This is a genomic window from Cohnella massiliensis (assembly GCF_900169535.1).
Lineage (GTDB): Bacteria > Bacillota > Bacilli > Paenibacillales > Paenibacillaceae > Cohnella > Cohnella algarum.
On the sequence record NZ_LT821255.1, the window covers coordinates 114,220 to 170,606 of the forward strand.

At 53.6% G+C, this 56,387-nt stretch carries 54 protein-coding genes and 7 pseudogenes (1 of these 61 running past the window's edge); 40 read left to right on the forward strand and 21 right to left on the reverse strand.

Going from position 1 to position 56,387, the window contains the following annotated elements:
* Window positions 1–129: 129 nt before the first annotated feature.
* The 4 genes and pseudogenes from B7E11_RS03815 to B7E11_RS30565 form a co-directional block, all read right to left on the reverse strand.
* A pseudogene (locus B7E11_RS03815) lies at window positions 130–525 on the reverse strand (Crp/Fnr family transcriptional regulator); the annotation flags it as partial.
* Window positions 522–1,385 carry a MerR family transcriptional regulator gene (locus B7E11_RS03820; protein WP_080832293.1) on the reverse strand — a complete coding sequence of 288 codons (864 nt, stop codon included), beginning with the start codon at window positions 1,383–1,385 and terminating at the stop codon, window positions 522–524. The gene B7E11_RS03820 and the pseudogene B7E11_RS03815, both read right to left, overlap by 4 nt.
* 501 nt (window positions 1,386–1,886) lie before the next feature.
* A complete protein-coding gene (locus tag B7E11_RS03825; protein WP_080832294.1) occupies window positions 1,887–2,429 on the reverse strand; it encodes a JAB domain-containing protein in 543 nt (180 codons plus the stop codon).
* Complete coding sequence (locus B7E11_RS30565; RefSeq protein WP_275901448.1) at window positions 2,416–2,550, reverse strand: hypothetical protein; 135 nt, start codon at window positions 2,548–2,550, stop codon at window positions 2,416–2,418. The genes B7E11_RS03825 and B7E11_RS30565 overlap by 14 nt, the downstream gene beginning before the upstream one ends.
* Before the next feature lie 226 nt (window positions 2,551–2,776).
* On the opposite strand from B7E11_RS30565, the gene B7E11_RS03835 reads away from it, so the two are divergent.
* The gene (locus B7E11_RS03835) at window positions 2,777–3,157 is read left to right on the forward strand and encodes a helix-turn-helix domain-containing protein (RefSeq protein WP_240353188.1); all 381 of its coding nucleotides are present in this window, start codon (window positions 2,777–2,779) and stop codon (window positions 3,155–3,157) included.
* Between the two features lie 187 nt (window positions 3,158–3,344).
* Here the strand turns inward: B7E11_RS03835 and B7E11_RS03840 are convergent, their stop codons facing one another.
* Entirely contained in the window at window positions 3,345–4,241 is an 897-nt protein-coding gene (locus B7E11_RS03840; RefSeq protein ID WP_080832296.1) for an alpha/beta hydrolase family protein, read from the reverse strand.
* Complete coding sequence (locus B7E11_RS03845) at window positions 4,219–5,148, reverse strand: AraC family transcriptional regulator (RefSeq protein ID WP_080832297.1); 930 nt, start codon at window positions 5,146–5,148, stop codon at window positions 4,219–4,221. Before B7E11_RS03845 ends, B7E11_RS03840 begins: the two co-directional genes overlap by 23 nt.
* Window positions 5,149–5,295: 147 nt before the next feature.
* Between B7E11_RS03845 and B7E11_RS03850 the strand changes: the two genes are divergently transcribed.
* The 4 genes from B7E11_RS03850 to B7E11_RS03865 all read left to right on the forward strand — a co-directional run bounded on the left by B7E11_RS03850 (window position 5,296) and on the right by B7E11_RS03865 (window position 9,316).
* Window positions 5,296–5,859, forward strand: coding sequence for a helix-turn-helix domain-containing protein (locus B7E11_RS03850; RefSeq protein ID WP_080832298.1), 564 nt, complete (start codon window positions 5,296–5,298; stop codon window positions 5,857–5,859).
* A 45-nt stretch (window positions 5,860–5,904) separates the two neighbouring features.
* On the forward strand, window positions 5,905–6,384 hold the full coding sequence (locus B7E11_RS03855; protein WP_080832299.1) for a YbaK/EbsC family protein: 480 nt from the start codon (window positions 5,905–5,907) through the stop codon (window positions 6,382–6,384).
* Window positions 6,385–6,560: 176 nt separating this feature from the next.
* On the forward strand, window positions 6,561–7,592 hold the full coding sequence (locus B7E11_RS03860) for an ABC transporter substrate-binding protein (protein WP_080832300.1): 1,032 nt from the start codon (window positions 6,561–6,563) through the stop codon (window positions 7,590–7,592).
* Between the two features lie 128 nt (window positions 7,593–7,720).
* A complete protein-coding gene (locus B7E11_RS03865) occupies window positions 7,721–9,316 on the forward strand; it encodes an AraC family transcriptional regulator (RefSeq protein ID WP_176220596.1) in 1,596 nt (531 codons plus the stop codon).
* A gap of 66 nt (window positions 9,317–9,382) precedes the next feature.
* Here the strand turns inward: B7E11_RS03865 and B7E11_RS03870 are convergent, their stop codons facing one another.
* The 3 genes and pseudogenes from B7E11_RS03870 to B7E11_RS03880 all read right to left on the reverse strand — a co-directional run bounded on the left by B7E11_RS03870 (window position 9,383) and on the right by B7E11_RS03880 (window position 10,850).
* Window positions 9,383–9,892, reverse strand: a complete 510-nt coding sequence (locus tag B7E11_RS03870; protein WP_080832302.1) for a hypothetical protein — start codon at window positions 9,890–9,892, stop codon at window positions 9,383–9,385.
* Window positions 9,893–10,217: 325 nt separating this feature from the next.
* Window positions 10,218–10,328 (reverse strand): annotated as a pseudogene (locus B7E11_RS03875) (helix-turn-helix domain-containing protein); the annotation flags it as partial.
* Window positions 10,329–10,526: 198 nt separating this feature from the next.
* The gene (locus tag B7E11_RS03880; protein WP_080832303.1) at window positions 10,527–10,850 is read right to left on the reverse strand and encodes a hypothetical protein; all 324 of its coding nucleotides are present in this window, start codon (window positions 10,848–10,850) and stop codon (window positions 10,527–10,529) included.
* Window positions 10,851–10,982: 132 nt separating this feature from the next.
* Between B7E11_RS03880 and B7E11_RS03885 the strand changes: the two genes are divergently transcribed.
* The 4 genes from B7E11_RS03885 (at window position 10,983) to B7E11_RS28770 (ending at window position 14,080) form a co-directional block, all read left to right on the forward strand.
* A complete protein-coding gene (locus B7E11_RS03885; RefSeq protein ID WP_176220597.1) occupies window positions 10,983–11,960 on the forward strand; it encodes a helix-turn-helix transcriptional regulator in 978 nt (325 codons plus the stop codon).
* Entirely contained in the window at window positions 11,957–12,235 is a 279-nt protein-coding gene (locus B7E11_RS03890; RefSeq protein WP_176220598.1) for a TfoX/Sxy family DNA transformation protein, read from the forward strand. The genes B7E11_RS03885 and B7E11_RS03890 overlap by 4 nt, the downstream gene beginning before the upstream one ends.
* Before the next feature lie 62 nt (window positions 12,236–12,297).
* Window positions 12,298–12,663, forward strand: coding sequence for a hypothetical protein (locus tag B7E11_RS03895; RefSeq protein WP_080832305.1), 366 nt, complete (start codon window positions 12,298–12,300; stop codon window positions 12,661–12,663).
* A 793-nt stretch (window positions 12,664–13,456) separates the two neighbouring features.
* Window positions 13,457–14,080 carry a hypothetical protein gene (locus tag B7E11_RS28770; RefSeq protein WP_139787057.1) on the forward strand — a complete coding sequence of 208 codons (624 nt, stop codon included), beginning with the start codon at window positions 13,457–13,459 and terminating at the stop codon, window positions 14,078–14,080.
* A 202-nt stretch (window positions 14,081–14,282) separates the two neighbouring features.
* Here B7E11_RS28770 and B7E11_RS03900 read toward each other — a convergent pair.
* Window positions 14,283–15,137, reverse strand: a pseudogene (locus tag B7E11_RS03900) (IS1380 family transposase); the annotation flags it as partial.
* Window positions 15,138–15,318: 181 nt separating this feature from the next.
* Here B7E11_RS03900 and B7E11_RS30850 point away from each other — a divergent pair.
* The 4 genes from B7E11_RS30850 to B7E11_RS30855 all read left to right on the forward strand — a co-directional run bounded on the left by B7E11_RS30850 (window position 15,319) and on the right by B7E11_RS30855 (window position 18,510).
* On the forward strand, window positions 15,319–15,921 hold the full coding sequence (locus B7E11_RS30850; RefSeq protein WP_420830679.1) for a DUF6431 domain-containing protein: 603 nt from the start codon (window positions 15,319–15,321) through the stop codon (window positions 15,919–15,921).
* A 172-nt stretch (window positions 15,922–16,093) separates the two neighbouring features.
* Window positions 16,094–17,476, forward strand: coding sequence for a DDE-type integrase/transposase/recombinase (locus tag B7E11_RS03905; RefSeq protein ID WP_080832306.1), 1,383 nt, complete (start codon window positions 16,094–16,096; stop codon window positions 17,474–17,476).
* Entirely contained in the window at window positions 17,473–18,276 is an 804-nt protein-coding gene (locus tag B7E11_RS03910) for an ExeA family protein (RefSeq protein WP_080832307.1), read from the forward strand. The genes B7E11_RS03905 and B7E11_RS03910 overlap by 4 nt, the downstream gene beginning before the upstream one ends.
* Window positions 18,277–18,288: 12 nt before the next feature.
* Window positions 18,289–18,510 carry a DUF5348 domain-containing protein gene (locus B7E11_RS30855; RefSeq protein WP_176220599.1) on the forward strand — a complete coding sequence of 74 codons (222 nt, stop codon included), beginning with the start codon at window positions 18,289–18,291 and terminating at the stop codon, window positions 18,508–18,510.
* 137 nt (window positions 18,511–18,647) lie between these two features.
* On the opposite strand, the pseudogene B7E11_RS03920 reads toward B7E11_RS30855, so the two are convergent.
* The 3 genes and pseudogenes from B7E11_RS03920 to B7E11_RS03930 all read right to left on the reverse strand — a co-directional run.
* Window positions 18,648–19,277: pseudogene (locus tag B7E11_RS03920) on the reverse strand (transposase); the annotation flags it as partial.
* 257 nt (window positions 19,278–19,534) lie between these two features.
* A pseudogene (locus B7E11_RS03925) lies at window positions 19,535–19,813 on the reverse strand (transposase); the annotation flags it as partial.
* A 308-nt stretch (window positions 19,814–20,121) separates the two neighbouring features.
* Window positions 20,122–20,679, reverse strand: coding sequence for a hypothetical protein (locus tag B7E11_RS03930; RefSeq protein ID WP_080832309.1), 558 nt, complete (start codon window positions 20,677–20,679; stop codon window positions 20,122–20,124).
* A 707-nt stretch (window positions 20,680–21,386) separates the two neighbouring features.
* On the opposite strand from B7E11_RS03930, the gene B7E11_RS03935 reads away from it, so the two are divergent.
* The gene (locus B7E11_RS03935) at window positions 21,387–21,926 is read left to right on the forward strand and encodes a hypothetical protein (RefSeq protein ID WP_080832310.1); all 540 of its coding nucleotides are present in this window, start codon (window positions 21,387–21,389) and stop codon (window positions 21,924–21,926) included.
* Between the two features lie 172 nt (window positions 21,927–22,098).
* Here B7E11_RS03935 and B7E11_RS03940 read toward each other — a convergent pair whose 3' ends face one another.
* Complete coding sequence (locus B7E11_RS03940; RefSeq protein WP_080832311.1) at window positions 22,099–23,400, reverse strand: IS1380 family transposase; 1,302 nt, start codon at window positions 23,398–23,400, stop codon at window positions 22,099–22,101.
* A 361-nt stretch (window positions 23,401–23,761) separates the two neighbouring features.
* Here B7E11_RS03940 and B7E11_RS03945 point away from each other — a divergent pair, with 361 nt between their 5' ends.
* Complete coding sequence (locus B7E11_RS03945) at window positions 23,762–26,029, forward strand: glycoside hydrolase domain-containing protein (RefSeq protein WP_080832312.1); 2,268 nt, start codon at window positions 23,762–23,764, stop codon at window positions 26,027–26,029.
* A gap of 238 nt (window positions 26,030–26,267) precedes the next feature.
* On the opposite strand, the gene B7E11_RS03950 is transcribed toward B7E11_RS03945, so the two are convergent.
* From B7E11_RS03950 to B7E11_RS03965, 5 genes and pseudogenes are all read right to left on the reverse strand, one after another.
* On the reverse strand, window positions 26,268–26,855 hold the full coding sequence (locus B7E11_RS03950) for a hypothetical protein (protein ID WP_080832313.1): 588 nt from the start codon (window positions 26,853–26,855) through the stop codon (window positions 26,268–26,270).
* 444 nt (window positions 26,856–27,299) lie between these two features.
* Complete coding sequence (locus B7E11_RS03955) at window positions 27,300–27,659, reverse strand: MmcQ/YjbR family DNA-binding protein (RefSeq protein ID WP_080832314.1); 360 nt, start codon at window positions 27,657–27,659, stop codon at window positions 27,300–27,302.
* Complete coding sequence (locus tag B7E11_RS30570) at window positions 27,656–27,790, reverse strand: hypothetical protein (protein WP_275901450.1); 135 nt, start codon at window positions 27,788–27,790, stop codon at window positions 27,656–27,658. Before B7E11_RS30570 ends, B7E11_RS03955 begins: the two co-directional genes overlap by 4 nt.
* A gap of 99 nt (window positions 27,791–27,889) precedes the next feature.
* Window positions 27,890–28,474: a uracil-DNA glycosylase gene (locus B7E11_RS03960; protein WP_080832315.1), complete on the reverse strand. Its 585-nt coding sequence runs from the start codon at window positions 28,472–28,474 to the stop codon at window positions 27,890–27,892.
* Between the two features lie 117 nt (window positions 28,475–28,591).
* Window positions 28,592–30,112, reverse strand: a pseudogene (locus B7E11_RS03965) (malate:quinone oxidoreductase); the annotation flags it as partial.
* Between the two features lie 461 nt (window positions 30,113–30,573).
* On the opposite strand from B7E11_RS03965, the gene B7E11_RS30090 reads away from it, so the two are divergent.
* Entirely contained in the window at window positions 30,574–30,687 is a 114-nt protein-coding gene (locus tag B7E11_RS30090) for an IS3 family transposase (protein ID WP_080832317.1), read from the forward strand.
* A gap of 21 nt (window positions 30,688–30,708) precedes the next feature.
* Here B7E11_RS30090 and B7E11_RS03975 read toward each other — a convergent pair.
* Window positions 30,709–30,915 (reverse strand): annotated as a pseudogene (locus tag B7E11_RS03975) (MFS transporter); the annotation flags it as partial.
* Between the two features lie 192 nt (window positions 30,916–31,107).
* Here B7E11_RS03975 and B7E11_RS30860 point away from each other — a divergent pair.
* From B7E11_RS30860 to B7E11_RS04010, 8 genes are all read left to right on the forward strand, one after another.
* A complete protein-coding gene (locus tag B7E11_RS30860; RefSeq protein WP_420830679.1) occupies window positions 31,108–31,710 on the forward strand; it encodes a DUF6431 domain-containing protein in 603 nt (200 codons plus the stop codon).
* Window positions 31,711–31,882: 172 nt separating this feature from the next.
* On the forward strand, window positions 31,883–33,265 hold the full coding sequence (locus B7E11_RS03980) for a DDE-type integrase/transposase/recombinase (protein ID WP_080832306.1): 1,383 nt from the start codon (window positions 31,883–31,885) through the stop codon (window positions 33,263–33,265).
* The gene (locus B7E11_RS03985; RefSeq protein WP_080832318.1) at window positions 33,262–34,065 is read left to right on the forward strand and encodes an ExeA family protein; all 804 of its coding nucleotides are present in this window, start codon (window positions 33,262–33,264) and stop codon (window positions 34,063–34,065) included. Before B7E11_RS03980 ends, B7E11_RS03985 begins: the two co-directional genes overlap by 4 nt.
* A gap of 12 nt (window positions 34,066–34,077) precedes the next feature.
* A complete protein-coding gene (locus B7E11_RS30865) occupies window positions 34,078–34,299 on the forward strand; it encodes a DUF5348 domain-containing protein (protein WP_176220599.1) in 222 nt (73 codons plus the stop codon).
* A gap of 179 nt (window positions 34,300–34,478) precedes the next feature.
* Complete coding sequence (locus B7E11_RS28780) at window positions 34,479–34,805, forward strand: hypothetical protein (RefSeq protein WP_139787059.1); 327 nt, start codon at window positions 34,479–34,481, stop codon at window positions 34,803–34,805.
* A gap of 406 nt (window positions 34,806–35,211) precedes the next feature.
* Entirely contained in the window at window positions 35,212–35,748 is a 537-nt protein-coding gene (locus tag B7E11_RS30095; protein ID WP_080832319.1) for a DUF6431 domain-containing protein, read from the forward strand.
* A 37-nt stretch (window positions 35,749–35,785) separates the two neighbouring features.
* A complete protein-coding gene (locus B7E11_RS04005) occupies window positions 35,786–37,138 on the forward strand; it encodes a DDE-type integrase/transposase/recombinase (RefSeq protein WP_080832320.1) in 1,353 nt (450 codons plus the stop codon).
* Window positions 37,131–37,931 carry an ExeA family protein gene (locus B7E11_RS04010; protein ID WP_080832321.1) on the forward strand — a complete coding sequence of 267 codons (801 nt, stop codon included), beginning with the start codon at window positions 37,131–37,133 and terminating at the stop codon, window positions 37,929–37,931. Before B7E11_RS04005 ends, B7E11_RS04010 begins: the two co-directional genes overlap by 8 nt.
* A 470-nt stretch (window positions 37,932–38,401) precedes the next feature.
* On the opposite strand, the gene B7E11_RS04015 is transcribed toward B7E11_RS04010, so the two are convergent.
* Window positions 38,402–38,584, reverse strand: a complete 183-nt coding sequence (locus B7E11_RS04015; protein WP_080832322.1) for a YjzC family protein — start codon at window positions 38,582–38,584, stop codon at window positions 38,402–38,404.
* A gap of 224 nt (window positions 38,585–38,808) precedes the next feature.
* On the opposite strand from B7E11_RS04015, the gene rpsF reads away from it, so the two are divergent.
* The 16 genes from rpsF to B7E11_RS04100 form a co-directional block, all read left to right on the forward strand.
* A complete protein-coding gene (rpsF, locus tag B7E11_RS04020; protein ID WP_080832323.1) occupies window positions 38,809–39,096 on the forward strand; it encodes a 30S ribosomal protein S6 in 288 nt (95 codons plus the stop codon).
* 65 nt (window positions 39,097–39,161) lie between these two features.
* Window positions 39,162–39,665 (forward strand): single-stranded DNA-binding protein, encoded by a 504-nt coding sequence (gene ssb, locus B7E11_RS04025; protein ID WP_080832324.1) that lies wholly within the window; start codon window positions 39,162–39,164, stop codon window positions 39,663–39,665.
* A 21-nt stretch (window positions 39,666–39,686) separates the two neighbouring features.
* Window positions 39,687–40,016 (forward strand): 30S ribosomal protein S18, encoded by a 330-nt coding sequence (rpsR, locus tag B7E11_RS04030; protein ID WP_080832325.1) that lies wholly within the window; start codon window positions 39,687–39,689, stop codon window positions 40,014–40,016.
* 400 nt (window positions 40,017–40,416) lie between these two features.
* Window positions 40,417–40,845 carry a CBS domain-containing protein gene (locus B7E11_RS04035; protein ID WP_080832326.1) on the forward strand — a complete coding sequence of 143 codons (429 nt, stop codon included), beginning with the start codon at window positions 40,417–40,419 and terminating at the stop codon, window positions 40,843–40,845.
* A gap of 219 nt (window positions 40,846–41,064) precedes the next feature.
* Window positions 41,065–41,367 (forward strand): MazG-like family protein, encoded by a 303-nt coding sequence (locus B7E11_RS04040; RefSeq protein ID WP_080832327.1) that lies wholly within the window; start codon window positions 41,065–41,067, stop codon window positions 41,365–41,367.
* Between the two features lie 11 nt (window positions 41,368–41,378).
* Complete coding sequence (locus tag B7E11_RS04045; protein ID WP_245809621.1) at window positions 41,379–42,284, forward strand: DUF2232 domain-containing protein; 906 nt, start codon at window positions 41,379–41,381, stop codon at window positions 42,282–42,284.
* A 59-nt stretch (window positions 42,285–42,343) separates the two neighbouring features.
* Window positions 42,344–44,311, forward strand: coding sequence for a DHH family phosphoesterase (locus B7E11_RS04050; protein ID WP_080832329.1), 1,968 nt, complete (start codon window positions 42,344–42,346; stop codon window positions 44,309–44,311).
* Window positions 44,308–44,751 (forward strand): 50S ribosomal protein L9, encoded by a 444-nt coding sequence (gene rplI / locus B7E11_RS04055; RefSeq protein WP_080832330.1) that lies wholly within the window; start codon window positions 44,308–44,310, stop codon window positions 44,749–44,751. Before B7E11_RS04050 ends, rplI begins: the two co-directional genes overlap by 4 nt.
* Window positions 44,752–44,757: 6 nt before the next feature.
* Window positions 44,758–46,128, forward strand: coding sequence for a replicative DNA helicase (gene dnaB, locus B7E11_RS04060; protein ID WP_240353198.1), 1,371 nt, complete (start codon window positions 44,758–44,760; stop codon window positions 46,126–46,128).
* A gap of 1,693 nt (window positions 46,129–47,821) precedes the next feature.
* Complete coding sequence (biuH, locus tag B7E11_RS04070) at window positions 47,822–48,508, forward strand: biuret amidohydrolase (RefSeq protein ID WP_205429314.1); 687 nt, start codon at window positions 47,822–47,824, stop codon at window positions 48,506–48,508.
* Between the two features lie 229 nt (window positions 48,509–48,737).
* On the forward strand, window positions 48,738–50,483 hold the full coding sequence (gene atzF / locus B7E11_RS04075; RefSeq protein ID WP_080832333.1) for an allophanate hydrolase: 1,746 nt from the start codon (window positions 48,738–48,740) through the stop codon (window positions 50,481–50,483).
* Between the two features lie 225 nt (window positions 50,484–50,708).
* Entirely contained in the window at window positions 50,709–52,244 is a 1,536-nt protein-coding gene (locus tag B7E11_RS04080; protein WP_080832334.1) for an ABC transporter ATP-binding protein, read from the forward strand.
* Window positions 52,241–53,299 carry an ABC transporter permease gene (locus B7E11_RS04085; protein WP_080832335.1) on the forward strand — a complete coding sequence of 353 codons (1,059 nt, stop codon included), beginning with the start codon at window positions 52,241–52,243 and terminating at the stop codon, window positions 53,297–53,299. Before B7E11_RS04080 ends, B7E11_RS04085 begins: the two co-directional genes overlap by 4 nt.
* The gene (locus B7E11_RS04090; RefSeq protein WP_080832336.1) at window positions 53,296–54,207 is read left to right on the forward strand and encodes an ABC transporter permease; all 912 of its coding nucleotides are present in this window, start codon (window positions 53,296–53,298) and stop codon (window positions 54,205–54,207) included. The genes B7E11_RS04085 and B7E11_RS04090 overlap by 4 nt, the downstream gene beginning before the upstream one ends.
* A 95-nt stretch (window positions 54,208–54,302) precedes the next feature.
* Window positions 54,303–55,481 (forward strand): BMP family ABC transporter substrate-binding protein, encoded by a 1,179-nt coding sequence (locus B7E11_RS04095; protein ID WP_245809614.1) that lies wholly within the window; start codon window positions 54,303–54,305, stop codon window positions 55,479–55,481.
* Between the two features lie 33 nt (window positions 55,482–55,514).
* Window positions 55,515–56,387, forward strand: partial view of a formamidase gene (locus B7E11_RS04100; protein ID WP_080832337.1) — the 5' portion only. 138 nt of this gene lie beyond the right edge of the window; only the first 873 of its 1,011 coding nucleotides appear in the window; the start codon lies at window positions 55,515–55,517; the stop codon falls past the right edge of the window.

Genomic DNA, 56,387 nt, shown 5'->3' on the forward strand with positions numbered 1-56,387 from the left:
TGCTGCCATTATACCATTTCCCGCAGGCCGTCTGGAAATGCCGGCCCTCCGGTTTGTCTCGTCATGCTTTTTCTGGAAGCGTTCGAAACGGTGTGGTCGCTGGGGCTGGCTTCCGTCGGCTATATCGCCGTTCACCTGGGCCATGCTTTTCTTCCTCGCTTCCAGCTGATCGAATCGGGCGTACATGTCCCGCTCGGTTTCCAGAGGTCCGACGACCAGTACGCAATCCTCCAGGCACGTAAAGGTATACTCGGAAGATTTATCGGATTTATGGTGATTAAAAACCGCGATCGCCTGCTCTTCCGTATAAAAGTTAGAAGTGACCTCTTTGCCCGCTTCGTCGACCGAATGCTGCCGGATGCAACCCTTCAGTACGAAAAAACAGGTGTCGGGAATGTCCCCTTGCCGGAGGAGCACCGTCCCTTTCGGATATTCCTCGACCCGGATGGCGTCCACGATCGCCCGCTGCTCCACCTCGGCAAGCGTCGTGTGCCGGTTCAGGTACTTGAACAATATGCTCTTCATGCCGGGCCCCTTTCCTTTGTCCTCTCCATCCACAGCTCGTTGGCCTTTTGGAGTTTTTCCGCATACGCGCGATAAGACGGGCTCAACATTTTCATATTGGCGATCAACACCTCGTCATAACCGCTGCTTTTCCGGAATTCCGACAATGCCTGCCGCAGCTTGTATGCCGGAGTCGTCTTAAACGCATCCGAAGACAGGAACTTCATGTACTCTTCCATGGTCTTTCGATTGTCGGTCATGTAGCCTTCGGGATTTTCGACGGCGTTGTGCAGCGTGCCGGTTATGTGATCGATGTCCTCGGTCCGCATGAGCGAAACATGCTCCAAATCCCTTTCGAGTTCATCCGGGATCTTCAGGTTGTCGAGGAAATCGACGATTTCGGCGTATGCTTTTTCTTGTTCGGCGGTATCCGCTTTCCCGTCCAAAAACCGGCCGAAATGGATCGACAGGAACATGCCGTACGAGCCCGGAAAAGACAGCGCCAGTTTTTCCTTAAGGGCAAGCATGCGGTCCAGACCGGTCCGGATTTCTTCCATTGCTTTATCGATATTATAATTTAGGATTAACTGCTCGATTCCTTTTTGTTGTTCGCTTATTCTCTGCTTTTTTAAATCCGTCAGGTATTCGTATTTGGATAGGGTTAACGGCTTGTTCTCGCTTGCAAGCACGTCTTTTATCTCCGAAACGCCCAGCCCCAATTTCCGGAGGACGGCGATTTCCTTCAGCCGGGACACCTCCTCATCGCGATAATTCCGGTACCCGCTATCTCCGACCTCCGGATGCAAGAGTCCCTGCCTTTCGTAATATTCTACCGCCTTCTTGGTAAGCGAACATTTTTGGCATACTTCGTGAATCAGCATCGCGTTCACCTCGAAACCATCATAAACTCATCCCCAAGGCGGCAGTCAAGGAGAAATCACTCCGGACCGTCAAGCGCAAGAGTCTCAAGCAGGCCCGAACCTGCTTTCAATTGCCAACGATGAGGACCCGCTTCCGTCAGGAGGTTCCGCAAACACAGTTTTGTATGATATTTCATACAAAAACCCTTCATTTACGGCTTTCGCGGTGACTTTTGTACGATTTATCATATAAAGTCGGCCCATCAGGAGGTTCCGCACGCATTTTTGTGTGAAATTTCATACAAAAACCCTTCATTTACGGCTTACGCGAGGACTTTTGTACGATTTTTCATACAGAATAGCCTCGTCAGGCGATTCCGTTAACAGTATTTTCGTGCATACCTCCGCCATCTGCCGTTCGTTTATGTTTACGAATGAGGCAACTTCCGAATTGGCCAATTGGAGGAGTAGACAAAAAATACGTCTTCATTCACCGTGAAAACGTACTGGTTAACCTATAAATCAAAACCCGCCCCGAAAAAGCGGGACCGTCTTCATGACGCCGTATTCCCGCAAGCTCAAGTAATCGTCGTCCGCCCCGAGAATCAGATGATCGAGCAGTTGGATGCCCAACAGCTCCCCGGCCTGGGCGAGCCGGTGCGTCACCTTCACGTCCTCCGGGCTCGGGTCCGGATCTCCGCTCGGATGCCAGTGGGCGCAAATGATGGAGGCGGCGTTGGCCAGAATCGCCGTTTTGTACACTTCCCTCGGATGGATCAGCATGCTGTCGAGGGTGCCGATGGCAATGACCTGAAGCGCGGTCGGCCGATTTTTGATGTCGAGGCAAAGCAGCACGAACAGCTCCCGGTCCGACTCCGAGCCGATAAACCGGCGGAACAGACGGTGGGCTTCTTCCGGGGATTCGATCTTGGACAGAGCCAGAATGCTCTTTTCCCTGATCAGCTTCAAATTGACGATATCGACTCGTTTTAGTGGCGCATACTCTTCCTGCTGCACGGCAACCTCCCGCATCGTAACGTGTCCGTTCTCTTCACTCTTCGGCATCCAGATTCAGAAGCTCCGCCACCTTGGCCCGGTACTTGTTCCCTTTTCCGCCGATGAGCCGCGAAAGGCCGTATTCCGGAATGCCGTGCCGCTGGCAAAACGTCTTTTGGTTGACTTGCATTTCCGCCAGTTTTCTCTTGATGGCCCAACCGAAGCTGCTAATGGGTTGCTTTCGCTGCACAAGCTTCCCCCCATATTCCATCATCAAGATCGGAATGTGCTATAATTTACATGCAATCGGATTGCATATCTTTCATTATAGACGCATATGCGCCTATTTTCAATCATTTTTTGTCGAAAATGCGCCAAATTAGGCGATTTATATCTGCGGTTTCGAGGTGTGATAGATGAGCGAAAAATTGAACGCGCACGGGATGCGGATCGCAAGGCGCATCGAGTACGTGCTTGAAAAACGCGGCATCAAGAAAAGCGAGCTCGCCGCCCAAACCGGCGTGAGCACGGGCAATCTGGGCGATTGGAAACGGGGAAAGTCGGCGCCCGGCGCAATTGCGCTCATCGAGATTTCGAAGTTTTTGGGGGTCAGCGTCGACTGGCTGCTGGCGGAAGGCGAGCCGTCTTACGAGCTGAAGGAGGGGAGTCCCGCTTATTTTTTTGGCGAAAAATTGCAATCGGATTGCAGCGACGCCGATCTGACCGACGAAGAGCGGAGCTTCATCCGGGAGTACATCGAATTCGCCAGGCATCGGAGACAACGCGGGAAAAACTAAGCGAAGCCGAAGCCTGCCGGCGCAGGCCGACTTCGCTATTCATGCGGATCAGCGCCGCCCGTGCAGGATCGGCTTTTCCATGTACAAGGCTCTATTTATTTTACACGAAAAACCGTCCCGCAAATGAAAAAAGCCGCTCTTGACGAGGGCTTGTTTACGGATCGGCGATCCGGCCGGCCTGCTGCTGCTATTCGTACTGGGCGGCAAGAAACGCCAGCACTTCGGCCTGAAGCCGTTCATGGAACCGTTCCCGGTCAAAACCGGGAGGATCCTGGGCCGGAAGAAACCCGGGGACGGCCATGGATTCCGGAAAAGGACTCAGAAAGGAAAAATGGCCCGCGTTTTCGATCGTCCGGTAATGAACTTTGCGGGGATCGGCTACCCCATTAACGACAATTTGCGCGTGAAAAGGGGGCGTATACGGGTCCCGCTCCGCATCCAGCATGAGAATGGGAAGGTCCACCGCCCGCAGCGCCCCCTCATCGCGAAACCAGACGGATGCCGGGGCCAGCAGCACCAGCGACCGGATTCGGGGATCGGGCGTTACCTCGATCGCCTGCGGCGTACCGTCCGGCGTTTCATGCGGGAAAGCCCTTGGCAAGCCGCCCGCCGCCGCAAGCGCCGTGTACCCTCCCATCGAATGGCCGATGACGGACACGGCATCCGGCACAAGCTTCCCGCGGAACGCGTCCTGCCCGAAAACCCAATCGATCGCCATCCGGAGATGCCTCGGCCGATACGCGAGATTGCGGGCCGTCCCTTCCAGGCTGTTATCGTTCCGATTATTGTACGGGTGCTCCGGCATGCCGACGACGAAGCCGTTGCGCGCCAAGTGCCGGGCCAGCGTCCGGTAGACGAGCGGCGAGCCGCCCGTGCCGTGCGAGAGGATCGCAAGGGGGAACCGGCCTTCCGCCGGTTCGGCGCCCCTCGCCAGCTCCAGCGCATACGGCCCCAGCCGGTCGGGCCGTTCCGCCGAGGCGGCCGGGTACAGGACCGTCATCGGAAAAGCGATATCCAATGAGCGGTCGACGATCTTTCCTTCGCGTACGCCCGCGAATCCATTAGTCCGTCCGAATTTGTTCATTTTTCTCGTCCTTTCTTTCTTGTCCCCGCCCCGAGTCGGCCCCCGAGCATACGGGAATGTAAAGGTCCAGCTCGGAATCCTCGCTGTTCGGCCCCCGGTATCTGGGATCGTACCGCGCGAACTCCGGCTCGTGGCCGCGCTGCCATCCGGATTGGGGCAACCAGGCAAGATAGATATATTGGAACGTTTCCGGAAGCCGCGCCAGCGGTCCCCGATGCGTAAATACGGCATATGTCGCGGAGGGGAGCCTTTTGCCGACCATTCCTTCCGGGAGAAGCCCCGCTTCCTCCGCTTCGACGCAGGCGGTGTACGCCACTTCCCACCGCTGTCCGGTCAATTCGATCAACGCGTAGAAAACATCGCCGGGCCCCCGTCTTGAACGGATCTCTCCCAGGCGCTGCCTGAAGCGACCCCATAGCGCCCCGATTTTGCGGGAATCGAGGCCCTGCTCTTCCAGTCCGACCAGATAGCGTTCGCCCGTCTTGACGATCTCCGGCTCCCGGGATACTCCGGCATGAAGGTGTCGCAGCCTTTTTTCGTCCAATGCGCTCTTCTCCATCGCCCGGAACAGCGTGTTTTTCATGTCGGTCTGCTTCCGGAATTGTCCGGGCGTGATGGAAAAAAGGTTTTGAAACGCGCGGGTAAAGGCTTCCTGCGACTGGAATTGGTATTTGACGGCAATGTCCATAATTCGCTGGTCGGTATGAAACAACTCGTAAGCCGCATGCGTCAGTCTCCGACTCCGGATGTACTCCGACACGGTCGTCCGGGTTAACGCCAAAAAAATGCGGTGAAAATGAAAAGGAGAATAGCCGACCCGCTCGGCGATTTCTTCGATCGCGATCTTTTGGAGAAGGCGGTCTTCGATATAATCGACCGCTTGGCTCACCGACTCGAAATAGTTCATTTCAACGCCTCCATGGAGATACCCCAACTATACTACAGCTTCGCTTTCCGCTTTTGATTTTTTCTGCGGAATTCGGCGTTGTTCGTTTCGTATTGTATATCGGTATATTCGTATACTATAATGAACAAAAGGGGGCGATTTTTTCCCATGGATCCCATCCATATCCGCATCGGGCACAACCTGCAAAAGATCCGGAAACAAAAAGGGCTCAGCCTGGACAGAGCGGCCCAGTTGACGAAGGTGAGCAAGAGCATGCTTCACCAGATCGAACGCGGAGACATTCAGCCGACGGTGACGACCGTCTGGAAAATCGCGACCGGGCTTCACGCTTCATTCTCCGATTTTCTCAAGGACGACGAAACGTCGGTGTCCGTCGTGACGCCCAAGGGCGAGCCCGACATCACCGAGGACAACGGGAAATGCAAGCTGTACTTGCTGTTCCCGTTCGACCCGCAAACCCGCTTCGAAATGTTCACGATCGTTCTCGATCCCGGAGGCAGCTATCTTTCTTCTCCGCATAACGAGGGCGTTCACGAGTACATTACGGTGACGTCCGGCGACTTCCGGATCGAGATCCAGGATCGGACCTATACGCTGGGCGAAGGCCAGTCCATCCGGTTCGCCGGCCATGTGCCGCATCGCTATGAGAACCCTTCCGGGGAAAAAACGATCCTGCACGTCACCATGCACTATGCCGAACGGCAGGGATGAAGCCGCCGCCACGACCATGACCATGACCAAGGAGGAACGTACGCCATGAATTCCATGCTGAACGAAAGCGCGCAGCGGGTGCAGGACTTGCTGCTGCGGCTCGGGCACCCCAACCGGGTCGTTGTCCTGCCGGACAGCGCCCGCACGGCTCAGGAAGCCGCCGACGCGATCGGCTGCGACGTGGCGCAGATCGCCAAATCGATTATTTTCCGGATGAAGGAGTCGGACAAGCCCTTATTGGTCGTCGCCAGCGGAGTCAACCGCGTCAACGAGAAGCGGGTTTCCGAGGCGGTGCGGGAGACCCTCGGCAAAGCCGACGCCGATTTCGTCCGCGAGCGGACCGGGTTCGTCATCGGCGGAGTTGCGCCGCTGGGACATACGGAGCCGGTTCGGACGTTGATCGACGAGGATTTGTTCCGGTTCGGGACGTTATGGGCCGCCGCGGGTCACCCGAAAGCCGTCTTCGAATTGACGCCCTGGCAACTCGCCGACATGACGCAGGGGCAGGTGCTGGCGATTAAGTAGCGAGGCGCGTTGAAACTCCTTTTGACCGGCAGCCCGGATTTTATGCGATGGCCGCCATCCTCAAAATCTGTCTATCCAAAACTGAGAAAAAGTCCATTGCGCCCCGCCGCCTCTGAGGGTAAGATGTTAATCGACTCATTTGAGAACGATTATCATCACAAGGAGAGATTCGCCCGATGCCCGTCCCGTTCCCAAGAAAGCCGATCATCCCTTTTCTGATTATCCTGCTGTCCGCAGCGCTGCTGTCCGCCTGCGGCACAGGCCATAACGCCGCTTCTCCGTCGCCTTCCTCCTCCCCGTCCGCATCCGAGGCATCGTCGCCGGCCGCGACGGAATCGGCAGCCCCGGCAGCCGGCGAAGCGGCAGTTCGCTCCTACCGGGACGCGCTCGGCAGAACCGTCGAAATCCCGACCGCTCCGGAGCGAATCATCGCCCATTATTACGCGGCCGAGATGGAGGCGCTGGACGTTCCGGTCGTCGGAACGAACTACGTGAACGCGAAGCTGACGCTGACGGACGAACAGCTCCAGGGCGTGGAAGATATCGGGGGCGAAGGGCTCGTGCCGAATCTGGAAAAAACGCTGAGCCTCTCCCCCGACCTGATCCTCGTTCCGGATTTTCTCCAGCCCACGGATCTCGAGGCTTTGTCCAAAATCGCCCCGACGGTCGTTGTCGCTTACGGCGACGACGTCTTCACCCGCCTGGGCGTGCTGGCCGATCTGATCGGACAGCCCGAGAAAGCGGAAAACTGGATCGCGAACTATCAAAAGAAAGCCGAGGAAAAGCGCCAACTCGTCCAATCCGTGATCAAAGAAGGGGAAACGGCTTCGGCATTCATTCTCCACTCCAACAAACAGTTTTACGTGTACAACAAGCAGCGGCTCGGGCCGACGCTGTACGACGCGTTCGGCTTCGGGGTACCGCCGAAGGTGGCCGAGCTGTTCGCGGACAAGCCGAACGAACTGTGGGCGGCCATCCCTCTGGAGACGCTGCCGGACTATGTCGGCGACCGCGTTTTCCTGGTGTACCAGAGCAATACCGATGAAGCCAAGAAGGCAACCGAGGAGCTCATCCAAGGACCGGTATGGAAAAACCTCCCCGCCGTCAAGGAAGGCAGAGCCTACGTCGTCGAGAGCCGCTGGGCGATGAACGACCCTCTGACGCTGGATTGGCTTCTGGACGAGATGGTTGCCTTGCTCGCCCCGTAACCGCGTTAAAATCCCTTAAAGCTGAAGCCCCGTGCGGAGTTTGTCCGATGCGGGCTTCTTTTTCGCGCGCGGATCTTCTATAATGGGGATAAATGTTGATAACGGTTCTCACTGGAGGCTGGACCGCCGTGTCTCAGTTCGAACATTCGCCTTACGCTCCCCCGCTCGTCCAGCTGGACGCGATCGAGCATCACGTTTTGAAAGACCGCGAGGCCTCCCGCTGGCTCGAACTTCATACGCTCGCCGTCATTACCGCCGGAAGCGGCGAGGTGTCGGTCGACGGGTCACGCCGGCATGCCTCCCGCGGCAAGTGCTTCCTGCTCCGCCCCGGGCAGGCCTTTTACCTGCGAAGCGAACCTCCCTCGGCCCTCGCTTATGGCCTGGTTTCTTTCTCCGTGCGCCAAGACGCCGACGGACTGTTCGCGCGCAACGTCGCGGTCGTCTACGAGCCCTTTTCCCGGTTGGAAGACCAGCTGCAAGAACTCCTGTCCTCTTCCCGCAACCCGGCTATTCAGGGAGATGACGGTTCGCACCGGTTGGAAAGCTTCCGGCGTCATATCCGGTTTCAGACGATGCTCTATGAAGTGCTCTGTCAGGTTGAGCCCCAGCGGCAGGACGGCGAGAACGCCCGCCAGGCCGTCGAACGGACGATCGATTATCTTCACCGAGCTTACCCGGAGGAGATCGAGATCGGACGGCTCGCCCGGGAAGTCAACATGAGCCGATGGCAGTACGGGAGCCTCTTCAAATCGCTGACCGGCCAGACTCCGGCGCGTTATTTGAACGCCTTGCGGATCGAGCAGGCCAAGAAGCTGCTGGCGTCCTCGTCCGCTCGCGTAAACGATATCGCCGCCAGAGTCGGTTTTCGCGACGAATACTATTTCAGCCGGCGGTTCAAGCAGACGACCGGGATGACGCCGACCCAATTCGCCCAACGGCACGGGCGCTCGCCGCGCATTCTTTCGATTCAGTACCTGGGCGAGCTGCTGGCCCTCGGCATTCGCCCGATCGGGACGAACCGCTCCATGCTGCACGCGCTCCCCGAGGCGGGCGCGGACGTCAGCCCCGTCGACGAGCCGCTCGACATCGGCCAGCTCTCGAAGCTGGAGCCGGATCTGATCCTCTATCCCAGCTATGTGCCGGCCGAGCTCGCCGGACAATTGGCCCGGGTGGCAACGGCCGTCGAGATCGACTGGGAGGCCGACGTGTATACCCGGCTTCAGGAGATCGGCCGTCTGCTGGGCCGAGCCAGGGAAGCGGACGAGTGGATCGAGCGCTACAAGGAAAAAGCGAGCAAAGCGAAAAGGCGGCTGAAAGAAGCTGTCCGCGAGGGCGAAACCGCGGCCGCGTTTGTCGTTCACATGGACGGGCTGTATGTGTATGCGGGGCATCATTTCGGCCATACGCTGTACCAGGGGATCGGCTTTGAGCCCTCCCCCGGAATCCGCGCGCTCATGGAGCGAAACCGCAACGCCAAATGGCAGAAGATTCGTCTGGAGGACGTGCCCATGTACGCCGGGGACCGCATCTTCTTCGCCCTGCCGGAGCAGGGACAGGACGCGGGACTAGGCAGGGAAATGCTGCGCCATCCGATTTGGAAAAGCCTGCCCGCCGTCCGCGAGGGAAAGAGCTACATCGTCAAGGACCATAGGGCCAATTACAATCCGGTCACCTTGGACAAGCATTTGGACGATACGGTGCAGCGGCTGCTGCAGGGGCGATGAGGGTGCGGCGCCGTCATCTGCCGGGCTCCGGATTACAGTAGCTGTGGCGTGGCTTTGAGGACTCTTCTAACTCGGATTGATATTCAAGCGATCGAGCACTTCCTTATTTTCATCATAAAATACAACCGTGAATCTTGGGCTTGGATTCCAAATTCTCTCGTCGACGATAACCAGGCAATCTTTATTTTTGTACAAATGATCATACCAGCGTTCTTCGCCGCTAAAATCGATAACCGAATAACTTGTTCCTTTATCGGTAATTCTTTTTTCGGTATCGACAATACCAATAGAGCCCTTCTCCAGACCGCCAATCAAATAACCCTGAGCATAATTATCCCGTGAAACTTGATATTTTTCCTTATGGTAGTAAACATAAACACTCGTACCCGAAAATATGTACGATTTCCCCTCTATATCAATCTGGGTAACATTGCTTAAGTTATGATCTCGCTTGAAATCATTAATGTCATAGCGATCCTCGTTGAAAAAATGTTGATAGCCCCAAAAAATGCTAAAACCTAGCAAGGCTGCGGCTAGGAGAAGAGTCAGTACATTAAAAAATTTATTGGAAATCATAAAATTACTCCTTTTTTTGATTTTTTTGGTTTTAAAAAGGAATGCTTTGTAGTATTACAAACCTATCGGCCGATACAAATTTTAGCAAATGAGGGTGATAAAGTGAATAGAAGGAACGTAGTTGCCTTCAAATTGTTACTGTCAATTTCCCTGCTGTTCGGTGCCTCTGCGTATGCTTCGGAAACTCCTGTAAACATTATTAACAGTACCCATTTAAGCACAGCAGATATAGAGCGTCTTGTTCAATTTGGCTTTAGTAATGAAGAAATTGAAGCTATGTCCGTTGAAGAATACCAAAAATTCAATGAAAAATTCGATGTGGACAGCTCGGGTAGTTCTGACCATTCTCCCATTTCGAAACCGATTGCCGGCTTACGAAAAGCATAGCCGCCAATTCCTCCTGGGACCAGCCCTTCTTCTTTCGTTCCGTTTTCAGCTACGTCCCCCATGCGAAAATAAAGACCGCATTGGTTGCAAAGCCTCGCAACCTCCGGTTGCGGTCCGTATTTCCGCCAAAAAACCGTTATTCCTTGCCTTAGCCGCAAAAAAAGAACGCCAGAAGGCGTTCCCCTTAAGAACGTATATACAAACCTATATGCCGATCCGCTCACCAAGGCATCTGGTTGTCCATGCATTAGCGAACCGGGAGGCCGCTTGCTCCCGATATTCTCGAATACAGCTCCAAAGTCAGCGTCCCCGTATCGACGAGCGCGAAACCCGCCTGGAACTCCGGGTTTGCCATTAGCGTTTCTTCCGCTTTTTTCGCGGCGGGGCCGTTTGCCCATGCAACGACTTCAACCCAGGTTTTCGTCTCCGGTTGATAATAAACGTCGCGCTGCACGAAACCGGGCATTGTCGGCAGCATGGCATTCAGCTTCTCGACGGACGCCTTGTATGCCTCGGGATCGGCATCCGGCAGCAGCCGGTAGCGGGTGATTTCATAGCAATTTGAATTCATGTCGTTTCCTCCATCCGATATTCGACGAAGGCTCATCGGCCGATGGATCGTCTGCAATTACCATAACACAGAATGGTGACAATTTCCGTCAATATTCCATGCTATACTTGGATTCAAGCGGAGGTGGAGGCCATGAATAAATCGCAGCGGCTGGTTTCGCTTTTAATGACGCTCAATACGAAAAGAAAATATACGCTGAAGCAGCTCGCCGAGGAATTCGGCGTTTCGAAGCGGACGGTCATCCGCGATATGCAGGATTTGGAGACGATGGGAGTGCCTTTGTTCGTCGAATACGGCGTTAATGGCGGGTACCAGGTTTTAAGAGAGCGGACGCTGCCGCCGATCGCCTTTACGGAAAATGAAGCCGTTGCGTTGTTCTTCGCCTGCAAATCGCTCGAACATTACGGTTCGCTTCCCTTTGACGCGGAGGCGAAAACCGCGCTTCAAAAGTTTCTGCTCTCGCTTCCCGACGATGCGAAAGCCCGTATCGAACGGCTTAAGGAAAGACTGCGTTTCTGGGTGCCCACGCAGAAGGCCGAGCAGCCTTTTCTCCGGGGCCTGCTGGACGCTGCGCTGGATCGAACGCTTCTGGAGACGGTCTATGAATCGGAACGCGGGGTACGAACGCGCAGGATGCTGCCGTTGGGTTTGTATGCGATGAACGGTCTCTGGTACTGTCCGGCTCTGGACGCCAAAAGCGGCCGAATTCGCGTGTTTCGTGCCGATCGCTTTGTCTCCGTTCGCCCGGCCGCGATCGAACCGGCGGAACGGGAGACGGTTGCCCGTTTGCAAACGCAAGTTGACTCGCCCCTTGACCATTGGCTTGGACCGCAAGAAGACGAACCTCAATTGGATCTCGAGGTGGCGCTTACCCGCCGCGGGGTGCTTCGCTGCCAATCCGACGCATGGCTGGAGAGCGGACTTCAGGTCATGGACGATGGAACGGGACGGATTGTCCGGAAGATGAGCGAATCCTACGTTGAATGGGCGGCGGCTTTTTTCATCTCGTTGGGTTCGGATGCCCGCGTCATGCGCCCGGAGCCGGTGCGGGAACAAATCCGCAGCATCATCGCGGAGTTGACGCCCGTCTACAAGGAGGTTACGGAGTGACGAAAAATCCCGCCAAAAGGCTGAATTTGAAGAACATCGGACCCAAAACCGAATGGATGCTGCTGGAGATCGGAGTTGACGGATATGAATCGCTGAACCGGATCGGCTCGGTCGAAGCGTACCGGCGGCTTCAGGCGCGTTTTCCCGGAAAGTTGAATTTGAATGCGCTCTATGCTCTTGAGGCGGCATTGTGGGGCATTCATTGGCTGGAGCTGTTGCCGGAAGTGAAGGAACAGTTAAAAGCGGAGCTGCGAAAAAATAGCGGCCAGAGATAGCGAACCGCATGTATAATGACCGTAAGGATTCGAAATATTGGCCGGTTTTGCGGAGGTGCGGGATGGGCGTGTGGGTATGGATTGCGCTTGCGGTTGCGGCTATGGGCATCCTGTTTCTGGCGTTTGCCGGAATTTTGGCTGCCTCCAAGAAGGATGCGGACGTGAGACGGGATGCCCATGGGAACATCATTTTGCTCGATACGCCAAACAGGCGGGTCGGAGCCGCATCCGCCTACGATTCGAACATTGAAATGGAACTGCGAGGCCACAAAATGTCCGACGGCATGAGCTGGAACGAAGTTTGGCTGAACACGATCCGTAATATCCGGCGAAGCACCGAGAATCCCGAGTGGTACGTTCAGTACATCATCGAACAGCGCCGGAAGGCGGGACTGCCGGAGCTTGAAGGCGTCGACGAGGCGAGGTAAGTTTGGCGTTCGTCTACTTCTCTGGCGCCCTTTTCATCCCTTAGAGCGAACAGATGAAGAAAAGACAGAACAGCGGTCAAAATCCCTAGTCGAAATACACTGACCAGATCGCGGCGAAAATGGACAGGACAAGGATGAGCTTAATTTTTTTAACTTCCTTGCTGCCATGACAAACCGGCGGGGATAGCACCATCCGAAACCAAGGAACGAAATATACCCGACAACCGAAGGTACTAATCCTATGTTTCCATTTCCGGATATTCGCGTGGCCGGAATCGTAAAGAAGTCGACAAGTTAAATCATGACCTAGTTTAAAAGCAAAAAAGCAATTGCGCATTTGTCGTAGTTGCGCATTGATTCCCTCCGTTATAAATCCTCAGCAGTTGCAAGTTAGGGAGTTATATACAATTCATAATGTTCTTGAATCATTCTATCCCTACTCCTAAGTTTGATGTCCCTCTGTCAAACGGCCGGAACCACTACACTCGGCGATTCCAACTTCTTGGTGAAGCTCACTCTGATTATCCGTTCAGACAACGGAGCATGACCGCTACTTCCGGTACCCATGTATTTATAGGTTTGCTCTGCCTTTCGCAAGAATTTATATTACTGAAAGGAATAACCACCTCTGTTCTAAAGTGTTGGTTTTTAAGTCTGATGATTACTGTTGAGCATAGTATAAAAAAATTGTGGAATACGATCACAAAATAATAATCAATAACGACATAGAGTGTTGTAAGAACGGGGGCGCGTCACCGTAACTACAATAAATTAAATACCGAGGTGTTGCAAAATGTGGGTTTATGTTTTTAATCCCGGGAGTATTCTTGGAGATACTGAGGAAGTTCGGCTAACGCAATATGTAGCTTCGGTTCCAGGCCAAGCGGGTGGATTCAATGTACCGGTTCGTAAAGGTCACCTTTTGTTTCTCGATTTGAATGGGACTGCTCCTCGTTTCCATACATTCGGAACTGACGGTGTATGGAGAGAAGCTCGAGCTTATCCTGTCAATACCGACTATGGCTATCAAGTTTCGTTTAGCCGACCCGGTGAAGGGACGACTACAGTTACTTGCTACAGACTGAACTACTTTAATTGCAAGACTTACGGTTCCGCCTACTGTTCGATGCCGCTTAACGGAGCATTTGGTTCCGTATACAGTCTACGAAGTAGTGTTACTTGTTATACCGGCGCAGGAACCGGGAGCCAAGTAATTAATTTGAACGAACAAATTGTCTTTGCTCCTGGATACGGTTATTCTAGAGGCGATTTTAACGCCAGCATTCCCAACAATCAACGATTTATCCGGGTTTGGGGTAAAAAAGTCGGCAATATTTATACTGAATTTGTGGGTGACTGGTATGCAGATATTGATTATACAAAATACCCTCACCAGTATTCTATTAATACGTTTTAACATGAAATCGGAATGTGGATAACTCAAGCCTGTGGATAACCCGTCATTGTCCGCGGAATCCCCGTTTCGATGCGGGTTTTGGGACTGGATTTCGAATCTTCTTGCTTTCAGACGGGAGTGCTAATCGCTTTTGGGCAAACCCAAAGAAGACCCTGATTTTACAGGTTCCAATTTCGTCATGTTGAGGCGATGAATCGATCCGTCATGCCACTGGCTGAACGAGTATGAACCGTTCAGCCAACGCTCTAAGCTTGTGTTGCATGGTGTCGACGATGCCAGCGAGCGTCGGATTCGGCGCAAGCCGGATATGCTGGTATCGGCCGGAACCGACCACATTGGCGGGCACCCGGATCACCGTCCGGCGAATCGTTTGGACTTCGCACCGGTTGAGCGATTCCGGCATCAGCGTCTGTTTGAACCAGACCATCACGTTGTAGGCGATGGCTTTGATCCAGCTGAACAGCAAGTTCCGGAGCAGGGAATGCTGGCTGTTCTGCTCCACCGCATAACCTTCTTTCAATTCATCGATGCGATTCTCGATGTTGGCCCGCTTGTTGTACGAGCGAAGCAGCGGCAAAGGCTTGAGTTCGGCATTCGTGACGATGGCTTGGAAGGAATAGGTCGTAAGCGCCATCGTCAATTGGTCATCGGTCGTACGCTCGGTTTCGTGGGCTTCCCGGTAGATGACGCAGCGCCGTGCTTTCTCCCAGTTGGTGAGGAGAATCGGGATGTCGGCAGCAGCCCAACGATCGTCTTCGGTCGCAAACGTGATGTCCTCTTGTTTTTCCGCCAGCGTTTCCCAGAACGCAGGATGCTGCTGAAGGTAAGAAATGGCCTTCTTCACAGTGGCCTTCTTCGGCAGTTTGAAGATGTACTGCCACCCACGTTCTTCAGCGTACGCCATGACAGTGTCATCGGCAAAGCCGCAGTCGGCCCGGATGCCTTCGATGATCCATTCCGGCGGCAGCATCGCCTCGATTTCTTTAACGAACGAGAGCAGATCCTTCATGCCGTTCGTGTTGCCGGGATTCACTTGCAAGTGGATGATGTTCGCCGCCTGACTTTATGGCGGGAAAAAGGCATGAATTCGCCATTCGGTGTGGCGGAGCCAAACCGAATAAACAGCCGACAATAGCCTAATCCCTTCTGTACAATGACGGTGGATTAGGCTATTGTCGATTAAAAAGGAAAATGCTCCCGAACCTTTGGCGAGGATCCCCGGGAGCATTCACTTCATCATGTCAAAAATACTTTATTTCGGCCTTTCTTGCAAGGCTTATTTACGCACATTCGGAAATCAATCTCCTGACGTCCAGCTCTGCTGTGAAAACTGCGGTCGGCTTCTCCATAAACACGGTCGTTATTGGCGAGGAATTGTGACGAAGCATGAGGTCATCCAGATCCCGATCTACCGTCGATATTGTCCTACCTGTAGAATAACAATCTCCCTCCTGCCGGAGTTCCTGATTCCATGGGCCCGGTATGCGACTTGGGTGCGAGAAGCGGCATTAAAGCGCAAGCACAAGGGATTCTCTTGGCGGCAGACGACAGAAAGCACAACAACTCCTGCCGTGCGTTATAGCCGCCGTACGTTGAAACGCTGGTGGGCAAGACATCTGCGCCGCGCAGCGGATGCAGCACTATGGGTTGCTGGGAAACTCGTAGCCCAGGGGGACGACACGGATATGCTCCACCTTTACCCCACCATGATGAACCCAACGCCAATGGATACATTGGATTGGCTGGACAAACTGTTACCCCGATTCATCCCCGCTGGCGCATCCAGACGGGGCTATTGGACGTTTCTAAATGCGAGGTTACCTGTAGCATCACGCTTATAAATCCCTTCAGCATCCACCGCCAAGGAGCAAGGCAAACGAAAATCGCCTCCAAAATTGCTTTAAAAATCGCCTGGACGGCAAGTTGCCCTCCTGATCCCACAAAATATGCGCCCTCCCTGGCTTCTAGCGTCTATGCGATACTCTCATAGACCACAGGGAGAGGAGATTTAGCATGGATGAGCAAGCAAGGCAGCAAGAAGCCAACTTCCGTTATGGCTTAATTGCATCACTGGTTAGCCGCAAATTGGATCCCGGAGAACAGATGGCGTTGATGCGCGAAATTGTAAGCCATGAGTATGAAACGTCGTCGGGACAGCGAAGGAGAATTAGTCTACGAACGCTTGAGCGATATTTAAAAGCGTATCGCGAAGGCGGATGGGAGGCGCTGTTGCCCTCCGTCCGAGCAGACAAACTCACGACCAGGGAAATCCCCGAGGATGTGCTTGCCAAAGCGATTGCCTTAAAGCAGGAGCAACCCGGCCGAAGCGTCAGGCAGATTATTGCGATTCTGGAACTGGCGGCATTCGTGGCCCCCGGCACCCTGAAAGAAAGCACGCTTAGCAAGCAGCTTCGCCGCCGCGGCGTCACGCGCAAAGCGTTACTGAATACGGGGTGGAGCCACTTTCGCCGGTTTGAAGCCACGCACCGAAATAGCATGTGGCAAGGCGATGTGCAGCATACCCTTTACCTTCCGCATCCGGACAAGCCCGGCAAGAAGGTCATGGCCTATCTGGTTATTTTCATTGACGATTACTCTCGCTTCGTTGTGCATGGCCAGTTCTATTTCGAGGAACGTGTGGCCCGGCTGGAGGATTGCCTGAAGAAGGCGATTTTAAAGAACGGAGTGCCGGAAATGATCTATGTCGATAACGGCGCCATCTATTCTTCACACCATTTTGAGCGGATTTGCGGGCGACTGGGGGCAGAGCTTAAGCATACTCGCCCCGGACGTCCTATGGGACGCGGGAAGCAAGAAAAGTTCTTCCGATTTGTCGACCAGAGCTTTGTGCCGGAGGCATACGACCTGATTGAACAAGGGAAGATCCAGACGCTTAACGATTTGAATCGATTCTTCTCGGCGTGGCTTGAGATTGCTTACCACCAGAAAGTCCACAACAGCTTTAAGCAGCGCCCAGTCGACCGATACCAAAAAGACGACCACCCGATTCGCATGTTGCCGCCGCATGAACTCATAGAAGTATTCTTGCTGGAGGAATCCCGCAAAGTGGACAAAACGGGATGCATCTCGCTGCTGGGCACGATATTCGAGGTCCAGACAGAGCTTGCCGGCTCGAAGATTCAGGTGCGATTCGATCCGCACGACCTGTCCGTCATCCAGGTGTGGAAGGACGGCCAGCGCTATGAAGACGCGAAGCCAATGAAGCTCCGCGATCCGAAAAACCGGCCGAAGCAGGATGAACCGAAGGCCGTCATGCAACCGCCGAAGACGGGCCTCAACTATGTGGAATTATTGGTGGAAGAACAGAAACGGCAGACCCGCGAAGCGCAAGGCGCTGCGCTTTCGCGAGCGATGAAAGAGGTGAATCGCTCATGATTCGTGGTTTCTTCGGGTGGGAGCGCGTTCCGTTCACCCGGGAGATTGAAACACGGCATCTGCACCGCTCCAAGCGATTCGAAGAATGTGTAGCACGGATGCAGTATATGGTGATGACTCGCTCGATTGGCTGCGTCACCGGTGAAATTGGCTGCGGCAAGTCGACAGCCGTTCGCTACTTGAAAGACCAACTGGATCCGAACAAGTACCGGTTTATCTATCTGTCGGATGCGAATCTGAAACCAAGGGACTTTTACCGTGAACTCCTCCACCACTTCGGCTTGCCGCCCAAGTTTCTGCGCAGCGAAGCCAAACGGCAATTCCAGCACCTCGTATGGGATTTGTACGAGAACCAGCAGAAGGTCGCCGTTATTGTCGTGGATGAAGCGCACCTGCTTTCAGGAGACATGCTGCAAGAAATACGCTTTTTGACGAATTTTCGTATGGACTCGATTTCGCCGCTTGCCCTGCTGCTCATTGGACAGCCGGAACTACAGGCCACGTTGCAACTGAGAATCTTCAAGCCGATTACACAGCGGATGAACGTGCGTTTTCATTTGGAAGGCTTGTCGCTCGAGGAGTGCCGCGATTACATCTCCCACCATTTGGAGGTTGCCGGAAGGACAGGGCCGGTGTTTACGACAGAAGCGATGGACGCCATATACGCGCATGCTCGGGGGATATGCCGAGAGATAAATAACGTCTGCACCGCTGCGCTTCTGGATGCAGTGCTGCGAAAAGACAAAATGATTGATACCGTCCATGTGACGAGGATCCTAGCTGAATTTAAGGAACAGTGAGGGATGACAAATATGAATGAGATACGATTTCATGGAGATACCGAGCGTTGGAACGTGTACGATGGAGAAGAGTTGCTTTGCTCGCTACGTTGTGGTGATGCCGTGATGATTCAAGTAGGAAAGCACTTCTTGCCATCCAACCTTGAGCTCGATACGGACTGGTACGTGAAGTTTGGAAATTCGAAGTTCTGGCTCCACCGACATGCCAAGTACCGCGTCCGACCGCTGTTCTAACTGCTCTTCGGAGCAGTTTTTTTACGCCGACAAACAAAGGCGAAATATAATTGTCTCCGAAACGGCGGTGAGGAAAGCAAAAAGCCACCGTCATTGGCGGTTCCGAATCTACCGTCAATTAAAGTGGCTGATGACAGGATGAGCTCGCCGCTTCCGGCGATGAAGGCAACCCGGATTTTGTACGAGGGGCGTCCGTGGTAACGCGGATTGTAGCCGTTTGTTGCGCCTTCTTGTTCACCGAATAGCGTGATGACTGTATCGTCGATGTCGATCCAGACCAGACGCTTTTCACCCATCCGAGCATGGCGAGCCAGCAAATCCCGGTTTAAGGCGACAAGCTGAATCAAGTGGCTCCAGGAGAGCTTGCTCAAGAAGCCGCGGAAGGTGCTTTCGTCAGGAAAGCGGTCGATACCGGTAACGATCTGGTAACCTGGGTCCGACTGCAGGGCATTCATATGCGAAAAACGCGTGTGGCCGAGCAGCGCGCAGTCCAGCAAATGATCGACAAGCTTAGAGGCCGGGTAGACACAGTTGGCTTTCTGCTCCAGATGGAAGTGATCTTCAATCAGGGCATCCAGACCGATGAGTTCCTTGAATCGAGCGAGGAACTGGAAGTTACCGGCTTCCGTGACGGTGTTGTTGTCGAACGTGACCGGTCTCAACTTCTTCACGATCTGTTTGATTCGGCGACGCTCCGCAAGAATTTCCATTCGGCGTTCGCGGCGTGTTTTTTGTTCTGGCGCATGGTTCGTTGCTTGTGGTACCATGTTGCTAAGGACACTCCCTCTCGTCGGTTATTCTGTGGTGGTTTAACCTTTGACAAGAGGCATGCAGTGTCCTGTTTATTTTGCGAAAAAATTAGCAACTTCTTATGACGGAAAAAACCTGTCACGGCCTGGATCTTTCACTTTTTGACGAGGTTACTTTCCGATTTCATGTTTAACTTAAAAGAGGGTGTCCCAAAAGTAAACTCTGGGACACCTTCAGCAGCAAAATAGGACGGCATTCGGAATAAACGAAGGAGCTAAGCGGCCTGTTGTCGCTTAGCTCCTTCGTTTTTGGCGTCCACCACTGCTTTATTGAGCAGATTGTGGGCAAGCGAAAGCCCCCCGACCTCCAGACTTACTTTGGGTAAGCCTCGAAGCAGGAACCTTTTAAAGCCTCGGTTGTTCTTCATATCGCCAAACACAGGTTCCGGCTCGATCATACGCCTTACGGCCAGGGCATACCCTTCTTCACTGCGGAGCTTTTCCCTGGCCTGGTTCTTTAGCCGCCAATACTTCATGCTCACTTTGATCTCGCGATGGAGGCATCATACGCTGTACTATGCACTGCTTGAATTCTTTGGTTACGGGATTCAATGTTCTCCACCTCGTCCTCGTTTCTCCCCACTATATATTCATTTTGGGGGCACGACAACTATTCTGACAGAAGGGGAGGGGCACTCAACCTCTTAAACTACATGCTTTATTAGGTTGCCTTAGACATTTTTCGCTCTTGGACCACCAAAAAAGAACCCAAAACCGTCTAGACAGTTTTGGAAATCGGGTTCTTAAATTTCCGTCCCTCTAATCTTATAAAAGAATTATGAAAATTGGTTCTTCGCAACTATTAATTGTTTTTGCCAATGTATGTTTTAATTTTGTTTACCATACTTTTGTCATCATATAGTTGCAGAGTTTCCGTTGCTGCGAAGTACTTATCTGTCTCTAATTCAGGATTAAACACCCAGTGGTTTAAGTCATTCAAAATATAATAAGCATATACTATTGATTGGACATCACGCTTAGCTTTGGCAATATGAATGAGTTTCTTTATATTTTGAAGATCATCATTTATGATTTTCATCTGATTTATTGAAATTGCATTTTCTAAATCTTCTTCATCAAATGAAGCATTTTCAATAAACTCCTGCCAGTATGTATCCGCAAGTATTTCTGTTGTAAAAAAATCAGTACCATCTCCAACTAAAACAGTTAGATTATCATCCATGCTCGAAATCAACTCATCGATTTCCGTTTGCGTTTGAACTTCTTTTTGAACAATGGTTGCATAATCTTCATTTGGAGCTGACTGTATAGTATTATTACTACTTATTAAATAGATGGATATTACAGCAGTAACAATAGTTAGGGCAATAAGTGACGCCCATATTATTCGTGGTTTCATAAAGTACCCCTCCTTTTACTTATACCTTTTAATTAGACTTTGTTATCTGGGAGTAAGTTGCATCTTAGGAGCATCTAATTACAAGCTGTGGTAATGAGGTTATATTGGAGAAAAACCATTAAATGAAAATAAATTATCGAATTATTCGCTCAAAATTAATTTGGGCATTCAAATTGCCTTGGATGTAAACTATTAAATGACGCTGCCAGCTGCTATAATAGCTTCACAATTGGGCGTATTATCCTATTTTGTTATTTTTTAATATGGTATACTTAAAGGGATCAACACATTCCCTCATCAAAACATAATTTATGCATCCCTAGAGGAATCTATTTTATCTTCTAAGATTTCTATTTTAATATTGCTTACATCTTCAGCAATTGATGCATACTGTTTTACTCGTCCCTCAATATTGTCTTGTAATGGTCTCGTGTTGCTTAACTAACCCTTCAAAAAAACTGCTTAGTAATTTCATTAATAAAATTTGTTAATTTGTCCACGCTGGCCTCCGAACCTGTTTCGTGTCGTTTGCTTTCTCTTAAGTTGTAAAAATAAAGTGAAGTTGAATAAGAGTGCAAAGCACTGTTCAATTTTACCTCTTACATGTTGCGTATTTTTTACAACATGTTTATTTTCGCCAATGTCACGAACGCATATTCCCTTACGACATATATATTACCATATAAATGGGTGGGTGGTAAAAAAATATGGGAATCAAGGTAAATGAGGACTCTGTGAACATGCTAGCAATGGAATACGTCCAGACCAAAAGCCCTGATAAGTTTCGTGATTTGTTCTTTGAAGTTTATTCATTTCTTCACTTTATGGCCATGAGAGCCAGCAGGAGAGCCGCTAGAACTAGCCTCACAATACCTACTGAGGATTTTGAATCTTATTTTGGACTGGCTCTATATCAAGCAACATTGGGTTATGAAAGTCAGAAGGGTGATTTTATTCCCAGGTACATGAGCTTCATTCGACTGAGAGAAGCCGACGTTTGGCGGAGTTATAGAACAAAAAATTCGAAAGAGATTGAATTTGACGGTGTTCGTTACCATAAAGCACAGTGGGACTCCCTTGATCGAAAAGTAAGCGAGGATGAAGATGGGCCACTCCTTCGGGACGTTGTCCTTCCTTCAAGCCCTTCTGCAGAGGAGGCCTATTTAGAGCTTGTTGAATTACGAAATTTGCGCGAAGACTTGAGGAGAATGAACACCCAGCACGCGAAAATCATCTGTTTAACCTAAATTACGAAAGCCTATAGAATCAGGCTTTTGAAGACGCAGAACTTGGATTTCACAACCAATTATGGAGGCAGAATATGCAGTCAAAATGGAATGCGAGCAAAAATGCCGTTACTTTCCCCCTCCCCACATGAAGGGGCAACGGGATTTCCAAGACACAAATTGGGATTATCGTTTATTCCAATAAAATACTTTTTCGCTCCATTCGTCGCCATGCCCACTGGTTTTGGAAAGACGTACTCAGTTTCAATGTCATTTGGCGGGCATGCTGGACAAACACACCTGCACAAACAAAAAACGTTCGCCGGAACCGCTGGATGGTGTAGGATCGGTGAATCGGCTCACAACAATGATGCTTGAATCGCTCAAAGAGATTATAGGCGAGCAGCTTTAAGAGCAGGTCGATTTCATTGGCGGCAAACGACTGCGTTGGAATGCGGTGGATGGCAAAGCCATTCTTGCCTTCCTTGATGTAGTTCTCCATGCAGCAGCGCTGGTTGTAGAACCGCCACACATCGATGGCTTCCCATTCCTCCGTTGTGACCATGGCTTCGTATTGCCAAAGCAAATCCAGTTCCAACTGAGACTGATCCCCGTCCCAACGCGGCATTTTGCGGATGACAGCAACACGACGCATCTTCTTCCAACCGATCGCTTGGTAGGCCAGCACGATGCCTTCAATGATCCAGTCCTCGTCCACAAAGCGTGTCCAATGCGCACAGGTTTTGACTTGGTCCTGGAGACGACTTGTCCATTTCAGCTTGCCGACGTAGCCGATCTGACGGGACTCCCAGAACGCGTAGAAGTCTTCTCCGCCAAAGCCTTTGTCAAACCGGGCATAGCGTACGTGGTGGGATTCCAACAACGCCAGCGTTTGCCGGGCAAACGAAAGGACGTCGGTCGAACTGCTCGTGTTGCCGGGACGCAGCGCGGCATTCACTAGCATTCGCGACTGCCCTTCGTACACGAGAAGGGGATGATAGCTCTTTCGGCCGCGCTTCTGACTGTTAAAACCGACTTCCGCTCCCTGCTGGTTGCCGTACACCGTCTCAACAGTCGAATCCAGATCGAGAATCAAGGAGTCGGGTAGCTGCGGTGCAATGATTTCGACATTCAGGTTTCGCAGGGCTGGCGCTAAATGGTCGTGGGCTTTGCCCAGACGAAGCAATTCCTTGTTTAACAATGTGTGATGCGGCACCCGGCCGCCCAGCGCCTGGGCGATCAAGGCATCACCTTGTAGGGATTTGAAATGAAAGAGACGTTCGCAGCCCAAAATCCAGCCGATGATGAGCATCTGCAGAATGCGATGCGTCGGAAAGATGGCATTCGCCGCTTTGGCTAGTCCAAGGCTCCGAAGGGCTTGATTCAAACCGATGTTTTCAAGAAATCCGAGGATCACCTTGCTTCCTGCAAAATTTGTTGCATTTCTCATAGAAAATGCCGTTTTCAATGACGCGATTTTTGTGGTAGACTTCACCTTAAGGGTGCTCCTCTCTTGGTTGGTGATGTTCTAGGCAAACACCATTCTACCAAAGATCTGGGCACTTTTTCATGTTTTTATGAGGTGGTACTTTCGTAATTCAGGTTTAATAGAATATGGAGCAAGTAAAAAAGAGTTGGCTCAAGCATTTGGAGAAAGCGGATATAATGCACGAGTACGGAAGATGGTTCAGCGTGCGCGCTCTTCCTTCCAACGGTTTTTAACCGAACGAAACATGACGAGACAATAACATAAACCAATTTACATCTCATTAAAATTCATTTGCCCCATACCACACAGATCCAATAATTGGGCATATATAACATATTTTATAATTATATCTGAGGAGATGATTGAAATGGATGAAATGGTACTGGCGGTGCAAGAGTGGCTAAACGATACGTATGAAACGGTGTCTGGGTTTACTCCTATTGACGAGGATGGTATTACGGGGTGGGGAACCATCCGTGGCTTAACCATGGCCCTCCAAATCGAACTAGGAATCTCACCAGTTGACGGCAGTTTCGGGCCACAGACAATGAATGCATGTCCAACTCTTTCTACATCATCTGAATCAGGAAACCTTGTTAAAATTGTTCAAGGTGCATTGTTCTGCAAAGGATACGACCCAACAGGTTTTACAGGTACTTATGGTAACGGTACAAAGACAGCCATTTCAAATTTACAATCTGATGCCGGTTTATCGAATCCGGATGGAATTACAACACCAATGATTTTTAAGGCACTTCTCTCCATGGATGCATTTGTTAACCTCGGGGATGCAAATATCCGGACTATTCAACAAAACCTAAACGACGATTACAGTCATGTGTATGGACCACATTTGGGGCTAATTCCATGTGACGGATTGACGTCGAAGAATCTAATTAGAGCCCTTATTTATGCACTGCAAATTGAGACAAATAATCCGGCACCTGATGGAGTATGGGGACCGCAAACCCTTTCTCTAATTCCAACTGTTTCTCAAGGTAGCACTCGGACGAAATTGGTTTACTTGTTGCAATATGGATTGTATCTTAACAATTTTGATCCCATTGTCTTTAATGGCATCTTTGATGCAACTGTAAAGCAACGAGTGTTGGCCTTCCAAGAGTTTTGTAAGTTGACGGCCGATGGTATTGCAGGAAAACAAACATTTGCATCACTATTTATTAGCTATGGTGATAAAAACCGACCAGGTACAGCATGTGATTGCGTAACAACCATTACGCCGGAGCGGGCGCGAACCCTATATAATAGCGGCTACCGCTATGTCGGAAGGTATCTTGTTGGAGATTGGAAAAACATCAAACCGGGAGAGTTGGAAACCATCTTTGCAGCTGGGCTTCGTGTTTTTCCAATTTATCAAACTTCCGGTAATGACGTAAACTACTTTACAACTTTTCAAGGGGCAAAAGATGCTATCACAGCAACTAGCGCTGCAATGAGTTATGGATTTAAAACTAATACTATCATATATTTTGCTGTTGATTTTGATTGTCTCGACGGACAAGTGACGAGCCATATTATTCCATATTTCCGGGCGCTTAATAATACGATGCAATTAGGTGGTGGAAAATACAAAATTGGGATCTATGGACCGCGGAATGTCTGCAGCCGTGTATCCGACCTTGGCCTTGCTGTTACAAGTTTTGTTAGTGATATGTCTTCAGGTTTTAGTGGCAATTTAGGTTACCCGCTTCCATTCAACTGGGCTATAGACCAAATCGCGACGATCACTATTGGTAGTGACGCAGGACAAATCGAAATCGATAAGAATATATACTCTGGGAGAGATCTGTGCGCAGATTCAGTAGAAGATGAATCTGAACTTCCATTCGATCCAGAACTAGAAAACCAAATTTTTTTTGGATATATTGATGAGATTTATCAGCTAGCAATTAATAGAACAAACGGTAACGTATATGATGCAAATCAAAAGGTAATGCAATATATAAGAAAGCAACAGGGATATGATGAATTTATATGGACATTAGCTGCAGGATCAATCGATAATGATTTCTGTGATCTTGTAGATGCTACACTGGGAAATACAGTTGAAAAACTATATGATCCCCGTTCAGGTGTCGAAATTGATTGTGAACACATGTTGGCTTCCTGCAACGCCTTTACCTATACAATTGGTGAACCTCTGATTAATGAACTAACTAGTATGATAGGAGACCTCATAACTCTCACTGGAGAGTGCGCCGAAGCTGTTCGTAATGGTGAATATTTAAATTCTTATGTTGCAGCTAAGGCCTTAATTGCCCATCCTGTAGAAGGAGGGAGTACACTAAGCTTAGCGGATTTCCTCGCTGACGTAGATGCATGGAATCTCGGGAAAATGATGAATGACGACATAAACCTTCCGATAAACCAAGCAATTCGAACATACTACACCAATTTGAATTACTATAATAAACGGCATGAGTTGTATCTTGAACGTTATGGGAGTTTGGAGCAACTTGAAGATCATACACAGTATTTAATTAATGATGGTCCGTTGGGTTATAATATAATGAGAGGGCAGTTCATTGAAAGGTTTCATGTACCTAATTATTCACAGTCAGATGGAGAAAATATTGCACAGGCATTTCGTGAGTATGTTGAAGAAAGACTCTGATATTGGAGGACTATCCTAGACCATCACCATAAATGAAATTGTACTTGGCCTGTGTATCTACGCATTACATGTTCGAGCTGTAAAACACAGGCCAATACTTTTTCTTAGGACAAACAATCTGGAAGCACAACCCGGTGGTTGTATCCCATGATAACCGCAATTTATAAGAAGAAAGCTCCTTAGTGCAATTGTTATCTATCTTTATTCAAAGTTTTACGCTTTTTAAAAATAAATGCAACTAATGGTAATTATCTAAAATCGGTAGGTGTGTACCATTTTTAAATTCTACAATCCATTTATTATGCTCTACTTGTTTAATTGTTGGAAAACCGTGCGCTAATTCTCTTGAAATAGCTCTCTCTTGTGCTATAGACTCTGTGTTTAACTTTCTATATAGAAAGTTTGCATATTTCTTATAGAAGGTAATTGATCCATTATCTAGTTGATTTGTTTTGCTTCTTTTAACCACTGCATAAAATACCTCCCCTCCCTCCATTGGATAAATCACTTCCTCATCGCCAAGACTCCAAGCTAAAGAAATTAAGATAGCTATGGCGAAGGAAATGGGGATAATTAACAAGGTAATGATTGTGTTATTCATACGATTTGGGTATATCAATTGAAATATAGTGATTATGACAAAAAGTCCAATAAGAATATTAAGTAGGGAAATTAAAAGGTCCTGAGAAAATATAAACCAGAATATAAAAATATCTTGAAAAGTATTCAACAAATAAATACCGACACGAATAAACACAAACAGTAGAAGAATATATAGACTATAGAAATGAGATTTAAAAATCCTGAACCAATCAATTGTTTTCAATCTATAACGCCCCTTACTAGTATTAATTATTAATTTAAAAATCCCCTTTATTTGACGTAACTAACAAGGGGAAAGTTTACTCAAATGTTTCTATGGGAACAGCTTTGCCGGATTTTTCATACTTCTGAGAAGACAGCGAATACGCTAGGTAGGGCTATGTTTTCGCCACGACCAACAAACACGATGATCGCGTCCGGCAAAGTAAACTTGGCTTAAGCTTCCGGTGGGGTAATTATCCGGAAATGGGGTGTTCGGCTTTGGACAGGCAGAGAAGATTGCGCAGTTACTGGAGAAGTTACACACGGAGGCGGTCTGAGATACCTGGGCTACCTTCACCGCGCGCATTTTATGGAATATGCACGATTTGTTCTTCCAGGATATGCATAATTTGAAATAATCCCAGGAGCGTATGGTCGCAACTGCCGCCCCTTCGCTTCCTCCGGTTCACAGCGAACGAATCGCCTCTCGAACGTCTTTCTTCAAACTTTGAAATATCAGCTCATAGGAGTGATCGATCCAGGCGGCCACTTCCTCCTTCGTCAATCGGCCGGTCAAATCGATTGAATTCCAATGCCGCTTGTTCATGTAGTATCCCGGCGTGACTTCGGCATATTGTTCGCGCAGCTCCGCCGCTTTGTGCGGATCGCACTTGACGTTCATGAACGAATCCTTGAACGAAGCGAACATCTTCCCTCCGACGCTCACAACGGGAATATCCGCGCCGAACGGGTAGACGAGAGCGGCACCTTTCTTGTTCAAGCAATACGCGATCCATGTCTGCGCTGGCGAATCCGCAGCCTTCATTCGAGACCGCCCCCCTCTATCAGTTGCTCTACGGCAATCGGCTCCCCGATCTCCAGCCAATCTTCATAGAAGGTTCTGGAACGGTCCATATGTTCCACCTTCAGCACTGCAGAATCGTAACGAAACGTCATGAAATTGCCCTCCCTCAAAGATATTCATATCGAATATATCAAGCGAAGGGCAGTCGTTCTTGAACAAAAACGACATCATCATCGGTCATGAATAAACGCTCAATCGGCCTTCATCGATTTCGTCCACTTGTCTTTAAGCGCAACCAGATCCTCGACAAAAAATTTCATCAAGTTCGGACGCCTTCGGACGGCTAACGGGTGATAGGTAAATCCAATGGGGATGCCCTGGAACTCATGCCAGACTCCTCTTAGTTCCTTAACGCTGGGATTCTCTTTCTCTGGGAGTAACCTTTCCGCCACGACATTTCCGAAGCCGAACAGGACAAGGGGCTGTTTCTCCTGCAGTTGCAACCGCAAATGCGGAAAACACGCGGCCCGAGCCTCCGGCTTGTCGTAGGCGCGGAGCGGCCGGCATTTAAGCAAATAAGTCATATAAACCGCGTCCGCAGGCACCCCCGCCTCCATCATCCCGCGCTGAAGGGTTTCGCGGGTCCCGCACAAAAACGGGTTCCCCTCCCGATCCTCGCGGGCTCCGGGATTATCCAGGATAAGAAAGAGCGGGGCGTCGGGATTGCCTTCTCCCCAAATGACGCGGGACCGCTGACCGGCCAGTTCGCAGCGTTCGCAATGCTTCGCGTCGGGCGGCGCCGCTTCTTCCGGCCACAGTTCAAACGGATGCTCCATCTCGTCCCCGCCGCTCCTTCCCGCTGCCGAATGAACTCATTATGCCCTGGACAAAACAAAAAGAAGCACAAATTGCCGAAACGGCAATTTATGCCTCCTTGCGGCTCGGCCTTCAGGCTAAGCCGTATGAGCTTGCTTTACGCCTGCCAAGCCGAGCGTCCGCGAAGTCGAAGTCTGAATGTCGCGAATCAAATCCGGGTTCTTCAGCAGGGTGACGCCGTAAGACGGAATCATTTCCTTGATTTTTGGCTCCCACGCTTTCAGGTGTTGCGGGAAGCATTTCCGGATGACTTCCAGCATGACGGAAACGGCCGTGGACGCGCCCGGCGAAGCCCCGAGCAAAGCGGCGATCGACCCGTCGGCCGCGCTGATGACTTCCGTCCCGAATTGCAGCGTTCCTTTGCCGGCGGAAGTGTCCTTAATAATTTGCACGCGCTGGCCGGCGACGAGCAAATCCCAGTCCTCGCTTCGGGCGTCCGGAACGAATTCGCGCAAAGCTTCCATGCGCTTTTCCTTCGACAGCATGACCTGCTTGATCAGGTAGGTCGTGAGCGAAGCGTTTTTCACGCCGGCCGCCAGCATCGTCAAGAGGTTGTGCGGTTTGACGGAAGTGATCAAATCGAACATGGAACCGAATTTCAAAAACTTGGGCGAGAAGCCCGCAAACGGCCCGAACAGCAGCGATTCCTTATTGTCGATAAACCGGGTATCCAGGTGCGGAACCGACATCGGAGGCGCCCCGACCGGAGCTTGGCCGTATACTTTGGCATGGTGCCGGGAGACGACTTCCGGGTTTTTGCAAACCATGAACAAGCCGCTGACCGGAAATCCGCCGATGCCTTTCCCTTCGGGGATGCCGGATTTTTGCAGCAGATGAAGGCTTCCGCCGCCGCCGCCGATAAAAACGAATTTGGCCGAAATGCGTTCCACGGCGCCGCTGCCGACATTCCGCACCTTCAATTCCCAGGAGCCGTCGCTGCCGCGTTTAATATCCTGGACATGATGGTTGTAGTTGATGTCGACGTTTTGATTTTTCAAGTGGGTAATCAGCATGCGCGTTAAGGCGCCAAAATTGACGTCCGTTCCGGCTTCGCTGCGGGTGGCCGCGATCGGCTGGTTCCCGGTCCGGTTTTTCATCATCAGCGGAATCCATTCCGCCAGCTTCGCCGGATCGTCGGAAAATTCCATCCCTTGGAACAGGGGATTGTTAGACAACGCTTCGAAACGTTTTCTCAGGAAGGCGACGTCCTTCTCCCCCTGCACGAAGCTCATGTGGGGAACGGACACGATGAAATCCTTCGGATTCCGGATCAGATTGCTCTCGACCAGATAAGACCAGAACTGCTTCGAAACCTGGAATTCTTCGTTGACCTTGATCGCTTTGCTGATATCTACCGATCCGTCCGGCTTCTCGACGGTATAGTTAAGCTCGCACAGGGAGGAGTGGCCCGTTCCCGCATTGTTCCATTCGTTCGAGCTTTCCTCGCCCGGGATGGCCCGTCTTTCGAACAAGGTGATTTCCCAGTCGGGGACCAATTCCTTCAACAGAGATCCCAAAGTCGCACTCATGATTCCGGCACCGATCAAGACAACGTCTGTTTTCGTTTGTTTGCTGCTCATATTTACCGTCCCTAACCCTTTCGATTTGCAGAAAGATGCAGCCGCTCCGGCTTAGGCATCACAGCAAACCAGGTCGCGACTTCGTTATGCATCTATTCTGGACCAATTTTTTAACTCTTTCTATTGTATCACTATGAAAAATAGATTAAAGTATTTAATTCATATTATAAAACATATCTGCTCTATATAAGCTGGTAAATGTCGTTGGTGTTTTTAAATCCGGGCCATTCTTTCAATTAAAAGACACTTGCTCCGTATAATGGTTTACAACTTATTTTGCTACTTATTTGCTACTTAGAGCCTCCCTATGTTAAAACCCACTTTGGTCGTTTTAAAGAATCAAGTAAAGAAGAAATGACTGAAATTTTGGCAAAGGCGATGCGTGCACCCTCAACATCCAATACACAAACCTACCGCTATGTTGTAATTGATACACCTGAGGGTTCATCGCACGCCGATTTAATTCTCAGGCAAACAGTATGTTTGAAAGTTTCGAACGGTTGTATGATTATATCTATTTCTATAATTACGAACGATTACAAGCAAAATTAAACGGCCTAAGTCCCATGGAATTTAGGATTAAGGCCGCTTAAATGCTTTTATTTAATGACTTTCTACTTGACAACCTGTAATTTTATACTTGCCGCTTTTATCAGGATCAGTATGAAGGTAATCAACAATAAAATGATACCGCTCCAGATAAGCTGATGCGTGCCCAACTGGGAAATAAACAAGCCTCCGATCCATGTCCCTGCCGTAATGCCGATATTAGAAAAAGAAACGAATAAGCTGTTACCAAATTCGGGAGCTTCTTTCGCATCCTGTTCGCCGCCTGACTTTATGGCGGGAAAAAGGCATGAATTCGCCATTCGGTGTGGCGGAGCCAAACCGAATAAACAGCCGACAATAGCCTAATCCCTTCTGTACAATGACGGTGGATTAGGCTATTGTCGATTAAAAAGGAAAATGCTCCCGAACCTTTGGCGAGGATCCCCGGGAGCATTCACTTCATCATGTCAAAAATACTTTATTTCGGCCTTTCTTGCAAGGCTTATTTACGCACATTCGGAAATCAATCTCCTGACGTCCAGCTCTGCTGTGAAAACTGCGGTCGGCTTCTCCATAAACACGGTCGTTATTGGCGAGGAATTGTGACGAAGCATGAGGTCATCCAGATCCCGATCTACCGTCGATATTGTCCTACCTGTAGAATAACAATCTCCCTCCTGCCGGAGTTCCTGATTCCATGGGCCCGGTATGCGACTTGGGTGCGAGAAGCGGCATTAAAGCGCAAGCACAAGGGATTCTCTTGGCGGCAGACGACAGAAAGCACAACAACTCCTGCCGTGCGTTATAGCCGCCGTACGTTGAAACGCTGGTGGGCAAGACATCTGCGCCGCGCAGCGGATGCAGCACTATGGGTTGCTGGGAAACTCGTAGCCCAGGGGGACGACACGGATATGCTCCACCTTTACCCCACCATGATGAACCCAACGCCAATGGATACATTGGATTGGCTGGACAAACTGTTACCCCGATTCATCCCCGCTGGCGCATCCAGACGGGGCTATTGGACGTTTCTAAATGCGAGGTTACCTGTAGCATCACGCTTATAAATCCCTTCAGCATCCACCGCCAAGGAGCAAGGCAAACGAAAATCGCCTCCAAAATTGCTTTAAAAATCGCCTGGACGGCAAGTTGCCCTCCTGATCCCACAAAATATGCGCCCTCCCTGGCTTCTAGCGTCTATGCGATACTCTCATAGACCACAGGGAGAGGAGATTTAGCATGGATGAGCAAGCAAGGCAGCAAGAAGCCAACTTCCGTTATGGCTTAATTGCATCACTGGTTAGCCGCAAATTGGATCCCGGAGAACAGATGGCGTTGATGCGCGAAATTGTAAGCCATGAGTATGAAACGTCGTCGGGACAGCGAAGGAGAATTAGTCTACGAACGCTTGAGCGATATTTAAAAGCGTATCGCGAAGGCGGATGGGAGGCGCTGTTGCCCTCCGTCCGAGCAGACAAACTCACGACCAGGGAAATCCCCGAGGATGTGCTTGCCAAAGCGATTGCCTTAAAGCAGGAGCAACCCGGCCGAAGCGTCAGGCAGATTATTGCGATTCTGGAACTGGCGGCATTCGTGGCCCCCGGCACCCTGAAAGAAAGCACGCTTAGCAAGCAGCTTCGCCGCCGCGGCGTCACGCGCAAAGCGTTACTGAATACGGGGTGGAGCCACTTTCGCCGGTTTGAAGCCACGCACCGAAATAGCATGTGGCAAGGCGATGTGCAGCATACCCTTTACCTTCCGCATCCGGACAAGCCCGGCAAGAAGGTCATGGCCTATCTGGTTATTTTCATTGACGATTACTCTCGCTTCGTTGTGCATGGCCAGTTCTATTTCGAGGAACGTGTGGCCCGGCTGGAGGATTGCCTGAAGAAGGCGATTTTAAAGAACGGAGTGCCGGAAATGATCTATGTCGATAACGGCGCCATCTATTCTTCACACCATTTTGAGCGGATTTGCGGGCGACTGGGGGCAGAGCTTAAGCATACTCGCCCCGGACGTCCTATGGGACGCGGGAAGCAAGAAAAGTTCTTCCGATTTGTCGACCAGAGCTTTGTGCCGGAGGCATACGACCTGATTGAACAAGGGAAGATCCAGACGCTTAACGATTTGAATCGATTCTTCTCGGCGTGGCTTGAGATTGCTTACCACCAGAAAGTCCACAACAGCTTTAAGCAGCGCCCAGTCGACCGATACCAAAAAGACGACCACCCGATTCGCATGTTGCCGCCGCATGAACTCATAGAAGTATTCTTGCTGGAGGAATCCCGCAAAGTGGACAAAACGGGATGCATCTCGCTGCTGGGCACGATATTCGAGGTCCAGACAGAGCTTGCCGGCTCGAAGATTCAGGTGCGATTCGATCCGCACGACCTGTCCGTCATCCAGGTGTGGAAGGACGGCCAGCGCTATGAAGACGCGAAGCCAATGAAGCTCCGCGATCCGAAAAACCGGCCGAAGCAGGATGAACCGAAGGCCGTCATGCAACCGCCGAAGACGGGCCTCAACTATGTGGAATTATTGGTGGAAGAACAGAAACGGCAGACCCGCGAAGCGCAAGGCGCTGCGCTTTCGCGAGCGATGAAAGAGGTGAATCGCTCATGATTCGTGGTTTCTTCGGGTGGGAGCGCGTTCCGTTCACCCGGGAGATTGAAACACGGCATCTGCACCGCTCCAAGCGATTCGAAGAATGTGTAGCACGGATGCAGTATATGGTGATGACTCGCTCGATTGGCTGCGTCACCGGTGAAATTGGCTGCGGCAAGTCGACAGCCGTTCGCTACTTGAAAGACCAACTGGATCCGAACAAGTACCGGTTTATCTATCTGTCGGATGCGAATCTGAAACCAAGGGACTTTTACCGTGAACTCCTCCACCACTTCGGCTTGCCGCCCAAGTTTCTGCGCAGCGAAGCCAAACGGCAATTCCAGCACCTCGTATGGGATTTGTACGAGAACCAGCAGAAGGTCGCCGTTATTGTCGTGGATGAAGCGCACCTGCTTTCAGGAGACATGCTGCAAGAAATACGCTTTTTGACGAATTTTCGTATGGACTCGATTTCGCCGCTTGCCCTGCTGCTCATTGGACAGCCGGAACTACAGGCCACGTTGCAACTGAGAATCTTCAAGCCGATTACACAGCGGATGAACGTGCGTTTTCATTTGGAAGGCTTGTCGCTCGAGGAGTGCCGCGATTACATCTCCCACCAATTGGAGGTTGCCGGAAGTACAGGGCCGGTGTTTACGACAGAAGCGATGGACGCCATATACGCGCATGCTCGGGGGATATGCCGAGAGATAAATAACGTCTGCACCGCTGCGCTTCTGGATGCAGTGCTGCGAAAAGACAAAATGATTGATACCGTCCATGTGACGAGGATCCTAGCTGAATTTAAGGAACAGTGAGGGATGACAAATATGAATGAGATACGATTTCATGGAGATACCGAGCGTTGGAACGTGTACGATGGAGAAGAGTTGCTTTGCTCGCTACGTTGTGGTGATGCCGTGATGATTCAAGTAGGAAAGCACTTCTTGCCATCCAACCTTGAGCTCGATACGGACTGGTACGTGAAGTTTGGAAATTCGAAGTTCTGGCTCCACCGACATGCCAAGTACCGCGTCCGACCGCTGTTCTAACTGCTCTTCGGAGCAGTTTTTTTACGCCGACAAACAAAGGCGAAATATAATTGTCTCCGAAACGGCGGTGAGGAAAGCAAAAAGCCACCGTCATTGGCGGTTCCGAATCTACCGTCAATTAAAGTGGCTGATGACACCCTGCTACGTGGTTCACTTCTTCGTAGGAAGAAAACTTACCCTTGTATGCAGCTAAATATTCAGATGGAACAATGTCTCGAACAGAAATTTTACTGGAATTACTTTCAGTGGATGCTGAAATATTGGACGAAAAGACAAGAAAAAGCACGCTAATTGATAAAAACACTTTAGAAAACTTAAGAGAAAAATATTTCATTTTTATCCTATCCTTTTCAATGTTATTATATAGTGGTATAAAATTTACTTATACAAATAGGGAGGAAAATCGTGATGAGTGTATTAGGGATGCAGTTATTAGGAATTTTTTTCTGGTTACTCGGAATTGTAGTAATAGTAATCATTGTCTTGGCATGCCTAAAATATCTTAGAAAAAAATAACTCTTGAATCATAAGATCCCCCCTTAAAATGAAGATAATTACATCCCAATGATACCACCATTTAATTGAAAAGTTTGTAATAATTTGTAGAAGGATCAGATTTTTTTGAAAGGTTTGGCCTACAATGGGGGGTGAACCGATAGAATAAAACCAAAATAAAAAAATTATTTGTAGGTATTGTCGGGAACCATAACTTTTACTCCGTAGGATGTATGATGTTGCCGCCGAAAGATAACGTCCAATTGCTGGCGGGATTGCCTGTCCGAGAGTTGCTGAATATAATGACCGTATCACAGAAAAGGAAAAGGATGCCTCCCATGTATGTGGGCCTGCGGGAACAGGCTCACGGGATGCATCCCCCAAACAACATGGTCATTGTATCAAAGTATGAGCTGGATGAGAAGTCACCCGGCGTTTTTTGTTCGATGTGCAGAATTGGTTCCCTCTCCCTGCTGTGGAGAAGCGCTTAGTGTCATTGGCAGTCGGAAGCGGAAGCTCACCAGCGAGGACGGAGATCGCCGCTTGCTCGTCATTCGCCGGCTGCGTTGTACACAATGCCGGAAGATCCACCATGAGCTCCCGGATTGTGTGGTGCCGTACAAACGGTACGAATCGGCATGCGTGGAACAAGTCGTATCGGAACATGCGGCTCCATCTACGGTAGCGGCAGATGACGCGACTTTGCTTCGCTGGAAGAACTGGTTTCGCGAACAGACCACATACCTGCTCGGAGCTCTAAGATCTATCGCCATTCGCTTTCATCAGGACCCTGCGAAGAAGCCGTCCGTCTCTACGCAGACTGCACATCACCCTTTCGGACACTACGTCGGGGACGCCCCCGGCTGGCTGGCGCGAATTGTCCGCCCGGTCGCAAATTCAAATTTGTGGTTACATACCCGTTCTGCATTCTTGTCCGGCAAGATGCTGCGGTAGACTCATCTGGAAGTCTACCAAGCGAGGTGCAGAACAGATGAAAGATCAGAAGAAAGCAGAGGCCGTCGCGTCGGAACGCATGCAGCTCCTGTCACCGCTGCTGGCGGAAGGGCTGGACACCGCCAAAGCCAGCCAGATCAAGCGACAGATATGTGAGCAAACTGGACTCTCCGAGCGGACGCTGCGCCGGTATCTGGCCAAGTATCGCCAAGACGGCTTCGGCGGCCTGAAGCCACGAGGCAAGGGACGCCAGCCGTCAGAGGAGATCATTCCACCAGAAATTGTGGAGCAGGCCATTTTGCTGCGCCGGGAGGTGCCCGGCCGAAGCGTTGCCCAGCTCATTCAGATCCTGGAATGGGAAGGCCGTATAAAACCCGGGCAGATCAAGCGCAGCACGCTGCAGGAAAGATTAGCAGAGCGCGGTTACAGCACGCGCCATATGCGCATGTACGCCGAATCGGGCGTCGCCGCACGGCGGTTCCAAAAGCGCCATCGTAATCGCTTGTGGCACTCGGATATCAAGTATGGCCCGTACTTGCCCATCGGCCCCGGAGGTACCATGAAGCAGGTATTTCTGGTGACGTTTATCGACGACGCGACGCGGTTTGTGCTTCATGGCGAATTCTACCCGGTCATGGACAAGACCATCGTGGAGCACTGCTTCCGCCAAGCCATTCAGAAGTTCGGCGCTCCCGAGGCGGTCTATTTCGACAACGGCAAGCAGTACCGGACCAAATGGATGACGAGGGCATGCTCCAAGCTCGGGATCCGGCTGCTATTCGCGAGGCCCTACTCGCCGGAGGCGACCGGCAAGGTCGAACGGTTTAATCGCGTGGTGGATGCGTTCCTGAGCGAGTCCGCGCTTGAGAAACCGAAAACGCTCGAGCGGCTCAACGAACTGTTTGCCGTATGGCTGTCGGAGTGCTATCAGAACAAGCCGCATTCGGCGCTGGAGAACAAGCGTAGTCCGGAAACGGCGTACCGTAGCGACAAGCAAGCGCTTCGGTTCGTGGATCCGGACGAGCTCGCGAATGCATTCCTGCACTGCGAGACACGCAAGGTCGACAAATCCGGCTGCATCAGCTTCATGGACCGGAAGTACGAGGTCGGCCTGCCGTTCATCGGCTGCACGGTGGATGTGGTGTTCGACCCTGCGGACATCACCGAGCTTACGATCGAGTACGAAGGCCATATACCTTGGCGCGTGCGGGAACTCATCATCGGCGAACGCGCAGGCAAGCGGCCGCAGCTTCCGGAGCATATCGGTCCGCTGCCGGCAGATGCGTCAAGGCTGCTCGCGGCAGCGGAGGATCGCAGCAGGAGTCGCAAAGCGGAGCAGGCGCCGGCCGTGGCTTATCGCCGGATGACCAAGGAGGACGGTCATGTTTGAGTCCTTCTACGGCCTTACCCGCTCACCATTCTCCCGGGACATCTCGACCAGCGAGTTGTACGAATCGGTCACGCTCGAGGAAACGCTCGGGCGTCTGGAGTACGCTGCCCAGCGGCAGTGGTTTGCGGTTGTTACCGGCGATTGCGGCACGGGGAAGACGACGACGATTCGGCGGTTCACCGAAGTGCTGGATCCGGCAAAGTACAAGGTGCTCTACCTATCGGACTCTAAGCTGACGCCGCGGCATTTTTACAAGGGGTTGCTCGAACAACTCGGCTGCGAATCGAAGTTCTACCGCGGCGATGCCAAGCGCCAGCTGCACCGCGAGATTGAGCTTATGCGCGGTATTCATCGATTGCAGCCGGTTGTCGTCGTCGACGAGGCCCATCTGCTGGATCGCGAAATGCTGGAGGAAGTGCGTTTCCTGCTCAATTTCAAGATGGATGCACAGAGCCCTATGGCGCTCATCCTGGTCGGTCAAAGCGAGCTGTGGGATCGCCTGAATATGCAAGCGTATGCGGCGATCCGCCAGCGGATCGACCTGCAGTGCAAGCTGCCGCACTATGATCGTGCCCAGACCGGCGATTACATTAGGCGTCACATGACGTTCGCTGGCGCGGAGCATGACATCTTTACCGACAGCGCGATCGACGACATCTACCGATTCTCGAGCGGCGCCGCAAGGCTGATCAACAAAGTATGTACACATGCACTCATCTACGGCTCACAGAACAAACATCGGATCATTGACGATCATATGGTCAAGCGTGTCATCCAGGGAGAATTATCGTGATTCTCCCTTTTCCTTAAACATCAGGGGACAGATTGACCATCACCAGCAGGACAACTTACACCGTCAACTGGCGGGCATTATGCGTTGGCAGTAACAGTATGAACAGGGTTTGGGCTAGAGGAATGAACATAGCATGAGTGATATCTTAACAGACTATGACGAAGGGCCCCTTGCGGGGCCCTCCGGGCGACGATGGATGAGTTGAAGTCGTATTCCTAAACGTTGCCTTCAAGGCAATACCCCAGAGGGCGATCACCGGCGATTCGGATGCCGAGCCTCAAGGGCTGTGCGGTGTTGCCTAGAACGTGTCTTTGGCGCAACACTCCATTCCTACTCCGTTTGGTACGAACCTTCCGGCTTGCCAAAATCCGGCTGTTGCCTCACAGGGTTCAATGGAACCACACCTCTCTGTTCGTCGCCGGTAATTAGAATGTCCGGAACCGGAATCGCCTATGCGCGGTTTTCGGAAATCAGCTGTTGAATTTTTTCCACTTGCGATTTTTGTTTTGCGTCTCCGGGAAACGCTCGCCTTTCTTCAGATGCACTCTTTTCGGATCTGTAATTCCGGTATGAAACGACGCCTCGCCGATCTCGATGTACACGCCGTCGTTGGGCGCGCGGTCGCCGGGCTCGAATTCGCTCCATTCTCCCATCGTGCTCACCTCCGGTTGTAGTGTTCCGCGAAAGGGGCCGGGCGATTCGGGACAGCAAAGCGGAAGCGGCATATCTATTGAGTTTTGGGCTACGATGTGGTAATCTAGTCAGGTATGCGATTTAAGCAATTCCCCTTATCGTATACTCCTTGCTCCTCGGCCGCGGGCGTTGCCGCGCGGTATGACAAGCGGGGGGCCAAAGACCAAAAGGAGGTAGAACGGACATGCGCAACTATGAGTTGATGTACATCATCCGTCCGGACGTGGACCAAGAAGCCGTTCAAGCTGTCACGGAGAAATTCCAGGGCATCATCGCGAACGGCGGCGAGATCTTGAAAGCGGAAGCGCCTAAGAAACAGCGCCTGGCTTACGAGATCAAGAAGTACCGCGAAGGTACGTACGTGCTGGTTCATTTCTCGGCGCCGGCATCGGTTGTGACCGAACTGGAACGCGTCCTGAAAATTTCGGACGAAGTCATTCGCCACATCGTTGTCAAAGAAGTCGTTGCTTAATTGAACACTGCACGACAGCCTGGCGGCTCGCCGCCCAAGGCCGTCATAGTTAGGGGGAATCCACGATGTTGAACCGGGTCATTCTGATCGGACGCCTGACCAAGGATCCCGAGCTTCGTTACACGCCCTCGGGCGTCGCCGTTGCGCAATTTACGCTTGCGGTGGATCGGCCGTTTTCCCGCGAAGGCGGAGAACGCGAAGCCGATTTTATTCCGATCGTCGTATGGCGCCAACAGGCGGAAACCTGCGCGAATTACCTTCGGAAAGGTCGCTTGACCGCCGTGGAAGGGCGCATGCAAGTGCGCAACTACGAGAACAACGAAGGCCGCCGGGTTTATGTGACGGAGGTTGTGGCCGATAACGTGCGTTTTCTCGAATCGCCGAACCGCGAAGGCGGCGGCGGACAGGGACGCGACGATTACGGCGCACCGTCCGGGAATTACGGCGGAGGCGGCGGATACGGCGGCGGAAACCGCAGTTCCGGATCGCGTGGCGGCAGCAACAACGGGGACCCGTTTGCGGATGACGGCAAGCCGATCGATATATCGGACGATGATTTGCCATTCTAAGACAGGAAGGACGGAGAAAACGTGAGCGAACAACAACAAACTGCGCCAGCTGCTCGTGAAGAGCGCGCACCCCGCGAAAATCGTGGACCGGGAGGCGAAGGCCGCGAACAACGCGAGCCCCGCAAATTCCGCCGCGGCCGCAACAAGCGCCGCAAAGTGTGCTACTTCACGGTCAATAAAATTACGCACGTCGATTACAAAGACCTGGACTTGCTCCGCAAGTTCATCAGCGAACGCGGCAAAATCCTGCCGCGCCGCGTAACCGGCACGAAGGCGAAATACCAACGCATGCTGACGGTTGCGGTCAAACGCGCCCGCCAAATGGCATTGCTGCCTTACACGACGGAGTAAGACAAAGCGCGCAAAACCCCACCAAACCGGTCAAGCCGTCTTGGTGGGGTTTTTTTGCGCCGCGCTGAGGAAGAAGGGAGTTCATGCGATGATTCGTACGTTGTTCTTTCTATGTGCTTCGCTGATTCTCTTGCTTGGTTGTTCCGGCGAAACGGACGATAGAGCGAATAGCGCCATTTCATGCATTCGACAATTCGCCTATGTCGATCATCCCGAAGCTTGAGGCCGGCCCCGACGGCACCCGACGGTAAAATGAATCCTCGCCAAGCACAATTTCCCTCGCGGCGGTTTCGCCCGGTCGTGGTGAGGCCATGCCTCGGCGTGATATAATGGAACGGTCGGAGCTTCAGACGCTTCGGCCGTTTTTGCTTGAAACCCTCGCGACAGGGAGAGAGGAATTATGAATATCGCTTTTTTTCTTCTGCCGAAGCAAGAGGTCGTTTGTTTGCCGGAGACCGCGACGTTAAGGCAGACGCTTGAGCGGATGGAGCGCCACCGCTATACCGCCGTTCCCGTCCTGAGCGACGAGGGCGTTTATATCGGCACCGTAACCGAAGGCGACCTGCTCTGGTTTTTGAAAAACAGTCCCGACATCCAATTCGATAACGCCCACCGCGTCACGCTGTCCGAAATCGAGTTCCGCCGAAACGTGCTTCCCGTGCGCATCGATGCGAATATGGAGGACTTGATCTCGCTCGCCAAAACGCAAAACTTCGTGCCGGTCGTGGACGACATGGGGCGGTTCATCGGCATCGTCCGCCGCAGCGACGTGATCGATTACTGCGCCCGGCTCATGCTGGCTCCCGCGAAGGATAACGGAAGCGCTTAACAATTGCATACGGCTTGCGGGAAACGCAGCGTTTTTTGCGGATAACGGTCGCTTTTTGGCCGTTATTTGCTTTATTTTCACAGCAGGGGGCGCGCCTTTGCGATGTTGCGGGGATGCTTGGTGCGAGGGCAATTTGTGCTATAATGGAGATTGCAGCTTTTGCGGTCAGACACCGAGTTTGGGCTTGAAAGAATCCGAAGGAAGGGATGGGTTCAAGCGATGGAACGCGAACTGGATGTCGCCACCCGGGCGAAACTGATTGAATGGTTGAAGACGGAACTGCTTGACCAAGTATCCCGGCTTTTCAAGGCGATGTGGGATGGGAGCACCGTTCGCATTGCGGACAGTTTGGCCGGCTTGATCGCCGGAGGGTACATTTTGGGACGGAGACTCGGCATTTCCTATAAAGAACTGGACAAGGCGGTTGCCGAGAAGGTCGTCCGGCTCCGGCAGGAAGGCCATCAGCTCGAGGACCAGTACAAGGATTTGTCGGCGCTCGAAGAACATATTCGCAAGAGGTGACCTCATTGAACATGGGCTGGAAGTCCGTAGCCTGGAGCGCGACGGCGCTTTTGCTGTTGCTCAGCATTCCGACGTCGCTCAACATCGTTACGCTGTTTTTGCTGATGACCCCGATGGTCGTGCTGTACACGATGCTTAAACCGCTGTCGTTCGCGCTGCATATGGCGTGCGTCGTCGCCGCAGCCTTCGTGCTGTCGGGATCCTACGCTCTGGTTGCGTTGACCTTCGGCTTGTTTTTTCTGATTCCGTCGATCGTCATGGGACACTTGTATAAAAAAAGGGCGGCCCCGAAACGGGTCGTTCTGATCGGGTTCGTCGTGATCTTGGCGCAGCTGCTCGTGGAATTGATGATTTTTTCGTCGCAGTACGACGTCGATTTAACTTCTTATTTGACGGTGCTGCTGGAGGACGCCTCGCAGGCGCTGGATACGTCCGGAACGCTTCTTCCGGAAGGCTGGGCGGCCGATACGGCCAGTCAGTTGACGGATACGATCATGACGATGCTGCCGGCGCTGCTGCTACTTACTTCGTTCGGGCTGGCCGGGCTGACGCATTTCTTGTCCCGGCGCGCGCTGGCGCTCACCGGGATTCAAACCCCGTCGATGCCCCAGATGAAAACGTGGATGCTGCCCCGCAGCCTGGTGTTTTATTATTTGATCGCCCTGGTGCTCAGTTTTATGGTTTCGGCGGAAGATCCCGGTTTTCTGACGCTGGTCGTCGCCAATGCGGTCCCGGTTTTACGGTTCGCCTTTACGATCCAGGCGATCGCCTTTTTCTTTTTCCTCGCGAGCGTCAAGCGGTGGCATAAGGCGGTTCCGATCGCAATCGCGGTGCCGATTTTGCTGTATCCTCCATTTTACCTGATCGGGTTGTTAGACGTGGCGTTCCCGCTGCGCAAGTATTTTACTAAAAATTGACGGCAGGCGGCACGGGCGGAAAGTACAAGAATTAACCGAGCAAGGGAGCGGAGCATGACATGCCCAAGTTTCTCGTTCAGCGATGGCACGGTATGCACAATGTATGGGCGCTCGTCCTCATTTTGCTGCTGACGGTCGCTTTGGCCTTGTATCAGTGGGTTCTCGGTCTTATCGCGCTCGTTTTGGGCGCCGGCGTGACCGTGTACGCGCTGCTGGCAGAACGGGCGTTCCGCAAAGATTTGGACGACTACGTCCTCACGCTGTCCTACCGCATCAAAGGCGTCGGCAACGATGTCATGGGCACGCTTCCGTTCGGCATCGCGCTCTACAACGAAGACCGGGAAATCCAATGGCACAACAATTATCTCGCGCAAATGGCAGGCCGGCCGAATATCGTCGGCTTGACGCTGACCGATCTTTTTCCCGGCATTCAGGTCCCCGTCAAGGAAAAGGACGCGCACCGGATCGAGATGACGCTGAACGGCCGGGTCTATGAAATGCTGTTCCGTACCCGCGAGAGAGTCCTCTATGCCACGGACATCACCGAGAGCTGGACGATCAAGCAAAAGTACGAAAACGAAAAGCTGGCGCTCGGCATCGTCATGATGGACAATCTGGAGGAAGTCGCGCAAGGAATGGACGAGCAGCAGCGGGCGCTTATGCTGTCCAAGGTGACCGGGGAAATCAACGAATGGTCGAGGGAATACGGGCTGCTGCTCCGTCGGCTTTCGTCGGACAAATATATGGTCATCACGAACCAGAGCGCGCTGCGCAGGCTGGAGCAGTCGCGCTTCGAGCTGCTCGACGAGGTGCGGGAGATCACGATGGATCTGAAGCTCCCGATGACGCTGTCGATCGGCTTCGCCTCGGGCACCGACAATATGGAGGAGCTGGGGCATCTCGTGCAGGGGAGCCTGGACATCGCCCTAGGGCGCGGAGGCGACCAGGCGGTCGTCAAAGTCGGCGACAGGCAGAGCTTCTACGGCGGCAAGAGCAACGCGGTCGAGAAGCGCACGAGGGTGCGCGCCCGCGTCATCTCCCACGCGCTGCGGGATTTGATCAAGGAGAGCGACAACATTATCGTCATGGGGCACAAAATGCCGGACATGGACGCGATCGGCGCGGCGATCGGGGTCGTCAAAGCGGCCAGGCAGTTCGGCAAGGAAGCGCACATCGTCCTGGAATCGGTCAATCCGGCCATCGTGCGGATGGTCGATATGATTCGCGAGGACGAGAAGCTTTACAAACGGTTCGTGTCGCCGGAGCAGGCCCTGGGCATGATCGGCAAGCGGACGCTCGCCGTCGTCGTCGACACGCACCGGGCTTCGATGGTCGCGGAACCGAAGCTGCTCCAGCAGACGGAACGGATCGTCATCATCGACCACCATCGCCGCAGCGAGGAGTTCATCGACGACGCCGTGCTCGTCTACATGGAGCCGTATGCGTCCTCGACATGCGAGCTGGTCACCGAGGTGCTGCAGTACATCCAGGACCGGATCGTGCTGGACGTCAGGGAGGCAACCGCGCTGCTCGCGGGCATAACCGTGGACACGAAAAGCTTTTCGATGCGGACCGGCTCCCGCACGTTCGAAGCGGCATCGTTCCTGCGCCGCAACGGGGCGGACGCGATGCTCATCCAGCGGATGCTCAAGGAGGACCTTGAGGAATACATCAAAAAGGCGCAAATCATCCAGCACGCCGAAATTTACCGCGGCGACATCGCGATCGCCGTCGCCGGCGGCACGCAGCCGGTGACGCAGCTGCTGATCGCGCAGGCGGCCGACACGCTGCTGACGATGACGGGCATTCGCGCCTCGTTCGTCATCGGGATGCGTGCCGACGGGCTCGTCGGCATCAGCGCCCGCTCGCTCGGGCAGATCAACGTGCAGGTCGTGATGGAGCGGATGGGCGGCGGGGGACACTTGTCGAACGCGGCGTGCCAGATGCAGGGCACGCCGCAGGAAGTGGCCGCCAAGTTGAAAAAAGCGTTAAAAGAACTGGAAGAGGAAGAGGGGATTCTGGAATGAAGGTCATTTTCCTGCAAGACGTAAAGGGACAAGGCAAGAAGGGCGAAGTGAAGGAAGTATCCGAAGGGTATGCGCGCAATTTTCTGCTGCCGAAGGGCTATGTCCAAGTGGCGACGGAAGGGAACAAAAAGACGCTCGACCAAATGAAAGCCTCCGCCGACAAGCGCAAGGCGAAAGAGAAGGAAGACGCGCAGGCGCTTGCCAAGAAGCTTGGCGAAACGACGGTCGTCATCAAGGCGAAGGCCGGCGAGGGCGGCCGCCTGTTCGGCGCCATCACGAGCAAGCAAATCGCGGAGGCGCTCGAGAAGCTCGGCATCGCCATCGACAAGCGGAAGATCGACCTGGACGAGCCGATTCGCACGCTCGGCGTGACGCAAGTGCCGCTCAAGCTGTACCCTGAAGTGAAAGGCACGCTGAACGTGCAAGTCGCGGAGGAGTAACCGGCAATGGCAAGCGGGGAAACGATGTTGTACGACCGGGTTCCGCCGCAAAATCTTGAAGCGGAACAAGCGGTGCTCGGCGCCATCCTGCTGGAAATCGAAGCGCTCATCACGGCGATGGAGCGGCTTCGGTCCGAGGATTTCTACAGCGTCGCCCACCAGCGGATTTTCGAAGCGATGATCGATCTGAACGAAAACAACGAGCCGCTCGATCTGATCACGCTCACCGCCTTGCTTCAGGATCGCGGGCAGCTCGAGGAAATCGGCGGCGTCAGTTACCTGGCCAAGCTGGCCAACGCCGTGCCGACGGCCGCCAACGTGGAGTATTACGCGCAGATCGTCGAAGAGAAGTCGATGCTGCGCCGGCTCATCCGGACCGCGACGCAAATCGTTTCCAGCGGTTACACGACGGAGGACGACGTCGGAGCGCTGCTGAACGACGCCGAAGCGCGGATCATGGAGCTGTCCAACCGGCGGGCGGCGCACGGGTTCATCAGCATTCGCGACGTCCTGATGGACGTCTTCGAGCGCGTGGAGTTCCTTTACAATCATAAGGGCGGCACGACGGGCATTCCGTCCGGGTTTCCCGATCTCGACAAAATGACGTCCGGCTTCCAGCGAAGCGATCTCATCATCGTCGCGGCCCGTCCTTCCGTCGGGAAGACGGCCTTCGCGCTCAACATCGCGCAAAACGTCGCGGTGCGCGCTTCGGAAACCGTCGCGATCTTCAGTCTCGAAATGTCGGCCGCGCAGCTCGTCAACCGGATGATTTGCGCGGAGTCGAACGTCGACGCGGGCCGGATGCGGACCGGCTTCCTCGAGGGGGACGACTGGGAAAAGCTGTCGATGGCGATCGGCTCGCTGTCGGAGGCGCAAATCTACATCGACGATACGCCCGGCATTACGGTAGCCGACATCCGCGCCAAGTGCCGCCGCCTCAAGAAGGAGAAAGGGCTGGGCATGATTTTGATCGACTACCTGCAGCTGATTCAGGGCCGCGGCAAGCCCGGGGAAAACCGGCAGCAGGAAGTATCGGAAATTTCGCGGACGCTGAAGCAGATCGCGCGGGAGCTGGAAGTGCCCGTCATCGCGCTGTCCCAGCTGTCACGCGGCGTCGAGCAGCGGCAGGACAAGCGACCGATGATGTCGGACTTGCGGGAATCGGGCTCGATCGAGCAGGACGCCGACATCGTCGCGTTCCTGTATCGGGACGATTACTACAATCAGGATACCGAGAAAAAGAACATCATCGAAATCATCATCGCCAAGCAGCGGAACGGGCCGGTCGGCACGGTCGAGCTTGTCTTTTTGAAGAACTTCAACAAGTTCGTCAGCCTCGACCGCTCCCACAGCGATCCGCTGGCCGGCACCGCGTGAGCGGAAGCGGGCAACGGGAGGCTTGAGCGGAGGGGGCTCGCGCAGATGCGGCATGCGAAGCGCAAGAGTTCGCGCAGTTTGCGGCATAGCGAGACGCAAGAGTTTGTGTTTTTTGATCCTTTTGAGCGTATAGTGTAAACCGTTTAGTTGACGATTGTATATCCATGTTTTTCGCGTTATAATAATGGTAATCCTAATAAAGAACGGTGCCGTGCGCCAACACGACACCGCTTCGATAGCGTAGTGGGCAACCACGGCGCGCAGTAACTGCAAAACCCACCGAAGCAGACCAAGCTTAAGCGGTGGGTTTTTTCATGTTACGAAGCTTTCGACGTATCCAGCGAGCGAATTTCCGAACACTAAAAAACAGTGTCATAAGCATGGAAATCCACTTAAGGACGTCGAACAACTTGTCATGATTCACGGGCATCCCTCCTTTCGAAGGAACTGCACCGAGCACCCACCGACCACTATCTGTGATTTATTATAACGTTTATTGAGTTTGTCATAAAGTAAGCAAAGAAGGTTGCAGCGCAGAGAGACGCTTAATGTTAGTTGTGAGACACTGACGTATGTACGCGGACGAATCCGCAGCCTAAGGAGCCGATGTCGTCCTTTCGCATTCGGACAGGCTGCCGTCGAAATGGAAGTCGCCGGGTTCGCGGCGAGATGCAAGGTTATGGCCATCATCTTCTTTTTCACTTCATATTGCGATTTTCATGGGGACCGCTCTCTTTTTCAGCTCATTTCTCCAGAGCACCTCATCTTCTCCCATCCACTCCGGAGGTCGGCGCGCTCCCCGGCGGATCCAACTGAGTCATGGCTACTCATCTTGACCCGCCATGCGCATAAAGCCGCCCTCATTTGAGTAACCACGACTCATTTCGCCGCCCTCGCAGTCCGCTAACGGTCCAGTTGGGTCGTGACGACTCATCTTACCCGCCATACGCATAAAGCCGCCCTCATTTGAGTAAACACGACTCACTTCGCCACCCCCGCAGGTCCGCTAGCGATTCAGATGAGTCGTGGCGACTCATCTGACCCGCAATGCGCAATATAGCCGCACTCAAATGAGTAACCACGACTCATTTCGCCGCCCTCGCAGTCCGCTAGCGATCCAGATGAGTCGTGGCGACTCATCTGACCCGCAATGCGCAATATAGCCGCACTCAAATGAGTAACCACGACTCACTTCGCCGCCCTCGCAGTCCGCTAACGATCCAGTTGGGTCGTGACGGCTCATCTTGACCCGCCATACGCATAAAGCCGCCCTCATTTGAGTAACCGCGACTCATTTCACCCCCTCCGCAGGTCCGCTAATGACCCAGTTGGGTCGTGATGACTCATCTTACCCGCCATACGCATAAAGCCGCATTCAAATGAGTAACCACGACTCATATCGCCGCCCTCGCAGTCCGCTAACGACCCAGTTGGGTCGTGACGACTCATCTTGACCAGCCGCATATATCCGGCTGCAATCTGGCCGATCTCCATGTCAGCTATTCGCCCCCAACCCGAGCGTGGATTATTGAGATTTCGGCATCCGACGTGCCATTTATAATCGAATTATAAAAGAATCAACAAATATATGTTATAAACTTACAATGATCTTCGAATTTTGGTGTTATATAATATTACAAAAGAAGCGAAGCTGCCTGAAACCATGACATGAACGAAAGAAGGAGCGATGAACATGTATATTCAAGCGGATCCTTACCTGTATCCTTTTGACGGAAATATAACGGCTCGCAATACGGCGCTGATCGTGATCGATATGCAGACGGATTTTTGCGGTCCCGGCGGGTACGTGGATCGGATGGGGTACGATCTTTCGCTGACCCGGCGGGCGATCGGGCCGATCCGGAAGCTGCTGGCCGCCGCAAGGGCGATTCCCGGATTTACGGTCATTCATACGCGCGAAGGCCATCGTCCCGACCTGTCCGACTTGCCCGAAAACAAGAGATGGCGGAGCAAGCAGATCGGGGCCGAAATCGGCTCGCAGGGGCCGGCCGGAAAAATACTGGTCCGGGGCGAGCCCGGCTGGCAAATTATCGAGGAGCTGGCGCCGGCCGAAGGGGAAATCGTCATCGACAAACCCGGCAAAGGAAGCTTTTACGCGACGGATCTGGATTTGATTTTGAAAACGAAAGGGATCCGCAATCTCATTTTGACCGGCATTACGACGGACGTTTGCGTCCATACGACGATGCGCGAGGCGAACGACCGGGGCTACGAGTGTCTGATTTTGGAGGATTGCACCGGCGCGACCGATTTCAACAACCACCTCGCCGCTCTCCAGATGGTGAAGATGCAAGGCGGCGTGTTCGGCAGCGTGTCCGACTCGGAGAAGGTCATCGCGGCTTTGGGCGGCTTGGCCTGAATGGCGAAAAACGGACGAGGGATTGCGGAAAGTAAGGAGCAAGAAACAAAAAAGAAGTAAGAGGCAAGAAAGAAGCAAGAAAGAAGTCAGAAAGAAGTCAGAAAGAAGTCAGAAGCCATAAAAGCCGAAAAGCGAGCGCAGGAAGCGATGGCTGGCGCATGGATGAAAAAAGAGAAGGCCTGTCATCGAACATCGATTTGGCCGAAGCTGCAGGAAGGAGACCGATCCTATGGGGAAACGCCACATTCCGACCGACCTAACCATCGAGTGGCTAAGCGCGGCTTACGCGAATCGGGAATTGGAGCCGGAGGACGTGATCCGCGAACTGATCGCCCGCGCGGAAGCGGACGCGGACATGAACATCTGGATTACGCCTCCGCGCATGGAACGAATCCGGCCGTATCTGGAACGACTCGAAGCGACCGATCCGTCTTCTTTGCCTTTGTGGGGAATACCGTTCGCGATCAAGGACAACATCGACTGCGCCGGCATTCCGACGACGGCGGGATGCCCGGATTATCAATATATGCCGACGGAAAACGCGACCGTCGTGGAACGTCTCGTCGCGGCCGGGGCCATTCCGCTCGGCAAGACGAATCTGGACCAATTCGCCACGGGACTCGTCGGCACGAGAAGCCCTTACGGGGAGACGCATAATGCGCTAAGGAGCGAACTGATCAGCGGAGGCTCCAGCTCCGGGTCGGCCGTAGCGGTGGCGAGAGGCCAGGCCGCTTTCGCGCTCGGCACGGACACGGCCGGTTCGGGCCGGGTGCCCGCGGCGCTGAACGGCATCGTCGGCTACAAGCCAAGCCTGGGCGCCTGGCCGACAAAAGGGGTCGTGCCGGCCTCGGCCAGCCTCGATTGCGTGACGGTGTTCGCCCGGAGCCTGGAGGATGCGCTGGCCGTCGACCGCGTTGCGAGAGGATTCGACGCCGGCGACCCTTGGTCGAAGGACATTCCCGCGCCCGCGCCAAGGAAGCCGAAGCGCTTTCTGCTGCCGAAGGAGCCGCTGCGGTTTTTCGGACCGTTCGCGAAGGAATACGAAGCGGCATGGGAGGAGGCGAAGCGGCGGCTTGCCGCGATGGGCGCGGACTGGGAGCCGGTCGACATCGGGATGTTCATGCAGGCGGCGGCGATGCTCTACAGCGGCCCGTATGTGGCGGAACGCTGGGCGAGTTTAGGAGGCTTCGTTGAGCATCATCCCGGAAGCGCGTTTCCCGTGACCGAGCAGGTTTTGCGTTCCGGAGCGGAAGAGCGCCACCGCGCGGCATCCTTGTTCAAATCGCTTCACGAGCTGCAAGCCTACCGTCTGGAAGCGGGCAAGCTGCTCGAAGACGCGGTGCTCGTCATGCCGACTGCGGGCGGCACCTGGACGAGAGACGAGGTGCGGGCCGACCCGATCAAAACGAACAGCGAAATGGGTATTTATACGAACCATTGCAACCTGCTCGATTTGTGCGCGGCGGCGGTTCCGGCGGCGAGCGCGGCGGACCGTCTGCCGTTCGGGATTACGTTTTTTGCGCTCGCGGCAAACGAAGGCCTGGTCGCAAGCGCGGCCGAAACGTTTCTGAACGGAAGCCCATGGCCGTCCGGCGAAGCGGATCGAACGCTGGTCGCGGTATGCGGCTTGCATATGCGGGGCTTTCCGCTCGAGAAGCAAATGCTGGGCATGGGCGCCCGATTCGTCCGGGAGGACCGGACCGCTCCGAAGTACGAGATGATCAAGCTCGCCGCGACGCCGCCAAGGCCCGGATTGATCAAAAAAACGGACGGAGGCGCCTCGATCGGCCTGGAGCTGTGGGAAGTGCCGGTCAAGTCGTTCGGCGCGTTCGTGACGGGAATCGCAGCGCCTCTCGGCATCGGCAAGGTGGAGCTGCAGGACGGAACCGAGGTTCCGGGGTTCATTTGCGAAGGCTATGCGGAAGCCCTGGGAGAAAAAATAACGGCGCTGGGAAGCTGGCGCGCCGTTCCATAATCGTCATATCGAACCCTGCGCAAGAAGGCTGAAGCCGATCGGATCGGGAGTAGGCCTTCTTTTTTGTGTAATATATATGTTATGTTTATTTGTGGCTTACAATATTTTCATGTCAATTATATTAGATATTTATAAAGAAACGACTAGAATTATCGTCTATAATGAGTTAAAGTAAACAAATCTAATGAATCGTGTTATGAATTTTTACACCAAGGGGGCGATTCGATGAAGGCGCACGATATCGACGCGGACTCCTGCCTTCTGAAGGCGCAAGGCTTGACGAAACGGTTCGGAATCCTTACGGCGAATGAGTCGATTAACCTTGAGGTCAGACCGGGCTCCATTCATGCCATCCTCGGGGAAAACGGCGCGGGTAAAAGCACGCTGATGAAAATGCTCTACGGCGTGTACGTGCCCGACGAAGGCCAAATCCTGATGGACGGACAGGTCGTCGAACTTCACCCGCCGACGAAGGCAAGGGCGAAAGGGATCGGGATGGTGTTTCAGGACTTCCGGGTCGTTCCGGCGCTGACCGTGCTGGACAACATCGCGCTGGCGGTCGGAAAAGGCTGGCGGCTGCGGAGAAAGCAGCTGCGGGAGCAAATCAGGCAAATTTCGGCCAAATACGGCCTGGCGGTCGATCCGGACGCTTACGTATGGCAGCTTGACCTGGGACAGCGGCAGCGGCTGGAGATCGTCAAAGTGCTGCTCGTTCCGGGCACGAGAATCATTATTTTCGACGAGCCGACGAGCGTGCTCGTTCCCCAGGAAGTGGAATCCTTTCTCCGAATGCTCGACCTGCTGCGCAAGGACGGCTACGGCATTTTGCTCATCACTCATAAAATCAACGAAGTTCTCGCCTGCGCGGACCAGGCGACGGTGCTGAGAGCGGGAAAAATCACGCACCAGGTGACCCGCGAGGAGGGGCTCGACGGAGACGCGCTCGTCGCGGCCATGATGGGCGACAAGTCGCTGAAGGCCGTCGTGAAGCCGGCTCCCGACTTGTCGGAAACGCCGTCCGAGGTGCTTCGCCTCGACAACGGCACGATCAAAGGCGATCACGGCGAGGCGGTGCTCTCCGACGTGAAGCTTTCGCTGCGGAAAGGCGAAATCGTCGGCGTCGCAGGCATTTCCGGCAGCGGCCAGCGAGAGCTGGCGGAAACGCTGTTCGGCCTTCGCAAGCTGTCCGCCGGCACGCTCGCCGTGCACGGCAAGGAGATGAAAGGCGACGTCAAGGCGTTTCTGGAAGCGGGCGTTAGCTTCGTCTCCGAGGATCCGATCAAGGAATCGGTCATTCCGGGCTTCACGATTTTGCAGCATATGGTGCTGGACGGCATGCCGGTCCGCAACAAGGGGGCGGGCATCGACTGGGCACGGCTCCGGTCGGAGCTCGAGGCGAGCGAGGAAGCGAGGTCGCTGGCCCTCGCCGCTCCCGAACGGAGAGCGGATCAATTGTCCGGCGGCAACGTGCAGCGGATGGTCCTTTCCCGGGCGCTGATTCGCAAGCCCGACATTCTCGTGATCAGCTATCCGAGCCGCGGCCTCGACATCGGCACGACGAGAACGATTCAGCAGCGCCTGATCGAGCTGGCCGAGCAAGGAACCGCCATTCTGTTGTTTTCGGAAGATTTGGACGAATTGTTCAAGCTGTCGGACCGGTTGGTCGTGCTGTCGGGCAAACGGCTGCTCGGGCCGTATCTGCCGTCCGAAACCGATATTTCGCAAATCGGCAACCGCATGTTGAAGGGGGAATCCGCATGAGCCATCAAGCATCCGCGATCTTGCCCGAAGCTTCCGGTGCCGCGCGGAGCAAATGGGCCCCGATCGGCAAACAGGCGCTCGTCTGGCTGTCCCCGTTCGTGCTGTACGGCATTTTCCTGCTGTTCTATGGCGTCAACCCGCTCGAGCTGTACGCCTCGATGATTCAATCGACGTTCGGCGATTTGTACGGCTTCGGCGAAGTGCTGCTCAAAGCCACGCCGTTCGTGCTGACGGGGCTTGCGGCGGCGCTGCCCGCCAAAGCGGGGCTGGTCAACGTCGGCGGGGAAGGGCAGCTGGCGATCGGGGCGCTGTTCGCGACGACGGCGGGGGTCTTTGTCCTCGGCTCCTATCCCGCCTGGATCGGCATTCCGCTCATGCTGCTGGCCGGCGCGTTCGGCGGCGCGGCATGGGGAGCGATCATCGCGCTGCTCAAAGTCAAAGGCCGCCTGAACGAAACGATTACGAGCGTTCTGCTCAACTACGTCGCGGCTTACACCGTCAGCTTATGCGTTCACGGGTTTCTGAAAGATCCGGAATCGTTCAACTGGCCGTTTTCTCCGGAAATTTCCTGGTCGCTGCGGCTCCCGATTTTTAACGGCACGCGGCTGCACATCGGCTTTGCAATCGCGATCGTGCTGGCCTTGGCGGCATGGTACGTGCTGGCGAAAACGAGGCTCGGCTTCCGGATCCGGGTGCTCGGCAGCAACCGGTACGCGGCGGAAAGAGCCGGCATGAGCATCAATAAAACGTACTTCTGGGTGCTGATCGCGGCCGGCGCCGTCGCCGGCGTCGCGGGCATGATCGAAATTGCCGGCATCGAAGGGCGCCTTCGTCCGACGACCGGCGTCAACTACGGCTACTTCGGGTTTCTCGCGGCGATGATGGCATGGAACAGTCCGCTGAAGCTGTTGGGAACCGCGTTTCTCCTCGGCATGATCAGCGTGGCGGGCAATACGCTCGAAATCCGTTCCGGATTGCCGTCTTCCTCGGTCATGATCCTGATGGCGCTGGTGCTTCTGTTCATTCTCGGAAGCGGAAGGAGGGCGAAGCGATGATTGCGGATATTCTTACGGGGGCGATCCGATCCGGAACGTCCGTCATGCTGGCGTCGCAAGGCGAGCTCGTCTCGGAGCGGGCCGGAGTCATCAATTTGGGAACGGAAGGGTCGCTGCTGGCCGGCGCGCTCGGCGGCTTCGCCGTTACCGTCTGGACCGGCAACCCGTGGCTCGGCGCTTTGGCCGGCGGCGTTTGCGGCATGCTGCTCTCGGCGATTCACGCGTTTCTGGTCATCAGCCGGGGCGCGAACCAGCTGGCCACGGGGCTTACGCTCATGTTTTTCGGAATGGGCCTTACCTCGTTTCTCGGCCGGGATTTCGTTAGCGAGCAGATCGTCGGCTTCAATCCGGTGCCGATCCCGCTGCTTTCGGACATTCCGTTCATCGGCGGCATCCTGTTCAACCACGATCCGCTGACGTACCTTTCGATTCTGCTTGTTCCTTGCTTATGGTTCGTGCTGTTCCGAACCCGGGTCGGCACGATTCTTAGAGCCGCGGGCGAGCGGGAGGAAGTGCTGTTCGCGAGCGGGATCAACCCGAAGCTCGTCCGATACGCCGGCGTGCTGGCGGGCGGCTTCCTGGCCGGCCTCGGCGGCGCTCAGCTGTCGCTTGCGTTCACCCACAGCTGGGTGGAAAACATGGCGCAAGGCCGCGGCGTCGTGGCCGTCGCGCTCGTCATTTTCGCCTCGTGGCTGCCGGGACGGGCGATGCTCGGCGCTTATCTGTTCGGCGCCGCCCAGGCGCTGCAGCTTACGGTGCAGCAGCAGGGGCTTCCGATTTCCCCGTTTTTCCTGTTCATGGTTCCGTACCTGCTGACGCTGGCCGCGCTTCTGATCGTGGAGCGGCGGAAGCGAAGCACGACCCCGGAGGCGCTGGGCAAAGTGTTCGCCGGCGAAGGAAGCGGCTGATCGGCCTTGGGTCGGCGATCCCGCCCTGTTCGTTCTATTAAAGAGAGGCAACAAGGCAATTTCCATATAAAAAGGGCAAAGGTGGAGAGAAACCAATGAGAAAACAAACGAAAAAGATGGCAAAAAGCATGGTATTCGGCCTGATGGCCCTGATCGCGCTGCTCGCGGGATGCAGCCAGCCTGGCGGCAACAGCAGCGCTCCGTCAAGCGGCGCCTCGCCGTCCGCGGCGGCGTCGGGTTCGGGCGAAGCGATCGGCACGGGCGGCTCGGCCGTCGGCTTTATTTTCGTCGGAACGAAGGACGATTACGGCTACAATCAAGCGGCGTACCAAGGCAGCGTGGCCGTCGAGGAAGCGTTCCCCGACCTGAAGGTGCTCCGCGCCGAGAACGTGCCGGAAACGGCCGAAGCCGAGCGCGTCATGGAGCAGATGATCCAGGAAGGCGCGAAAATCATTTTCCCGACCTCCTACGGCCATCTCGATCCGGCTCTCAACGTGGCGAAGCGCCACCCGGACGTCGTGTTCTACCACCAGGGCGGCCTGAAAACGGCGGAAAACCTCGGCACCTACTTCGGCACGATGTGGGAGCCGGTATACCTCGCGGGCGTAGCGGCAGGCAAAATGTCCGAAACCGGCAAGCTCGGCTACATCGTTTCGGTTCCGATCCCGCAAGTGCTGCTTAACGTGAACGCCTTCGAACAAGGCGCGAAGTCGGTCAACCCGAACGCGACGACGTCCGTCGTCTTTACGGGAAGCTGGTGCGACCCGGGCCAGCAAGCGAACGCGGCGAACTCGCTCATCGACGGCGGCGCCGACGTGCTGACCCAGCACCAGGATTGCAGCAAAACGATCGTCGAAACGGCCGAACGCCGCGGCGTCATGACGGTAGGCTACCATGCCGATTCGTCCTCGCTCGCTCCGGAAGGCTGGATAACGGGTTCCGTATGGAACTGGCCGGATCTGTTCGTCGACATGGTGCAAACGGCGGTCGACGGCAGCTTCAAAGGCAGCATCTATGACGGCAAATTCCGCGGCACGCTGGCCGACGACGTCGTTCAGCTCGCGCCGTTCGGCAAAAACGTTCCGGAAGACGTCAAAGCGGCGGTGGAAGAGGCGAAGGCCAAGCTGATCAGCGGAGAGCTTCATCCGTTCGCGGGTCCGGTCAAGGATCAGGCCGGCACGGTCCGTTTCGCGGAGGGCACGACGCCGACGATCGACGAGCTGGAAGCGACGGACTTCCTCGTGGAAGGCGTCATCGGCAACATCAGCCAGTAAAAAGAACGCGCGAGGAAAGGGGAGCGGATCGGAATGAGCGGATTGGGAGGACTCAACAAATCGCCCGACGGCGTCGTCATCGGTCTCGTCCAGATGCAGCTGCCCGTCGTCGACACGCCGCGGCAGCTGGCGGAACAAACCCGGCGAATCGTGGACATGACGGCCAAGGCGAAGCGCGGACTGAAAAATATGGATCTCGTCGTTTTTCCGGAATATTCGCTCCACGGGCTCTCGATGAATACCGATCCGGCGCTGATGTGCCGGGTCGACGGCCCGGAGGTGGAAGCGTTCCGCCAGGCGTGCCGGGACAACGACATTTGGGGCTGCTTCTCCATCATGGAAGCGAACCCGGACGGCAATCCGTACAACACCGGCCTCATTATCGACAATGAAGGCGAAATTCGGCTGAATTACCGGAAGCTGCACCCGTGGGTGCCGGTCGAGCCGTGGGAGCCCGGCAATCTGGGCATCCCGGTTTGCGACGGTCCCAACGGCAGCAAGCTTGCGCTGATTATTTGCCATGACGGCATGTTCCCGGAAATGGCGAGGGAATGCGCGTACCGGGGCGCGGACATCATGATCCGGACCGCCGGGTACACGGCGCCGATTCGCCACGCCTGGAAGATCACCAACCAGGCGAACGCTTTCTGCAATCTCATGTATACCGTCTCGGTCTGCATGAGCGGCAGCGACGGCACGTTCGATTCGATGGGCGAGGCGATGATCGTCGGCTTCGACGGCGTTCCGCTCGTCGAAGGCGGCGGACGGCCGGACGAAATCGTCGCCGGCGAAGTCCGTCCGGCGCTCGCCCGCGAGGCGCGGCGGCTGTGGGGCGTGGAGAATAACATCTACCAGCTCGGCCATCGCGGCTACGTCGCGGTCGAAGGCGGAGCGCAGGATTGCCCT

Excerpts from the sequence above, each read along its gene's own strand:
- biuH (WP_205429314.1), top strand. The coding sequence starts at position 47,822 with ATGTATATTCAAGCGGATCCTTACCTGTATCCTTTTGACGGAAATATA.
- B7E11_RS04085 (WP_080832335.1), top strand. The coding sequence starts at position 52,241 with ATGAGCCATCAAGCATCCGCGATCTTGCCCGAAGCTTCCGGTGCCGCG.
- B7E11_RS03820 (WP_080832293.1), bottom strand. The coding sequence starts at position 1,385 with ATGCTGATTCACGAAGTATGCCAAAAATGTTCGCTTACCAAGAAGGCG.
- B7E11_RS03955 (WP_080832314.1), bottom strand. The coding sequence starts at position 27,659 with ATGAAGGCTGCGGATTCGCCAGCGCAGACATGGATCGCGTATTGCTTG.
- B7E11_RS04040 (WP_080832327.1), top strand. The coding sequence starts at position 41,065 with ATGGAACGCGAACTGGATGTCGCCACCCGGGCGAAACTGATTGAATGG.
- rpsF (WP_080832323.1), top strand. The coding sequence starts at position 38,809 with ATGCGCAACTATGAGTTGATGTACATCATCCGTCCGGACGTGGACCAA.
- B7E11_RS28770 (WP_139787057.1), top strand. The coding sequence starts at position 13,457 with ATGTGGGTTTATGTTTTTAATCCCGGGAGTATTCTTGGAGATACTGAG.
- B7E11_RS03930 (WP_080832309.1), bottom strand. The coding sequence starts at position 20,679 with ATGAAACCACGAATAATATGGGCGTCACTTATTGCCCTAACTATTGTT.
- B7E11_RS03980 (WP_080832306.1), top strand. The coding sequence starts at position 31,883 with ATGGATGAGCAAGCAAGGCAGCAAGAAGCCAACTTCCGTTATGGCTTA.
- B7E11_RS30865 (WP_176220599.1), top strand. The coding sequence starts at position 34,078 with ATGAATGAGATACGATTTCATGGAGATACCGAGCGTTGGAACGTGTAC.
- B7E11_RS30570 (WP_275901450.1), bottom strand. The coding sequence starts at position 27,790 with ATGACGTTTCGTTACGATTCTGCAGTGCTGAAGGTGGAACATATGGAC.
- B7E11_RS30090 (WP_080832317.1), top strand. The coding sequence starts at position 30,574 with ATGTTTGAAAGTTTCGAACGGTTGTATGATTATATCTATTTCTATAAT.
- B7E11_RS04035 (WP_080832326.1), top strand. The coding sequence starts at position 40,417 with ATGAATATCGCTTTTTTTCTTCTGCCGAAGCAAGAGGTCGTTTGTTTG.
- B7E11_RS30855 (WP_176220599.1), top strand. The coding sequence starts at position 18,289 with ATGAATGAGATACGATTTCATGGAGATACCGAGCGTTGGAACGTGTAC.
- B7E11_RS03910 (WP_080832307.1), top strand. The coding sequence starts at position 17,473 with ATGATTCGTGGTTTCTTCGGGTGGGAGCGCGTTCCGTTCACCCGGGAG.
- B7E11_RS04045 (WP_245809621.1), top strand. The coding sequence starts at position 41,379 with ATGGGCTGGAAGTCCGTAGCCTGGAGCGCGACGGCGCTTTTGCTGTTG.
- B7E11_RS03840 (WP_080832296.1), bottom strand. The coding sequence starts at position 4,241 with ATGAACAAATTCGGACGGACTAATGGATTCGCGGGCGTACGCGAAGGA.
- B7E11_RS03885 (WP_176220597.1), top strand. The coding sequence starts at position 10,983 with ATGAATAAATCGCAGCGGCTGGTTTCGCTTTTAATGACGCTCAATACG.
- B7E11_RS03845 (WP_080832297.1), bottom strand. The coding sequence starts at position 5,148 with ATGAACTATTTCGAGTCGGTGAGCCAAGCGGTCGATTATATCGAAGAC.
- ssb (WP_080832324.1), top strand. The coding sequence starts at position 39,162 with ATGTTGAACCGGGTCATTCTGATCGGACGCCTGACCAAGGATCCCGAG.
- B7E11_RS03895 (WP_080832305.1), top strand. The coding sequence starts at position 12,298 with ATGGGCGTGTGGGTATGGATTGCGCTTGCGGTTGCGGCTATGGGCATC.
- B7E11_RS04010 (WP_080832321.1), top strand. The coding sequence starts at position 37,131 with ATGTTTGAGTCCTTCTACGGCCTTACCCGCTCACCATTCTCCCGGGAC.
- B7E11_RS03860 (WP_080832300.1), top strand. The coding sequence starts at position 6,561 with ATGCCCGTCCCGTTCCCAAGAAAGCCGATCATCCCTTTTCTGATTATC.
- B7E11_RS03945 (WP_080832312.1), top strand. The coding sequence starts at position 23,762 with ATGGATGAAATGGTACTGGCGGTGCAAGAGTGGCTAAACGATACGTAT.
- B7E11_RS04015 (WP_080832322.1), bottom strand. The coding sequence starts at position 38,584 with ATGGGAGAATGGAGCGAATTCGAGCCCGGCGACCGCGCGCCCAACGAC.
- B7E11_RS04080 (WP_080832334.1), top strand. The coding sequence starts at position 50,709 with ATGAAGGCGCACGATATCGACGCGGACTCCTGCCTTCTGAAGGCGCAA.
- B7E11_RS03960 (WP_080832315.1), bottom strand. The coding sequence starts at position 28,474 with ATGGAGCATCCGTTTGAACTGTGGCCGGAAGAAGCGGCGCCGCCCGAC.
- dnaB (WP_240353198.1), top strand. The coding sequence starts at position 44,758 with ATGGCAAGCGGGGAAACGATGTTGTACGACCGGGTTCCGCCGCAAAAT.
- B7E11_RS04090 (WP_080832336.1), top strand. The coding sequence starts at position 53,296 with ATGATTGCGGATATTCTTACGGGGGCGATCCGATCCGGAACGTCCGTC.
- B7E11_RS04005 (WP_080832320.1), top strand. The coding sequence starts at position 35,786 with ATGAAAGATCAGAAGAAAGCAGAGGCCGTCGCGTCGGAACGCATGCAG.
- B7E11_RS03870 (WP_080832302.1), bottom strand. The coding sequence starts at position 9,892 with ATGATTTCCAATAAATTTTTTAATGTACTGACTCTTCTCCTAGCCGCA.
- rplI (WP_080832330.1), top strand. The coding sequence starts at position 44,308 with ATGAAGGTCATTTTCCTGCAAGACGTAAAGGGACAAGGCAAGAAGGGC.
- B7E11_RS03880 (WP_080832303.1), bottom strand. The coding sequence starts at position 10,850 with ATGAATTCAAATTGCTATGAAATCACCCGCTACCGGCTGCTGCCGGAT.
- B7E11_RS03825 (WP_080832294.1), bottom strand. The coding sequence starts at position 2,429 with ATGCCGAAGAGTGAAGAGAACGGACACGTTACGATGCGGGAGGTTGCC.
- B7E11_RS30850 (WP_420830679.1), top strand. The coding sequence starts at position 15,319 with ATGTCAAAAATACTTTATTTCGGCCTTTCTTGCAAGGCTTATTTACGC.
- B7E11_RS03855 (WP_080832299.1), top strand. The coding sequence starts at position 5,905 with ATGAATTCCATGCTGAACGAAAGCGCGCAGCGGGTGCAGGACTTGCTG.
- B7E11_RS03850 (WP_080832298.1), top strand. The coding sequence starts at position 5,296 with ATGGATCCCATCCATATCCGCATCGGGCACAACCTGCAAAAGATCCGG.
- B7E11_RS30860 (WP_420830679.1), top strand. The coding sequence starts at position 31,108 with ATGTCAAAAATACTTTATTTCGGCCTTTCTTGCAAGGCTTATTTACGC.
- B7E11_RS30095 (WP_080832319.1), top strand. The coding sequence starts at position 35,212 with ATGAGAAGTCACCCGGCGTTTTTTGTTCGATGTGCAGAATTGGTTCCC.
- B7E11_RS04095 (WP_245809614.1), top strand. The coding sequence starts at position 54,303 with ATGAGAAAACAAACGAAAAAGATGGCAAAAAGCATGGTATTCGGCCTG.
- B7E11_RS03905 (WP_080832306.1), top strand. The coding sequence starts at position 16,094 with ATGGATGAGCAAGCAAGGCAGCAAGAAGCCAACTTCCGTTATGGCTTA.
- B7E11_RS04050 (WP_080832329.1), top strand. The coding sequence starts at position 42,344 with ATGCCCAAGTTTCTCGTTCAGCGATGGCACGGTATGCACAATGTATGG.
- B7E11_RS03935 (WP_080832310.1), top strand. The coding sequence starts at position 21,387 with ATGGGAATCAAGGTAAATGAGGACTCTGTGAACATGCTAGCAATGGAA.
- B7E11_RS03985 (WP_080832318.1), top strand. The coding sequence starts at position 33,262 with ATGATTCGTGGTTTCTTCGGGTGGGAGCGCGTTCCGTTCACCCGGGAG.
- atzF (WP_080832333.1), top strand. The coding sequence starts at position 48,738 with ATGGGGAAACGCCACATTCCGACCGACCTAACCATCGAGTGGCTAAGC.
- B7E11_RS03835 (WP_240353188.1), top strand. The coding sequence starts at position 2,777 with ATGAGCGAAAAATTGAACGCGCACGGGATGCGGATCGCAAGGCGCATC.
- B7E11_RS30565 (WP_275901448.1), bottom strand. The coding sequence starts at position 2,550 with ATGCAAGTCAACCAAAAGACGTTTTGCCAGCGGCACGGCATTCCGGAA.